We start from the raw sequence: 57,192 nt of genomic DNA on the forward strand, positions 1-57,192 counted from the left end.
TCTGATCGTCGTATTGTGGATGAGCACACGACTTCCCGAATCTCTGGCTGTCGAGGACCGCCGTCCCTTCCGTCTGCATCTGATGATTGCGGCTGTGAACGAAATGTTTGCGCATCCGACTGTGCGCTTGTCTATCTTCGTGCAAACCTTGTGCATGGGGACCTTGTTCACTATGCTGACTATGGTGCAACCGGTCTATGATGTGATCCATGATCGGGCCGACAGCTTTCCCTTCTGGTTCGGATTTGTCGCCCTGATGTCAGGTTCGGCCAGCCTTTTGAACGCGGCTTTGGTGGTGCGTGTCGGGATGCGCCGGATGGTGACTTTTGCCTTCGGCGCGCAGATTGCCATCACGTCTGTCGTCATCATCCTGAACATGGCGAACCTTTCACCCGATATGTCATTTGCCCTGTTTGTCTTTTGGCAGACGATGGTCTTTTTCATGGCTGGTGTAACCATCGGCAATCTGAATGCCATTGCCATGGAACCCATGGGCCACATCGCGGGCATGGCCGCGTCGGTTGTCGGGTCGATTTCAACCGTACTGGCCGCGGCAATCGCCGCCCCGATCGGGCTTCTGTTCAACGGGTCCATCGCGCCTTTGACAATTGGCATTCTGAGTATGTGCGTTCTGGCGTTTGGCCTGATGATCCACATGGGTCGCATCGAAGAACGGCTGCCAGCCTGACCTGTGAATCGCGGGTGAAACACGCTATCCTACCCAGAACTTACGGGAGGAACTGCGATGAACGACTATTACGATCTGGGCAGCTATTCCTGCCCAGTTTCCACTTCCAGTCCCGAAGCTCAGCTGTGGTTCGACCGAGGGCTGAACTGGACATACGGCTACAACCACGAAGAAGCGGTTGTCTGTTTCCAACGCGCGGCCGAGCATGATCCGAACTGCGCGATGGCCCATTGGGGTGTCGCGTATGCCGCCGGACCAAACTACAACCTCCCCTGGGACCTGCTGGATGAGAGAGGTCGGGAAGAAGCGTTGTCACGGGCTTACGACGCGATGCAGAAAGCTCTTAGCCTGCTCGCAGGATGCACTGCCGTCGAACAGGCCTTAATTCAGGCCTTGCCTGCGCGTTACCCGCAACGCGGTCCGGTTGAGGACATGCACCAATGGGACCACGGTTTTGCCGACGCGATGCGCGCGGCATTTGCGGCGCACCCGGACCACCTTGACTTGCGTACCATCTATGTCGAAGCAATGCTGAACCTGACACCGTGGAAAATGTGGGATCTGGAAACGGGTCAACCCGCCCAGGGCGCGGCAACGAAGGAAGCGCAAGATGCGCTTGAATGGGCCATGGCGAACGATCCGTCTGCGATGTCTCACCCGGGCCTGCTGCACCTCTATGTTCATCTGATGGAGATGTCTCCAACACCAGAAAAAGCCCTGAAAGCAGGGGATGTCCTGCGCACATTGGTTCCGGATGCAGGCCACTTGGTACATATGCCGACACATATTGATTTGCTCTGCGGACATTACCACAACGTTGTGCACTGGAACGAGAAAGCCTCGGAAGCCGACCAGAAGTATTACGAACGCGAAGGCGCGTTCAACATTTACACAGGCTATCGCCAGCACAATTATCACTTTGCCATCTACGGTGCGCTTTTTCTTGGACAGATCGAACCCGCCCTACGTGCAAATCAGGGATTGTGGGATACAACGCCCGAAGAATTGCTGCGCATCGAAAGCCCCCCGATGGCCGATTACTTCGAAAGCTACATGTCCATGGGCCCTCACATCCTGATCCGGTTTGGCCGCTGGGACGAGGCTAAGGCACTGAAACTGCCCTCAGATCCTGACCTGTTCCGTACTCTGACCGCCACAACGCACTACGCGCGCGCCATCGCTCATGCAGCAACCGGTGATATCGCCAATGCCGAGGCCGAAGAAAATCTGTTTCTTGCCGCCAAAGAATGCGTTCCGGAAACACGCAGGCTGCACAACAACCGTGTGATTGACCTACTGGAAATTGCGAGGGAAATGCTGCGCGGTGAGATCGAGTACCGCAAGGGCAACTTTGAAATCGCTTTTGCCCATCTGCGCCGCTCGGTCGAGTTGGACGATACCTTGCCCTATGACGAACCCTGGGGATGGATGCAGCCGACCCGCCACGCGCTTGGGGCGCTTCTTTTCGAACAAGGACGGCTGTCCGAAGCTGAAAACGTCTATCGTGAAGATCTGGGTTTGGGCGGCACGCTAAGTCGCGCCTCGATACATCCTGACAACGTATGGAGTTTGAAGGGCCTTTACGATTGCCTCAAGGCACGCAGCGAACAGGTCGAAGTCCTGCAGATCAAACAGCGGCTCGACCAGGCGTTGGCCCGCGCCGACCGAATGGTAGCTGCGTCCTGCTTCTGTGCGCAGGCGGCAATGCGTAGCTAAAATGTCTTGATCGTGCTGACACACGATGCCTCCGGCGGGGATATTTTTAGCCAGATGAAGCAGGGATCCGCTTCTTCATCTGGCCGTAAATATCCCGGGGGAGATGCGCGGAACGCGCAGCGGGGGCAGAGCCCCCTCTCACATCTCAACCTGCTTTAACCTTTTTCTGCGCGGCGACCACTTTTTCAGCAAGATCCCGGGCAATTGCAAAAGCTCCTTTGATCTTGTCGCTGTCCTTTTTCCAGTCCCGGCGCACGACGATTTTGTTGTCTTTGACCTTGGCCATACCGCGTTGATTCTGAATGAACTCAACCAGTCCCTGCGGCGAGGCGAATTTGTCATTGTGAAACTGGATGGTCGCGCCTTTCGGCCCGCCGTCAAGCTTTGCGATCCCGGCGCGTTTACACATGGCCTTGATCCGCACAACCAGCATCAAGGTATTCACCTCTTTCGGCAATTTGCCAAAACGGTCGATCAATTCCGCAGCAAAGCCTTCCAGTTCGACCTTTGTCGACAGCGATGACAGGCGGCGATAGAGCCCCAGGCGCACATCCAGATCTGGCACATAGTTCTCGGGGATCAGAACCGGCACACCCAGATTGATCTGCGGGGCCCATTGATCGTCCGCATCCGACAGCCCCTCCATCTCGCCAGCTTTGATCTTGGCAATCGCCTCTTCCAGCATGGATTGGTAAAGCTCATAGCCGACATCGCGCATCTGGCCGGATTGTTCTTCACCCAACAGGTTGCCCGCACCACGTATGTCCAGATCCTGCGAGGCCAAAGTGAAGCCGGCCCCCAACGTGTCCAGCGAGCCCAGAACACGCAGGCGTTTTTCGGCGGCAGCAGTCAGTTTCTGGCGCGGTTTGGTGGTCAGGTAAGCATAAGCACGGGTTTTCGAGCGCCCAACGCGCCCCCGGATCTGATAGAGCTGGGCAAGGCCAAACATGTCGGCACGGTGCACGACCATCGTGTTTGCGGTCGGGATGTCCAACCCGCTTTCGACGATTGTTGTGGCCAGCAACACATCGTACTTGCCGTCATAAAACGCGTTCATCCGATCATCGAGCTCACCCGCTGCCATCTGGCCATGGGCAACCACGTAAGTGAGCTCAGGCAGTTGGTCTTTCAGAAATTCTTCGATCTCAGGCAGGTCCGAGATGCGCGGTACAACATAGAAACTCTGCCCCCCACGATAGTGTTCACGCAGCAGCGCTTCTCGGACTGTAACGGCATCGAACTCGCTGACATAGGTGCGGATCGCCAGTCGGTCGATTGGAGGTGTTCCGATAATCGACAGGTCGCGCACGCCGGTCAACGACAGTTGCAGCGTTCGCGGGATCGGTGTCGCGGTCAGGGTCAGCACGTGAATGTCTGAGCGCAGCTGTTTCAGCCGTTCCTTATGACCCACGCCAAAATGCTGTTCCTCGTCAATGATCAGAAGCCCCAGATTGTTGAACCGTATGTTCTTGGCCAAAAGCGCGTGCGTTCCGATCACGATGTCCACTGTCCCGCGGGCCAGCCCGTCACGGGTTTTTTGGGCTTCTTTCGCCGAAACAAAGCGTGACAATTGCCGCACCTCCAGCGGGAACCCCCGAAAGCGTTCCCTGAAACTCGCGGCATGCTGGCGGGCCAGCAGGGTCGTGGGCGCTACAACCGCAACCTGAACGCCCGACATGGCTGCGACAAATGCGGCACGCATGGCAACCTCGGTCTTGCCAAAGCCGACGTCACCGCAGATCAGACGATCCATTGGTGCGCCGGAATGGATATCTTCCATCACATCCGAGATCGCCCGCAACTGGTCTTCGGTTTCCTGATACGGGAATCGCGCGCTGAATTCCTCCCACGCGTGGGGCGGCGGATCCATGACCGGGGCTTTGCGCAGCGCGCGTTCAGCGGCGATGCGGATCAGCTTATCGGCCATCTCGCGGATACGCTCTTTCAGCTTGGCCTTCTTTGCCTGCCATGCACCGCCGCCCAAACGGTCCAGCAGACCTTCGTCATGTCCGTATTTCGACAGCAATTCTATGTTTTCGACCGGCAGGTACAGCTTTGCCTGCTCGGCATATTCCAGCAACAGGCATTCATGGGCAGCACCGGCTGCGGTGACGACCTCCATGCCCATGTAACGACCTATGCCGTGATCCACGTGAACAACCAGATCACCAGGGCTGAGCGATTGGGTTTCGGTCAGAAAGTTTTCAGCCTTGCGGCGCTTTTTGGGCTGACGGATCAGCCGGTCGCCCAGCACATCCTGTTCAGCGATCACTGTTAGATCAGGAGTTTCGAACCCGTGCTCCAACGCCCAGACGGCAAGGTGCAAGCCGCGTTTTCCAATGCGGGTGCCATTGGCCACATGTATCGCCTCGGCCAACCCTTCGTCTTCGATCAGGCCGGTCAGGCGTTCCCGTGCGCCATCGGAATATGAGGCGATCAGCACCGGGCCTTTGTCGAGCTTTGCAGTGATGTGACTGGCCAAAGCACCGAACAAGCTGATGCTTTCCTGCTGGCGTTCCGGTGCAAAGTTGCGTCCGATACGTCCGCCCGCGTCTATGACACCGGGGCCAGAGGTTTGCGGCAGCGGGCTGAACTGCAAAACCCGACGATCCGCGACCGCCGCCTCCCAGGCGGTATCGTCAAGATACAACAACCCCGGAGGTGTGGGTTTATAGACCGTGTCCATACGGGATCGGTTTTCCAGCGCCAGTCGCCGGGTTTCGTACTGATCGGCAATCGTATCCCAACGCGCCAGACGCGCGGGCGTCACATGATCATCGACAGTGATCACCGCATCCGGCAAATAGTCGAATAACGTCTCAAGTTTTTCGTGGAAGAACGGCAGCCAATGTTCGATCCCCTGATGTTTGCGGCCCGCGCTTACGGCCTCATACAATGGGTCATCTGTACCGGCGGCACCAAACTCGATGCGATAGTTCTGACGGAACCGGGTTATGGCGGCCTCGTCCAGGATGACTTCGGACACCGGTGCAAGTTCAACGATGTCCAGCTTTTCGGTTGTTCGCTGGGACGCCGGATCAAAGCGTCGCGCACCGTCCAGAACGTCACCGAACAGGTCCAGCCGAACCGGGCCCGTCTCTCCCGGAGGGAAGATGTCGATAATGCCGCCACGGATGGCGTAATCGCCGGGTTCCATCACCGTTGGACTTTGTGTGAACCCCATACGCACCAGAAAGTTTCGCAGAGCGGTTTCATCTATGCGATGGCCAACTCGGGCAGTAAACGCCGCCTCTCGCAAAACCTCTCGTGCCGGGACGCGTTGGGTCGCGGCGTTCAGCGTGGTCAGCAATACATACTGTTGGGGCATCTGGTGAACCAGCGCCGCCAGTGTGGCGACGCGCGCCGCCGAGATATCCGCATTGGGCGAGACCCGATCATAAGGAAGGCAATCCCAGCCCGGAAACACAAAGACAGGCATCTGAGGCGCAAAGAACGCCAGTGCGGAACGCATCGCTTCCATCCGCTTGTCATCGCGTGCGACATGGGCCACCGGCCCCTTGCTGCGGGCAATCTCGTTCAGCACCAGCTGCGCGTCAAACCCTTCGGGGGCGCCGCCAACTGTCACGTGGTTCGGAGCCTTCATCGCCTCGCCTTTCAGAATCTTCTATCCCAGAACGCCAATCGAAAGGTTCTGATACATGCCCCAGAACGAAGTGACCAGTATCGAGATCATACCGATGATCTGGGTATACAGTCGGCAGCGGGAAATTGTTTTAGAGACAGTTTCGAGCGTCAAGTCCTGCCGCCTGAGGCGCCTTGCGTGTGCAATGTTCACCAAAAGCACCAAGGTCATTGGGAACAAAAGCAAAAAAAGGGCCTGCGCGAACTCAACATCATAATAGAACCCAAGCGTAGCCATCCCGGTAAACAGAAAACATCCAAACGCCAGAAGGATGGTTCCAGACATGTCGACAATCAGCAAAATCCGGTTTGTATGGATGCGAACGATGTCGAGCAGATCGGTTTCGACCTGACCTCCGATCCGGCGGGCGCGGACAACCAGATCGTACGGGATGCCCATCACCCAGTGGCTGGCCGACGACCAGAGTACCGCCAGTACGATCCAGAACCACAGATTCGAAAAGCTGCGCATGTCGATGAGTTCAAAGATCGAAGAGTACCAGTCCAAACCCAACCCTTTATTCGCACTACTCAGGGGGGTTCCATCTAGGCGCGCGTCCATTGATACCCTTGAGACCTTTGTGAATTCATGCCACCCAATGCACGAATGTTCAAGGAGAACGCGCCATGAAACCGACCATTGCCCCATTTCCCATGACCCGCTTTCGCCGCGCCCGTCAATCACAGGCAATTCGTGCGCTGGTGCGTGAGAACACTCTGACAACGGATGACCTGATCTGGCCGGTTTTCGTACGCGAAGGCGAAGGCATTGAAGAGCCCGTGCCCTCGATGCCTGGTGTGGTTCGCAGATCGGTTGACCTGATTGCCAAAGCGGCGGTCGAGGCCCAGGCCCTTGGGATTCCTGCGATTTGCATCTTTCCCTACACCGACCCGGCACTGAAAACCGAAGACTGCGCCGAGGCATGGAACCCCGACAACCTGTCAAACCGGGCCATCCGGGCAATCAAGGCAGCGGCTCCGGACATTGCCGTAATGACGGATGTGGCGCTTGACCCGTATAACATCAACGGTCACGACGGATATGTCGTTGACGGCGAAATCGTCAACGACCAGACCGTCGAGGCACTGGTAAAGATGACGCTGGCACAGGCCGACGCCGGTGCGGATATCATCGGCCCGTCGGACATGATGGATGGCCGGATCGGGGAAATGCGTCGCGCGCTGGAAGGTGCAGGCTATCACAACGTGATGATCCTCAGCTATGCCGCAAAATACGCCAGTGCGTTTTATGGCCCCTTCCGCGATGCGGTCGGTGCATCGGGGGCCCTGACGGGCGACAAGAAGACCTACCAGATGGACCCTGCAAACTCGGACGAGGCCTTGCGCCTGATCGAACGCGACCTGACTGAAGGCGCGGATATGGTGATGATCAAGCCAGGCATGCCTTATCTGGATATCTGCCGCCGCGTGAAAGACAGTTTCGGTGCGCCGACATATGCCTATCAGGTATCGGGCGAATACGCGATGATTCAGGCCGCAGCCCAAAACGGTTGGATCGATGGCGAGAAGGTGATGCTGGAAAGCCTTCTGGCCTTCAAACGCGCCGGATGCGACGGAATTCTGACCTATTTCTCTCCTCAGGTTGCACGCATTCTGCAGGGATAAAGCCCGCAAGTTTCGCGATATTTCGCCGATAAGATTGCCTGAACGGGCAGCTTTCCCGTGACACATCGCCCTGATCGGCGTATCGTTGCCGCCAAGACCGGGATCACCCGGCATATCAGGCACAGTTACAGAGATATAAAACCATGAGCAGTTCCAACTCCCCCCGACTGAATCGTCGCGGCTTTGCCTTGGGCATGGCAGGTCTGAGCTTGACCGCCGCCTGCGGCAACGGTGTCGGCAATTCCAACGCAGCAACAATCGACGCCCGTGTCGACGCCACCCTGACCGAGATGTACAGCCGCTATCCCAATACGGTTGAGATTGCGAACAAGGCCAACGGCATGCTGGTCATGCCGCTGATTACCGAAGCCGGTTTCGTGTTCGGTGGCGGTTACGGTCGCGGCGCGCTGCGCATCAACGGTGCAACAGTTGACTTTTACTCGGCCGTCAAGGGCACGGCCGGGCTACAGATCGGTGCGCAGCAATATGCGCATGTTCTGTTTTTCATGACCGAAGACGCCCTGAACGACTTCCGTCGCTCCAGTGGTTGGACAGCCGGAGCGGATATTGGCTATGTGGTCAGCGATCAGGGCGATTCCCTGTCGACAGACACAACGACACTGCGCACGCCCGTTCTGGCTGCCATCTTCGGACAGGCTGGGCTTCAGATCGGTGCGACCGTGGAAGGCACGAAATATACCCGCATTATTCCATAATTCGGGCTTCCCACTTCTTCTGACAAACCCCATCACGGCGGAATGCTGCGGTGGGGTGTTTGTTTTCATCCTTTCCGCACAGGTTCTTGCCGCGTTCCTCTTTCGGTTGGACCCGCCATCCACTAATCTCCGCGCAACCTTCATGTACTAGAATTTGGGGCAGTAATGGGTCTTGTTTTCCGCTGGCTGGTGCGCATCGTGTCGGGTCTGATCATGCTGATCCTCGCTGCAATGGGCCTTGTCTATTTTCTGGCCAGCCAATCCCTGCCGGATTATGACCAGACGCTCGAAGTCAACGGGTTGACCGCTCCGGTCGAGATCGTGCGCGACACCGCCAATGTGCCGCACATTCTGGCCCAAAATGACCCGGATGTGTTTTTCGGTCTTGGATATGCCCACGCGCAGGATCGGTTGTGGCAGATGACGGTCATGCGCCGCACTGCACAGGGTCGCTTGTCCGAGATCTTTGGACCGCGCACCCTGCGCGTTGACAAGCTGCTGCGCCGGTTGGATCTGTACGGCCTTGCCCATCGCTCGGTTGAGGTACAGGACGACTATACCAAGGCCGCCCTTCGTGCTTATGCGGCCGGGGTCAACGCACGCCTGACCGAGATCAACGACGAGGCATTGGGGCGCGGCGCGCCTGAAATGTTCCTGTTCAATGCCCCCGTCTCACCCTGGCAACCGGGCGACAGTATTGCCGTGATCAAACTTATGGCACTGCAACTGTCCGGTCACCTGACAGACGAGGTTCTGCGCGCGCGTACGTCTTTGATGCTGAGCAATCCTGACAGACTGGCAGACATTCTGCCCGATGTTCCCGGCCCCGGCATTGCTGCGCTGCCTGAATACGCTTCGCTGTTTCCCAACCTTCCGCGCTATGCCGCTGGTACGAGTTTTCCTGAAACGCCTCTGTCACCCCTTCCCAAACGCGGGCTGGCGGGGGCATCAAACGCCTGGACTGCTGCGCCTTCGCGCTCGGCAAGCGGTGGGACGTTGCTGGCCAACGACCCACATCTGGGCTTCACAGCACCCGGCGTGTGGTATCTGGCGCATCTTGGTCTGGCAAAGGGAAGCGTCATTGGGGCCTCGATCCCAGGTATTCCCGCAATCATGACCGGCCGCAGTGACCGGTTGGGTTGGGGGGTGACGTCATCCTATCTTGACGATCAGGACATTCATATTGAGCAGCTGAACCCGGAAAACCCCGAAGAATACCTGACCCCGGATGGCTATAAGGAATTCCAGACCCGTCCTTCGATCATTGAAATCAAGGGGGAAGCTCCGGTTACACTGACGCTGCGCTGGACTGAGAACGGGCCTGTGTTGCCCGGTACGGATTACAAGCTGGAAACCATCACACCGCCGGGCCATGTTGCGTCTTTGTCCTGGACTGCGCTCAGCCCGCAAGACACTTCGATGACGGCGTCCATGGCCCTGATGAACGCAGACAACGTGCAGGACGCCGTAACCGTGGCGCGGCAATTCATTGCGCCCTCGCAAAACCTGTCACTGGTCGACAAAACGACAATAGGGATGAAACTGATTGGCGCCATGCCCCGGCGTGATCTGCAAAACCAAAGCCGCGGACGCATTCCGACACCCGGCTGGATCGAAGCAAACCGCTGGCAAGGTCGCCTGCCCTACGCCAAAAACCCGGAATTCGTGGCCCCTGCCGGTGGCGTTCTGGGCAACACCAACAACAAGATCATCGACCGCCCGTTCCCGGATCATGTGTCCTACGAGTGGGGTGACACTCAGCGCGTACATCGCTGGGAACGCCTGATGCAATCGCGTGAGGTGCATACCCGCGACAGTTTCATTGAGGCGCAACTGGATACGGTCAGTTTCACCGCGCGCTCTCTGCTGCCGCTGATCGGTGCTGACCTTTGGTACACCGGTGCCTCGGCCCCTGAAGGGACGCCCGAACGACAGCGCCAGATTGCGCTGTCGCTGCTGGCGGACTGGAACGGCGAGATGAACGAGCACCTGCCCGAACCGCTGATCTATGCAGCCTGGGTGCGGGCGCTTCAGATCCGCCTGATTTCGGACGAGCTTGGGCCGCTGGCCAGCGAATTCAAACACGTCGAGCCCCTGTTCATCGAACGGGTCTATCGTGATATTGATGGCGCCGGTGTCTGGTGCGATGTACGACAAAGCGCGCCGGTTGAAACCTGTACCGAAATGGCACGACTTGCGCTGGATGACGCGCTGATCTGGATCACCGAACGCTACGGCAGCGCACTGGAATCCCTGCGCTGGGGTGATGCCCATCAGGCGACCCACGACCACCCGGTTCTGGGGAACGTGCCTATACTTCGGTATTTTGTGAACATTCGCCAATCGACCAGTGGCGGCGACAACACCTTGCTGCGCGGGCGCACGTCCGGCGAAGGGCTCGACCCGTTTCAGAACGTCCACGGGGCCGGGTATCGCGGTGTGTATGACTTTGCCGATCCCAACAGCTCGGTCTTTATCACCGCTACCGGCCAATCGGGCCATTTCCTGTCGCGCTATTACGACGATCAGGCGCAGCTGTGGCGGCGTGGCGAGTATATTCCCATGTCGCTGGACCTTGACCTTGCCCGCGCCGCTGCTGTCGGAGTGACCAATCTGATCCCACGTTAAGCATCAGGGTTTCGGCGACTCCCCGCCCCTTTTTGTCCGGACCGTGGACGCCATGCGGCAGTTTCGCCTACCATCACCGGGCGAACTGTTTCGGACCAGGGGGAAACTATGGCCAGCATTCGGGATACTCTGAACAACCTTGCCCGGGATTACGCAATCGCCTGGAGTTCAGGTGACGCCGATGCCGTTGCCAGTTTTTTCGCGCTGGACGGACGGATTACAATCAACAGAGGTGACCCGATCGAAGGGCGCGCAGCGATTGCCGATATGGCCCGGGGTTTCTACGCCGATTTTCCTGATCTGGAGGTGCGCTGCGACATGATGCGATGGGCCGGATCTCATGCCCTATTTGTCTGGACGCTGGAAGGGCACCACTCACAGACTGGTAATCATGTCGTTGCGCGCGGTTGGGAAGAATGGGAATTGACACCCGACAATCTAGTTCAGTCATCCTTGGGTTGGTTCGACCCTGATGACTATCAGCGACAGATAGACGGGCGATAATCTAGTCCAGACGGTCGCTTGCGGTTTCAATTGTGTAACTCCGCGGTATTCCCTGTGTAATCAGAAACCACTCGGATGCCTTCGTCCGCTGCTGATGCGCATCAAAGGCCTGCTGATTCACAAAAACCTCTGAAACAGTGAACCGTCCGGGTGTGATCTGATCCTCGACAACGTCGAACGACAGGCAACCCTCTTCCGCCTTTGTGAGGGCGATATGCGTGGGCAGAGCGGCGCGCACATCTTCAAGGCGGTCCGCCGGAACATCAATAAATCCGGTCAGGAATACTCTTTGATCCATTGTATCAGCCATCTTACGCAATTTCACTGTATCTATAGTGTGTCGAATTGGGCGGCCTGCTTATCTGTCCAAAGGACAGTGATACGGAACCCCTCTTCGGTCTGCTCTTCAGATTGTACAACATCCTGCCGGAACAACCACGCCCGCTTGTTCCCTTCCGCAAAGGTCAGGTTCAGAACAACCTCGTGCCGGGCCCCTTGCAGGATTGCTGCAATCTCGGACAGTAAAGGGGTCACGCCTTCGCCGGTAACTGCCGAAATGGCAAATATGGCCGGATCGCGATCCGCCCTCGCCAACGCGGCGTCTTTTTCTTCCGTGCTCAGCAAGTCAGTCTTGTTCCAAACCTCAAGCCGGGGGCGTTCTTCGTCGACACCAAGCGAGGTCAGGATTGCTTCGACATCCTGCGCCTGTGCTTCGGTTTCTTCATGGCTGATATCGCGCACGTGAACAATCAGATCAGCACCCAACACCTCTTCAAGCGTGGCCCGAAAAGACGCCACAAGCTCGGTCGGCAGGTTCGAGATAAAACCCACCGTATCCGACAGGATCACTTCCGGGCCATCGGGCAGTTGCACGCGGCGCATGGTAGGGTCCAGCGTGGCAAACAACATGTCCTTGGCCAACACTTCGGCCCCGGTCAGCCGATTGAACAGAGTAGATTTCCCGGCATTGGTATATCCAACCAATGCAACGATCGGGTATGGCACCTTGGCCCGCGCGGCACGGTGCAATGTGCGGGTCTTGACCACTTTCTGCAATTGGCGACGCAGACGCACCAGTTGTTCGTCAATGGCGCGACGGTCGGCTTCGATCTGGGTCTCGCCGGGTCCGCCGACAAATCCCAAGCCGCCACGCTGACGTTCAAGGTGGGTCCAGGCCCGCACCAGCCGTGTCCTCTGATAGCTGAGCGCAGCCATTTCGACCTGCAACACCCCTTCTCGGGTACGCGCACGGTCGCTGAAAATCTCAAGGATCAGCCCGGTCCGGTCGAGGATCTTGACCTTCCATGCCTTTTCCAGATTGCGCTGCTGAACCGGGGTCACCGGCCCATCGATCAGAACCAGCTCAACCTCGTTTTCACTAAGCCGCTCACCCAGTTCTTCAATCTTGCCACTGCCAAACAAATAGCCGGGTTGGGCACGTTGCAGGCGTACGATTTCAGACCCGATCACATCCAGATCGGGCAAAGCATCAGCCAGCGCAACCGCCTCGGCCAGCGCTGGTTCAGGAACGCGGCGCTGTTCATCTGATTTGATTTCGGGATGCAGCACCCAGGCCCGGGTGCGCGTCCGGTCATGTTCCATCAAGAGGCGTCTTCGCCCTCATACAGGTTGATCGGCTGTGATGGCATGATGGTTGATATTGCGTGTTTGTACACCAGCTGCGACTGTCCGTCGCGGCGCAACAATACACAGAAATTGTCGAACCAGGTGATCACACCCTGCAATTTCACGCCATTGATCAGGAAAATTGTAACCGGAACCTTAGCTTTCCGTACATTGTTCAGGAAAGCATCCTGAAGATTCTGTCTGTCCGAAGCCATATTATGATAATCTCGCCATTGTTCTTGCTACGCGTTGCGGACCAACGCGCTCCCTCCCGGTGAGTATGGAGTGCCGCGGTAAGATATTCCAGACGAAAAATTAAGCACTAAAGACGACGGGATCCAACCGGTTCAATCCCGCCACAGCGAAGGGGTGATCAGGGCGATGATCGCAAGCGTCTCGAGCCGGCCAATGACCATCGCCGCGCACAGCGTCAGCTTGGCCCCTGCGGACAGGTCGATCAACCGGATTGGAACATCAGTGGCCAATTCAATCAGCGGACCCGTCGTGCTGAGCGTTGCGACGCTGAGCACCATGGCCTGTTCGAACCCAGCCCCCATTGCGGCCAGCAAAAGGTTGAACACCGCCAGTGTCAGCGCAAAGAGCATCAGAAAAATCCAGGCGATAAACGCGCCGTCCCTTTGAATGCGTCGGTTGCCGCCTCCAACCCCGCTGACGGATGAGGGATAGATCAACCGGTCGATCTCGCGCGCACCGTTCAGGTACAGGGCAAAAACCCGCAGCAGTTTCACGCCGCCAGCCGTGGTGGCAACCCCACCACCGATCAGGGCCAGCCCCATCAGCAACAATCCGGGCGTTCCCAGACCAGACAATTGCTGCGCATCATCCCAGTTTGCGCTTTCAAACCCGGCGGTTGTCAGAAAGGCCAGAACAGTGAACAGCATACCCCAGATGACCTGCAATGCCTGCAAAGGTTCGATTTGCCCGCCGATTTCCGTAACGCCTGCAATAACGCGAAAGAACAGTAACGCAGCAACGGCCAGCACAATCATCAGGCCAATGCGAAACTCCGGGTCCGTATCCAGGCGGGAATAACCGGATGTTGCCGTGTCGGTCGAAAATGTCAGGCGCGAAAGGGCAAAGAACAGGAACAAAAACAAGATCGCCTCACCCGTGAAGCCCGCCTGCGCGCCTTCCATGCCGCCCACCGGAGAAATTCCGGACGTCGCCATGACCGACATTGCGTGGCAAACGGCTGTCAGTCCGGTTTCGCCTGCGATCAGAAGAAGGATCCAGATCACAGCCGTCAGCCCGGCATAGACCGGGGTCAGTCCCTTTGCCACACGGAGCAGTCGACCGCGCGGATCAACGCGTTCGCTTTGCGCAACACCCGATACCGGGCGACCCGGCTGACCGCGGGCCGTGACCTCGAACCCACCCAGCGACAAAGGCGCAAGGATTGCCGCGGCGGCAATCCACATCAGCAAACCGCCCATCCATCCAACCAAGGCGCGCCACAGGTGCAGCGGGGCCGTCAGGCGGTCTGGATCCGGAAACAGATCCGCCCCCGTGGTTGTCAGGGCACTGACCATGTCAAAATAGGCGTTCAGGAATGTGGTCGTTCCCAGCGCATCGTGAAATGGAATCGCAAGAAAGACAGGCAGAATGGTGAAACATGCAAGCATCACCGCCAATTGTCCCAAAGTTCCGCGCCTTGGCACACGGTTGGACGAGGCCAGTGCGACACTGACGACCAGAAACAACCCTATGATACCGGAGTACAAAAACGACCGCGATGTATCGTGATCATCCAGCGCCAGCGCGTAAACTGCCGGAATCCACATGGCCAGTGACGCAATAGCCCAGATCAGAAGAAACAGCGGCAACCGCCGCAATAGCCCGATCTGTTGTATCCCCGCATGCGCCATCAGAAGAAATCGATTGAAACCTGCATCAGGCGTTCGACCTCAGGCACGTCGTTGGCCATGGCAAAGATCGCGACGACATCCTTTTCATCGATCCTGAGGCTGCCCGTCGGTCGCATAACTTCATCTCCTTTGAGTACGGCCCCCACCAGTACGCCCTCGGGAAAATCGATATCGCGCAGCTTTTGACCGGCCATGGGAGAGGTTGAAAGAACCTCAGCCTCGATCACTTCGGCCTCAGCATCTCCGATCGAGTAGACCTGTCGCACCCGGCCATGACGGATGTGGCGCAAGATCGAACTGACGGTGGTTGCCCGTGGATTGATATACGCATCAATCCCCAAAGGTCCCATCAGGGCCACCATACTGGGATCATTGATCAAAGCGATCGCCAGGGCACAACCCTCGGCCTTGGCGCGTACAGCGGCCAGCATGTTCGTGCGGTCGTCATCCGTAACCGCCAGCATTGCATCCGCCCTGTCGATACCGGCTTCGCTCAACAAACTGGCATCAAGGCCATCACCGTGCAGCACAATCGTCCGTTCCAGCGCCTCGGCGGCGATCTCGGCGCATCGGCGATCCCGCTCGACGATTTTGGCGCGCACGCGGCTTTTTTGTTCTTCCAGAGTTCGCGCCACTTCAAGCCCGACATTGCCCCCGCCCACGATCACCACACGATCCTGACGCTTTTGGGTCTTGCCAAACACCTCCATAGTGCGATCCACGTCTTTTACATTGGTAAAGACGTAGCATTCGTCGCCCACAAACAGCTGATCCTCGGATTCTGGTGCAAACAGCGTGCCATCGCGACGCACCCCCACTACGATCGAACTGAGCGTCGAGAACAAATCGGTCAGTTGCCGCAAAGGTGTGTTCACGATCGGGCAGTCTTCATCCACGCGAATACCCAAAAGCTGCGCCTTGCCGTCCATGAAAATCTCGGTGTCAAAGGCGGACGGGGCCGACAGGCGGCGCATCGCAGCAGCGGCAACTTCGCGTTCGGGGCTGATCACCACATCAATCGGCAGATGATCGCGCCGGTAAAGGTCCGAGTGGATCGCCTCAAGATATGATTTCGACCGCAGTCGCGCGATCTTGCGCTGGATCGAAAAGACCGAATGCGCCATCTGGCAGGTGACCATGTTCACCTCATCCGAATGGGTCGCAGCGATGATCATGTCCGCATCGCGCGCGCCTGCCCTTTCAAGCACATCGGGGTAACTTGCAAACCCGGCGATCCCCTGGACGTCCAGCGTTTCGGTCGCCCGCCGAACCAGATCGGGATTGTTGTCGACAACGGTGACGTCGTTCAGTTCGCCCGAAAGGTGCCGCGCAATCTGCCAGCCGACCTGACCCGCGCCGCAAATAATGACCTTCATGTTTCTGGCCCTTCTGCCTGAAAGGATTGAATGACAGATGCCCCCAAAGCGGTCAATTGAATTGTCATCGCCGATCAGCTGCGGCAAGATAAGCATATGAAAACGCTGTTTCCTATGCTCGTGCCCCTGATGGTGCTGTCCTCGTGCGGGCCGCTCTCGCTTTACTATCGCGAGGGTGAAACCGTATCACGTCTGCAAAAAGAGACCACCCAGTGCCAGCTTAGGGCGGTTAAAGAGGTGCCGGTTGCCAATCAGATCCGCCAAAGCCCGCCGACTTATTGGCCCGGGCGCACATATTGTGACGGCAGAGGTCGTTGCTATCAATCCCCAGGCTGGTGGCAACCCGGCAGGGTATATACCGTCGATGTGAACCAGGGCCTGCGAAACACGGTCGAGGCGCAATGCATGGCCGAAAAGGGATTTCGCCCTGTCAGCTTGCCGCCCTGCAAGCAAAATGTGAAATCGCGAGTGCCACTGGCGCGAACAACGACGTTGCCGCCCCTCAACAGTGCCTCATGTTTTGTGAAGTTCGATGACGGGTCGTTTCAGATCATCACACCGGGGCAATCCGGATAAGAAGAACCACGGTACCGCGCGATTGATCATTCCAGTCCGGTTGAAGCGCGTTTGCGCCGCGCGGCAAGCCACAGATGAAGCGCCATGGCAACAGCATAGAACCCGACCACGGCAATCAACATGCCCGCTTCACTAGTACGCCACAGTATTGCAAGCAAAACAGGTGTGCCCAAAAGGTTACCCGCATTCCCCATCTGCGCCATGGCACCATAGCTCAGCGCCTGGTTTTCGGGTGTCGAGTTCAACTGCGGCACCGCCGCAAAGCTGCCGCCCTGAACAAGCCCCAGCACCGCAAAAAGCGCAACGCAGACAACGGGCAACGGGGCACCAAGAAACAGGGCGCCTATCGTAAGGATAGACAGCCCGAAACCGAGGTTAATAACAAAAACACCAGAACAAACGCTCAGCAAAACCGGGACGGTAAGCCAGGAAATCACGATCCCGGCCAACGGCATCAGACCAGCAATCATCGCACTGACATCGTCCGGCAATCTTCCCGGAAGAATGGCCAGCAACGAGACAAAGGTCAGCGTGTAAAAGAACCACCCGAGCGCCGGAGCGGACACAAACGCAGAGCGATAGGTCTGTACGTGTATGTCAATCAGTGTTCGCACGCTCCAAAAGGGATTGTTTACCAAATCCGATGCACTGTTGGGACGGAAAGATACGATCAGGACGGCGATCAGAAACATCAGCGCGCCATGGGTAGCAAAATAAACCGGCAGCCCGACCTGAGCGATCAAGGGAAGCCCAAGCCATGCGTTCAGGGCAAAGGCGACACCAAAGAAACTGCTCCACAAAACCATTGCCGCGTTGCGCCATTTTCCAATCGTGATTTGCGCAATCAGTGTTGGTGCTGCGACAACGATAGCCAGATGAGAGACCCCTTCGACAACGCGGCTGACCAGCATCAGGCCCAAACCGGGGATACTGGCCTGAAACAGGGACACCGCCCCGCCAAGGGTCAAGCCAAACATCAGCAACCGGACAGGCCCAACCCGCCCGGCTATCGCGCCGGACAATGCACCAAGAATCGCGCCAATCAGGCTGATGACTGACAAAAGCCAGCCAATCTTGTCCGCGTGCGCAGGATAGAGGGCTGCGACCTGAGCAAAAGGAACCGCAATCTTGGCGAATTGGGTCGCCGCACCTAGCCCGGTAAGCCAAAGCAACAAAACCTGTAACAAGATGCGTAATGGATGGGGCATAAGCCGGTTCTACTGCACCCGACCGCACAGGAATACGCATAAATTATGCGCGTCCCGACCGTGCCCCACTGACCAGCCGGACCGGCGTTCCATCCGACAGGTACAACCGTTCCCAGGTGATCTGTCCGGCACTGATCCGGATACGGTCGTGCCGCGCTTCGGAGGTTACAAACGACTTGGGGTTGGGCGCTTGCAAATCCCACCATCCCTCGTCCTGTAGCTCGGCCTCAGCTTGGCGGATCTCGTCCGTCGCAAATTGCCAGAGGGACACGCCAAGCAGTGCCCGTTGGGTGGTTTTCCAGTCCCGCGCCCGCCTGCGGGAATAGGCCAGGCACAGGTGGCTGGCCTCCTCAACCAGATGGATGCAGTCTGCCGAGTTCACGACAAGCCGTCTTAGCGCGTTGTCATCCGCCCTGAAAGGAGCCATCGCAGCAAACACTGAGTGTTGCAGATCAGGCGTTGGAAGCTGAACCCCGTTCTCCCATCTGGAAACCGTGGTCTGATCGACCTCCAGAACCTCGGCCAGCGCGGCTTGTTTCAACCCGATCGACCGTCGAAGACGCTTTAAACGCCTGCCAAAAGCCGGGTAGCCTTCGATGAACCGGCCAGTCAGATCAGAGTTTACCGTTCTCGCCATCAGTTCCACACATCCGTCTGCCCGTGAACTATGACCCCAGACTCATTCTGCCGGTTCGGGTTCGTCGATTTGCGCGACCCGCGCACCGGATTTGTTCGAGGTCACAACACCCAGCGACTTTAGCTTGCGATGCAGCGCACTGCGTTCCATGCCGACAAAGCTGGCGGTGCGGCTGATATTGCCGCCAAAGCGGTTGATCTGGGTCAGCAGATATTCCCGCTCGAACGCTTCGCGGGCCTCGCGCAGCGGCAAAGTGGCCAGCGCACCCGACAAGACAACGCGGCCCGACTCTTCGGCCTTGTCTTCTTCATTGGGCAGCTCGCGCGCCTCAATCGGGCCGGTGCCGTCGCCCAGAATCAAAACACGTTCGATCAGGTTCTTCAACTGGCGCACGTTACCCGGCCAGGTCATTGTCTGCAGCAAAGCGACCGCCTCGTCCGACAGCTCCCGCATAGGCAACCCTTGGGTTTCGTTGCACATTTCGATGAAGTGCTGGGCCAGTACCGGTATATCCTCGCGCCGGTCCTCGAGTGAGGGAACGGAGATCGGAACCACATTCAGACGGTGATACAGCTCTTCCCGGAAACGCTCGGCGGCGATTTCATCATCCAGATCCTTGTTGGTTGATGAGATCACCCGAAGATCCACGCGCACCTTGTCCGAGCCACCCACGCGCTGGAATTGCTGATCCACCAGCACCCGCAGGATTTTGGACTGTGTGCCCAAAGGCATGTCGGAAACTTCATCAAAATAGACCACGCCGCCATGGGCTTCTTCCAGCAATCCGGATTCCACACCGCGTTCGGCCGATTCCCGGCCAAACAGAACTTCTTCCACACGCTCAGGCTCAATCCCGGCACAGTTGACGGTCACGAACGGAGCGTTCGCACGGTTGGAGTGGGCATGGATATAACGCGCAGCGATTTCCTTGCCAGAACCCGCAGGTCCACGCAGCATGACGCGACCGTTTGATTTGGTCACTTTGTCCAACTGCCCCTGCATGGCCCGGAACGACGCGGATTTGCCGATCATATCCGAGTTGTTGACTTCTTTCCGCTTCAGCGACGCGTTCTCGCGCCGCAGACGAGACGTCTCCATCGCGCGGCGGATCACCACCATCAACTGGTCAATGTTAAACGGTTTCTCGATAAAGTCGTAAGCACCCTGTTTGATAGCCGCTACTGCAATTTCAATGTTGCCGTGGCCCGAAATAATCACCACCGGCACATCCGGGTTATCGCGCTTTACCGTCTTGAGGATATCAATCCCGTCCATGCGGCTGTCTTTCAGCCAGATATCCAGGATCAACAGACCCGGCGGTTCGGAATTGATCGACGCCATGCACTCGTCCGAGTTGGCTGCCAGCCGGGTTGAATAGCCTTCGTCCTCCAGAATGTCGGACACCAGCTCGCGAATATCGCGCTCGTCATCTACGATCAGAATGTCGCTCATCTTTGGCCTGCTTTCAGTTTGTTGGTTCTAATTGCCTGCTTCTGCGGCGCAACGGTTGGGGACATACTTGCCCCAGGCAAACGGATCACAGCCATTGCGCCAAAATGGTCCTGTCCGTCGAATACGGGCGCGTCCTCAAGGGTCAGCGCGCCGCCATGCTCTTCTATGATTTTCTTGACGATCGGAAGACCCAACCCGGTCCCTTCGTCGCGTGTCGTTACATAAGGTTCAAACAAACGCGCCCGGTCTTCCGGCAGACCTATCCCATTGTCTGCAATGGTGATGACTGTACCCGCATCATCGCTTGAAACCGCCACCTTGATCTGTGGCACCAGGTTGTCCGGGGCCCCTTTTTCTTTCAGAGTTGCAATGGCTTCTCCGGCATTCTTAATCAGGTTCGTCAACGCCTGGTTGAGCATGGTCGCATCTACATCCGCCATGATTGGCTGCTGCGGCAGGTCAGCGTCAATCTGCACGTCCGGCTGTCCCGCCTGCTGCAAAAGAACGGCTTCGCGCACCAGTTCGACTAAGTCCTCTTCGCGGCGAACGGGTTCGGGCATCCGCGCGAACTTGGAAAACTCGTCCACGATACGCCGCAGGTCGTTTGTTTGCCGCACGATGACACCGGTCATCGATTCAAGGCTGCCGCTGTCTTCCTCATCCAGTTTGCGGGCGAACTTGCGCTTGATGCGCTCCGCGCTGAGTTGGATCGGCGTCAATGGGTTCTTGATTTCATGTGCAATGCGGCGGGCCACGTCACCCCACGCCGCCATTCGCTGCGCGCTGACCAGATCGGTTACATCGTCAAAGGCAACCACATAGCCTTCCAGCCCGCCATCCTCTCCGCGACGGATAGCCATGCGAACCAGCAGGTTTTCAAGCTGCCCCTTGCGTGTGACCTTAACCTCACCCTGAACAGCCTCCTGCCCGCTGTCCTTGAGACTTTCAAACAAAGGCAAAAACTCGGGAACCGCAATGCCGATAGCCAGGTGTTCTTCACCACGCGACCAGTCCAGCAAGCGTTCAGCCGAGCGATTGACAAACGTAACGCATCCATCGGGGTCCACGCCGACAACACCGGACGTGACCGAACTGAGCACGGAATCAAACAGGCGACGCCTGCTTTCGATTTGCTGGGTATTTTCCAGCAGCGTGTCCCGCTGCCCTTTTAGTTGTCGGGTCATCTGGTTGAAATATCGGCCCAACATCGCAATTTCGTCGTCGCTGGCCTCTTCGATGACCTGGACACTCAAATCTCCAGCGCCGACCCGCTGCGCCGCCGTGGTCAAACGTCCGACCGGGCGCGACAGGCGTTCGGCAAACCACATCCCCAGCGACATCGCAGCCAGGATCAGGATCAGCGCAAAGCCCAGATAAAGCAGACCGAACTCGAACAACACCCTGCCCCGTTCACTTTCCAGCTGCTGATAGAACTGCGCCGTTTCCTTGGTGTCATCCAGCAGCGTCAACAGCTGCCCATCCACCTCGCGGCTGACATAGAGGTAGCGGTCCAGATAAGCGGTAAGAGGTACAAGCGCGCGGAATTCATTATTCGGCCAGTCGGCAATGATCAGCAGCCCCTTATCTACCGCTTCCGTCATTTGCTCGGCTGTTGGTGCCTCATAGTTGAACAGATAGGACCGATCCCCGCGCGACCGGATTTCGCCCGTTCCGTCGATGACATAGGCTTCGCGCAATCCGCGCTGAATCCGGGCCTGCCCCTGCGCAAGAACCTCGCGGAGTTCGGCATCAGAAATGTAAAACTCCACCGAACGTGCATTGTTCAGGAACCGCGCCAGAACGGTTGCGTCCTGCGTCAGACCACTGCGATGTTCCTGCTCATAAGCCTCTGCCGCCGTCAGGGAGGACCCGACAACCTGGCGCACGCGATCCGAAAACCAGCCTTCCAGACCGATATTCACGGTAAGGCCGGCAAAAATGGCGACCGTAACGGTCGGAACCAGCGCGAGCAGCGTAAACGCCCCGATGAGGCGCAAATGCAGGCGCGAGCCCGCCGACTTGGCCCGTCTGGCCGCAATTAGGCTGCCCAACTGACTGAGCACCAAAGCCGCAACGACCAAAACATAGACAAGATCGGCCAGCAGAATCAGCCGCAATGTCGGCGCGGTCGCACCCAGGTCAAAGGGACCAATGACAAGATATGTGGCAAGCGCCAGAACAGGCCCCATGAGGACCAGCCCAAAGGTGCCGAAATTGCGCAGTTTCCGTGATTTACGCCATCGACCAATCGATGGGATCATCCCGCTCTGTGCTCGGGTTGCCACCGTCTGCCCTCATCCTGATGTGCCGCTTGTGCGGCTTACCGCCATATTTCGTGGTCTTTTCCCGACAGATGCCGGGATGCCACGGTTTGTGTGGCGATATTACATCAGTTTGCGGCGCCGTGTCACCTGAATATCGAGATCTGTAATCTTTTTTCGCAGCGTATTTCGGTTAATCCCCAGTAAATCAGCACATTTTGCCTGGTTCCCACCAGTTGCATCCAGTGCGATTTCGATCAGCGGGGCCTCAACTTCACGCAATATCCGCTGATAAAGGCCCGGTGGCGGCAATATATTGCCGTGCAGATCGAAATACCGTCGCAGGTGACGCTCGACCGAGGTTGAAAGCTTCTCGCGTTCGCCGCCGCTCAGAACCGGTGCAGCTTCGGGCTGGCTGCCCAACACCATTTCCACCTCGGCCTTTGAAATCTCATCTGCCCGACTGGTCAGCCCCAAACGGCGAACGGCGTTTTCCAGTTGCCGCACATTCCCCGGCCATGAATAGCGCCGCACCAACTCAACCGCTTCCGGGCTGAGCCACCGCTTGTTGCCATTTTCCTTCTCCTCCCGGGCCAGAAAATGTTCGGCCAGCAGCGGAATATCGTCGACCCTTTCGCGCAATGAGGGCACGTGGATCGTCGCCCCACACAAACGATAATACAGGTCCTGACGGATACGACCGTTTTCCATCCCATCGGTCAAGTTTGTCTGGCTGGTTGCCATGAAACGCGGAACATGATCACCGGGCGTATCCATCATACGCACCACGCGGGCTTGAATTTCATCGCCGATATCCGCGATTTCATCTATCAGCAGCGTACCGCCACGCACCCGCGCCATCACGCGGGCCGGGCCCTCCAGATCGCTTAGGTCGGCTGCGGTGACTGTGACAAAGGGTAATGTACGCCGATCCGAAAAGTCGTGAATTGCCCGGGCAATCAGCGACTTACCCGTTCCGCTTTCACCCGAGATCATAACCGGCAGGTCGGTATTCATCACGCGTGCGACCAAACGATACAAGGCCTGCATAACTGGCGTGCGGCCGACCAGAGGCAGCTCATCCGGGCGTTCGCCACCTGCCTGTATGGGTTCCGGCTGTGCGCGCTGCTTCTGATCCAGCGCCCGCGCCGTGCGTTTCATCAAATCCGGCAGGTCAAACGGTTTGGGCAGATAGTCATATGCGTCAGCCTCAGCCGCCTGAATTGCGGTCATGATCGTGTTTTGCGCGGAAATCACGATAACCGGCAATCCAGGGCGATCCTTTGCTATCTTCGGCAGCATCTCCAGACCGTTGCCATCGGGCATGACAACGTCCGAGATCACCACGTCGCCTTTGCCTTCGCCGACCCAACGCATCAGGGTGGTCAGCGAAGATGTTGCGTGCACCTTGCATCCGGCCCGCGTCAGCGCCTGAGTCAGAACGGTGCGGATTGTGCGGTCGTCATCCGCAACCAGTACGGTGCCATCCATCAGGTGCTCTCCTTCTTGTGTTCGGTTGCATCTCGCGGCGCGCGGCGCAGCGACAGTTTGAATACGGTGCGGCCGGGCACGGAGTCGGCGGAAATCCAGCCGTCATGGTCGGAAACGATCTTGCTGACCAGCGCCAGCCCCAGACCAGTGCCGTTTTCCTTGCCCGACACGAACGGGTCAAAGATATCACCCCGGATATCCTCGGGCAGGCCCGGACCGTCATCGATGATCTCGATCTGCAACGGCAGGGAATGACCCGATCCGTCGCTTCGGCGCAGGCGGAAGGAGTGTTCGAAATAAGTGCGCAGACGGATCGTACCGCCCTGCGGCCCCGCAGCCTCGGATGCGTTTTTCAGCAGGTTCAGGACCACCTGAAGAAACTGGTCCGGATCGCCATAGGCCAGCGGCAATGAAGGATCGTAATCCTCGATGATTGTCATATCCGCGCCAAATCCCAGCAGCGCGGACCGCCTTGCACGGTCCAGCACATCGTGGATGTTGACCGGCCTGAGGTCCGGTTTCTGCAAGTTGCCGAATTGCTCGACCTGCTCCAGAAGCTTCACGATCCTTCGGCTTTCGGCCACAATAAGGTCTGTAAGTTCAAGATCCTGTGACGAAATGTTCATGCTCAGCAGTTGCGCTGCACCGGTAATCCCTGCCAACGGGTTCTTAATCTCGTGCGCCAGCATCTCGGCCATGCCAATCGCCGACTGCGCCGCTGACTTGACCGTGTTGCCCAAGGTCATCCTGCCCGCCAGTTCACGAGGCGTTATGATCATGATCATCGACCCCGGATGGCCGACCAGAGGCGCGATCTGCAACGCACATTGCAACGGCGCGCGATTCCCAGAACCCGCATCCACATCGTTTACAAACAGTGGCGTGCCTTGCGAGCGGGCGCGCAGGAATGCTTCCTCCAGCGGTGCGTCAACGGCGATCTGGTCCCATACCGGATGCCCGATTACCGACCGGCGCGAGGCATTCAAAAACCCCTCGCCCGCCGAATTCACATCTGCGATGCGGTCGTTTTCATCAATAATAAAAGCCGGAACCGGCAATGAGTTCCAGATGTTGGCGTTGGAATTCATGCTGCCACCTCGCCCGTTTCGGCAAGTGCGTCCCCAAGCAGACGCAGGACATCATCCGTGTTGCGCGACGTCAGAACCGCCCGCCGCAGCGGCGCAGGGGTTGCGACCTGATCCATGTACCATCCCAGATGCTTGCGGGCGACACGCAGGCCCAGATCGGCTCCGTAGAACCCCAGCATCGCCTGATAATGCGTGCGCACCATGTCGATCAGGTCATTCCCGACCGGAATATCCGGCGCATCCGCCCCGTAAAGGTCGTGACTGATCTGCGCCAGTAGCCAGGGTTTACCCTGTGCGCCACGCCCGACCATGACCCCATCTGCACCAGATTGTTCCAAAGCGGTTCGTGCGGCTGCTGTGTCTACAATATCTCCGTTCGCAATAACCGGAATCGACACAGCCTGTTTCACGGCCCGGATCGCGCTCCAGTCAGCGCGCCCCTTGTAGAACTGGCATCGCGTGCGTCCGTGGATCGTAACCATCTGAACGCCCGCCTCTTGCGCACGGCGCGCAACCTCGGGCGCATTCAGCAGGGTGTCATCCCACCCCAAACGGGTTTTTAAAGTCACCGGAACGTCAACTGCACTGACAACGGCCTCAATCAGCGTCAGTGCGTGGTCCGGTGTTTTCAGCAGGGCCGAACCGGAATACCCATTTGTCACCTTCTTGGCGGGACACCCCATGTTGATGTCGATCACCCGCGCGCCCCGATCAGCAACCTGACGGGCGGCCTCGGCCATCCAATGCGCCTCGCGCCCTGCCAGTTGCACAGCTGTGTTTTCCACATCGGCGGACAGTTCGGCGCGTTCCCGCACTCCGGGTTTGGCCTGCACCATCTCCTGACTGGCGACCATTTCGCTGACGACCATGCCGGCGCCAAAGCGCATAACCAGATCCCGAAACGGGCGATCTGTGATTCCGGCCATCGGGGCCAGCAAAACCGGCGATGTTACGAGTTTGTCAGCGAAGCGGAAAGTCAACGTGCTTAATCCTTGGGCAATTGCAGTTCTGATATCGAATTCCACGCATATGAACAACAAAACGACGCGCAACAAGCCCGCAAAACCATCATCTGCCTATTTTTTAATCACCAGACCATAGGTGATTGCCACTGCAATCACCGCCGCCTAAACAAACGCAACAAAATGGAGGGCGCGCGGCATGACCACAGCTACCATCATAGTCGCCGCAGGCCGCGGCCTGCGCGCAGGGGGCGACGTCCCAAAACAGTGGCGCGGCCTTGCAGGACGCCGCGTGGCAGACTGGACAATCGATCGGTTCCGCGGACAGGTCGCCCATATCGTTCTGGTCTTATCCGACGAAGACACTCTGGTCTGGGAGGAGTTTCGTGATACCGATCTGATCCTCGCCTCGGGCGGCACAGATCGCACGGGTTCTGTACGCAACGGTTTGAAGGCCCTGGCGCACCTCGACGTGAAGCGCGTCCTGATTCATGACGTTGCCAGACCCTGCGTTTCGTCGCGCACCATTCAGGACGTCTTGAACGCATTGGATGCACATCAGGCCGCCGCCCCCGGACTGACGGTGACTGACGCCTTGTGGATAGGACAAGACGGGGCCGTGACTGGCACACAAGACCGCAGCAACCTGTTTGCGGCGCAAACACCGCAAGGCTTTCACTATGACACCATCACCGCCGCCCATGCGGCGCATCCGGGCGGTGCTGCTGATGATGTTGAGGTTGCACGCGCGGCGGGGGTAGATGTCTGCATCGTACCGGGCGATGCGGACAACCTGAAGATCACCCGCCCCGAGGATTTTGCCCGGGCGGAACGTATCATGGGAATGGATATGGATGTAAGACTTGGCAACGGCTATGACGTGCACCGATTTGGCGACGGGGATCATGTGGTCCTTTGCGGTGTGAAGGTTCCCCATGATCGCGGGTTGCAGGGGCATTCGGATGCGGATGTCGGGATGCATGCTGTAACCGACGCGATTTATGGCGCATTGGCGCAAGGGGATATCGGACAGCATTTTCCGCCCTCGGATCCGCAATGGAAAGGGGCCGCCAGCGAGATCTTTCTGCGTCACGCGGTCGAACTGGCTGGACAGATGGGGTATCGCATCTCGAACGTGGATTGTACGCTGGTCTGTGAATACCCGAAGATTGGCCCTCACGCCGCTGTTATGCGCGAAGAAATGTCCAAAATCATGGGCTTGCGTGCCGATCAGGTCTCGATCAAGGCCACCACGTCCGAGCGTCTGGGCTTCACCGGTCGCAGTGAAGGCATCGCATCGATTGCGACGGCCTGTCTGGTGAAATCATGAACGCGGCGCAGTTGATTGGCACCGTTGGCGGCGTCGGATATATACGCCCTGCCCCCGGCACCTGGGGTTCGCTGGCCGCGCTGCCGATGGCTTGGGTCCTGCACACGCTGGGCGGATTCCCATTGCTGGCAATCGCAACGCTCGTGGTGTTCGCAGGCGGCCTGTGGGCCACGCGCGTGATGACCGACGGCCAGGACGATCACGACCCGTCGGAAATCGTCATCGATGAGGTCGCGGGCCAGTTCATTGCCCTCTGGGCGATCTCATATCCGTCCTGGGCGCATGGGATCGACATTACCGCCCTCTGGCCCGGCTGGGTTGCCGGGTTCGCTCTGTTCCGCCTGTTCGACATCACCAAACCCGGCCCCGTCGGTTGGGCAGATCGTCGCGGCGATCCTATGGGAGTGATGCTGGACGACGTGATTGCGGGTATTTTCGCAGCCGTTGGCGTGATGGTTCTGGCTGGCATCACGCACGGGGTTCTGGGCCTATGAACGTGCCCGACCTGCTGAACCGCGCCAAAGCGCAGGGCGTTATGATCGCCACTGCGGAAAGCTGCACCGGCGGTATGGTCGCTGCGGCCCTGACGGATATACCCGGCAGCTCGGCCGTCGTGGATCGGGGTTTTGTTACCTATACCAACGGGGCCAAGCAGGACATGCTGGGTGTGCTGGCAGAAACCCTGCAGGCTTTCGGCGCAGTGTCCGAGCAGGTCGCTCGCGAAATGGCCGAAGGCGCATTGCGCAACTCACAAGCGCAGCTTGCCGTCGCGATTACCGGCATTGCCGGGCCGGGCGGGTCTGAATTCAAACCCGAAGGGCGCGTATGTTTCGGACTGGCCAGAGAAGGCCGGGAAACCCGAACAGAAACGATTGAGTTTGGCGCGCAAGGGCGGGATGCGGTGCGCCGCGCCGCGCGGGATCATGCGCTGGCGTTGCTTCTGACCGGGCTTTCATAACGCGCACCTTTTTTAGGCATTATCTGCCCATAGCCGCCAAAACTGTCATCACTTGAACAAAAGGCGACAAAATAGGCGACCAATTCGGGTATTGCCTCTTTTTTCCTCACCTGCCCTCCGCTTCAAGGCTCTGCACATACACTCACTCGATCCCGGGCGTTGTCAGATGACCTGCCCGGGAAACCATGCAGGGAAAAGGAGAGCGGCCCATGAATGGAGCCGATACAGCCTGGATCATAGTTGCTACAGCACTGGTCCTTTTCATGACATTACCGGGTCTGGCCTTGTTTTACGGCGGGCTTGTACGTGCCCGAAACGTGCTCAGCGTTTTTATGCATTGCTTTGCCATTGCCTGTTTGATGAGCATTCTTTGGCTGGTGGCCGGGTACTCTATCGCCTTTGGACCCGGTGAAAGTGGGCTTTGGGGCGGTTTGGGCAAGGCATTCCTCAACGGTGTTGATGTGGACAGCCTTGCTGGCACTCTCCCGGAAATCCTGTTCTTTGCCTTTCAGATGACCTTTGCCATCATCACCCCAGCCCTGATCGTGGGCGCATATGTCGAACGGGTGGGCTTTGGCTTTGTGCTGACCTTCTCGGCGCTGTGGATGCTGCTGTGCTATGCGCCTGTGGTTCACTGGATCTGGGGCGGTGGAATGCTGTCCGATGGTGGTATTTTGGGTGACATTGGCGTGCGTGATTTCGCTGGCGGTATCGTGGTGCACGAAACCGCTGGTCTGGCAGCCCTGATCATCGCCGTCATCCTTGGCCCGCGCCGAAACCGAACGACCCCGCCGCATAATCCCGGCTATGTCATGGTCGGCGCCGCGATGCTGTGGGTCGGCTGGTTCGGCTTCAATGGCGGTTCGCAACTGGCCGCGGACGGTGGCGCTGCGATGGCGATGACCGTTACCCACCTGTCCGCCGCAACTGCGTCACTGACATGGGCGCTTTGGGAACGCATCCGCTTTGGCAAAGCCTCGATGGTGGGTCTTGTCACCGGGACAATTGCAGGTCTGGCCTCGATCACGCCCGCTTCGGGTTTTGTGGGTCCGGTTCAGGCCCTCATCATCGGTGCTGTCGCGGGCATTCTGTGTCAGGAAGCCGTCAGTCTGGTGCGCAACAAGCTGAATATCGACGATACATTGGACGTGTTCGCGGTACATGGCGTCGGAGGCATCTTCGGCACCATCATGATCGCCCTGTTCGGCCTTGGCACATGGACCGCACAGTTGGGCGGGCTGGTTATCGTGGGTGTCTTTGCGGCAGCTGTCACGTTTGTGTTGGTCAAACTGGTTGCACTGATCACACCACTTCGCGTAAACGCCGAGACCGAGACAAATGGCCTCGACCTCTCGGTACATGGTGAGCGGGCCTATGACATGAGCAGCTAAGCCCACCTTGGCTGCCTATCGCCCGCAAGGGCAAAAGCGGACCTGTCATGGGTCCGCTTTTCTTGTTTTGGCGCCTTGTCCACCTACGTCACACCCAAAGTACCCTAAACCTTCAGGGCAAATGATCAGCCCGTCGCAGGATGCGCATTGGTTCCCTTCGGAATTACGATCCGGCATTCCAGACCGCCAAGCGAGCTGGATGCACCCAGATCAAGTCGACTGTCATAGGCCTTTAACAAATCAACCGCGATGGCCAGCCCAAGGCCGCTGCCCGAAACAGAGGTATCCAGCCTCCCCCCCGATCGCAGCGCCTCGCGGTGAGCGTCCTGAGGAATTCCCGGACCATCGTCGTCAATCACAATTTCGATCCCGTTCGAGGTTCTCATGGCCGTCACGCGGACCTTATGTTTGCACCATTTGACCGCGTTATCCAGCAGGTTGCCCAAAACTTCTTCGATATCCTGCGCGTCCATACGCACCCAAAGACCCGGGTCGCGTTCGATTTCCAATGACTTTCCTTCGCGCTCGGCCATGGTGGTGAACAGACGCGCTAGTCGATCAATCGAATGAGACAGATCGGTACGAGAATGGGTCAAGTCCGCAGTATTCAGCGCCCGCATTCGGGCAAGCGACCGGCCCAGCTGCGCGTCAATGCGGTCGAGAGCTTCCACAGCGGTTTCCGTAGAACCTCCCGCTTCGGACAACAGCAGCAGTTCATTGCGCATGATTGCAGTAGGTGTTTTCAGGGCATGGGCCAAATCTGCCGCCTGACGACGTGATCCCGATACGATTTCCCGGTTTCGACGCAAGAGCTGGTTCAGATCCTCGACCAGAGGAGACACCTCTTCTGGATAATCGCCTGGTCTAAGGTCTTCGTCCCGATCCCAACGATGCGCCACATCTGACCGAAGCTTTCTGAGTGGCGTCAGGATGATTGACGTCAGAAGTAGTGACCCAACGACACCGATCAGACCGACCAGCGCAAAAACCGGAAGCAGGCTTTGTTGTGCAGCGCGGCGTTCCGCGACAAGCTGGGCCTGACTTTCGGCAACGCTGACCCCCCAGACCGTGCCATCCTCATAGGTAATTTTCTGAAAGGCTCCTCGTAAAGCTTCGCTTTCCGGACCGGGAGTGTTCCAAAGCGTCGTTACATCAGGGGTGCCAAGGGGTTCGGCAATGACTTCATCAAACAAGGAAGCCGACGTAAAGATTTCGCCTTCGCTGTTGCTGACTTGCCAGTATCGGCCAGAATACGGTGTGCCATAGGCCGGATCGAACATCAGATCGCGCAGCGCATCCGGGTCATGGGTCGTAACGCTCAACCCAACGACCAGTTGCGTGTGACGATCAAGTAGTGCGGTATCAAACCTGTCCGAAACGCGGGCATTGATGAACGAGAACACGGCCAGCGTACCAACACCCACTGAAAGGGCACCCGACGCGATCCCCCCCAGTAGAGCCCGTTGACGCAGAGATAACATCAGGCAGAGTCGATCATGTATCCGCGGCCCCGAATCGTTGTGATCAGATCAGGGCCAAGTTTTTTGCGCAGACGGGTTATGAAGACCGCAATGGTGTTCGAGTCCCTGTCTCCATCGTATTCGTAGATATGTTCCGACAACTCGGTCCTTGAGATCATACGCCCAACATTATGGGCCAGATATGTAAGAACAGCCAACTCCTGCGCGGTCAGGTCGATGGGCACGCCATCCGCCGTTACACGCCCGTTGCGGGTATCCAGCACAACATTTCCCATTTCGACGACGGGATTCAACTGACCGCTCTGCCGCCGCAGTATGGCACGGACCCGCGCTGCCAGTTCGGGCATATGGAACGGCTTGGTCATGTAGTCGTCCGCGCCTGCGTCCAATCCGTCGACCCTTTCGCTCCAGCCATCGCGGGCCGTGAGGATCAGCACCGGAGTCTTGATGCCCGCACTGCGCCATTCCCGCAGAACTGAAATGCCATCGCGTTCCGGCAATCCAATATCGAGGATGATCATGTCATAGGGTTCTGTTGCACCCAGATGCAAAGCTTCCAGGCCGCTGTTCACAATGTCCACGACCCGACCTTCAGCGTTCAACAGTTTCTTGATCTGCTCGCAAAGGTGCGGTTCGTCTTCTGCCAGTAAGACTCTCATACTTGGGAATTATAGGCGTGCGAATGGCAGTTTAACCATTACTTTTTACCACCGCCGTTGCCGCCACCGTTTCCACCACCGTTGCCGCCAGAATTGCCACCAGAATTGCCACCACCGTTACCACCGCCATTGCCACCACCGTTACCACCGGAGTTGCCGCCGCCGTTACCTCCGGAGTTGCCTCCGCCATTGCCACCAGAGTTGCCGCGACCGCCACCGCTGTTCCCGCGGTTGCCGCTTTGACCGCCATTTGCTTTGACTGAAGACTTGCCTTGAGATTTCGCATTGGCCGAGTTTCCGGGCGCAGATTTGGCCGCTTCTGAGATTTGTTTGCCGATCTTGGACCCGTTGGAAACGACAACGCCGGTTTTTGCGTTAACAATAACACTGACAATCTTCCCGTTCGGCTTTTTGACCAGTACGCGGTAGTAAACTTTGTCGGCCTGAAAAGCTCGCGCATCAATAGGCGTACCGCCAAAGACCTGTTCGACCCCTTTGATGACTTTCTGCAACCGGATTGCGTTGCCCGAGGTTGTTGCTTTGCGCAGTTCTGCCTGCTTCAGCTCACGAACGGCTGCATTGCCTTCTCCGGGCTGGAGAAAGACAATAAGAAACATAATGGTTAAGAGCTTTCTCATCTTCGGCACTCTTTACTGCGCAACCACCTACATAATCTACCGATTTCAACATGAACTAGGGATGAACGACCAGTTTGGCGTGGGTTCAATGATGATCGGTTTAGATAGCACCTGTCAGATCTTGATTCCGGCAAGCGGTTTGCCTGTGTGCGAATCTTGGAAAACTATGTCGGACCACTGAAACACGCCTTCGATTTACGAGGAACGCTATGAAAACCAATATGACCGGCTTGCTGAAAGCCTCTGCACTCGCAATCGCAATGTTAGGCTCCACCGCAATTGTTGGCGCGATTGCATTTCCTGACGTGGCTTATGCAAAAGATGGCAAAGGCGGCGGTAAAGGAAACGGCGGTGGCAATGGTGGTGGTAACGGAAACGGCGGTGGTAACGGTGGTGGCAAAGGAAACAGCGACAGTGCCGGAAAGGGCAAAGGCAACAGCGGCGGTAATGGCGCGACCAAAGGTGGCGGCTCAAAATCCGCCGGCAAGTCAGGGCGCACTACCTCTGGCGCAAAGGGTTCGAAGTCAAAATCTTCGAAGGGAAAATCGTTCTCTTTGAAAGAACTGTTTACCGGTAAGAAGTCCACGAAAACTCAGACCAAGACCGCACCGTCAGCGCACGCGACAAAATCTAAGGTTCAGGTCGAGGAAACGGACCTGACCGATTCCCACAAGAAGGGGAATAAACTGGCTGCCGCGCTGGGCGTCCACCCTTCGGAACTGGGCGCACTGAACGCAGCCAACGCAAGTGAGAAGGCCCTCCAGAACGCTGCCCCGAATTCGCGCGTCGGTCGCATTGCAACCTATCGCGACACGGTTTTGGCTGGCGACAGCATCCGAGCTGAGCTTGCCGAAAAACAAGACCTTCTGGATGATATGACCCCGCCGGAGCGCTCCAGCGCTGAAATCAATGACGACCTTGAGGATGCGCTGGCCGATGTTCAGGAAAAGCAGGACATCGTCGATGATCTCGAACAGCAACTGGCAGATGCGGGAGGCACCAATCCTGATATCGAGGACGCACTTCAGGACGCAAACGATGATCTGCAAGCTTCCAAAGATGCCGCTGACAGCCTGAATGCCGAAAAACAGGCAGCCTTGGAGTACGAGGAAGCCATGCAAGACGTCGAAGACCTGGCAGACGCCGTTGAGCAGCAGTCACTCGATGAGCGCGCGGCATTGGAAGACGCTGCGAACAAACCCGTCACCGACGAGGTCGAGGCTGCTGTAAAGGCAATGCTCGGACTGGATAGCTAACAGCTTTTGCCTTCATTCTTATGAAGTGGGCAAAAGACCGGGCCAGCTAAGTGATTACCAGCCGTTTGGCTGGCCCGACTTTCTCATTAAGATCCTGACCGCCAGGTTGTATTGCGCTTATGCCCGACGCAAGTTGGCAAAGGTTACTGAGAAAAAATTTAGCCCGCTCCAATTCGGAGCGGGCTTTATCTTTCCCTGATCAAGTTGATCCGGAAATCCATCGGACGTCTGATTTTCAGAAGTCCCGGTTTGCCTCTTCTAGTCGCTTGTTATTTACGATTTCTGTCAGTGCATTTTCGATAGGAGGGAAGCGACTGCTGCTCGAATTTGTATTACTTGAAACTTCGCCGTTCATGACGGGATTATGGGGTTGCATTGTCGCACATGCATACGGCGCAACCTCAATAGCAGTCTTAATCATGCTGTTCCCCTTCCATTCAACCGGACGTGGTTTGCCCGGCCTGTGCGATCAGTATGCCCCGAGCCAGTTGAACACTCAGAGAATACATTGTTCACATTATGTTAATGTTGTCGCGAAATCATGAACAACGACTAAGTAATTAACAAAAAAGGATATTATTTCGCCAACAGATACAATCAGGCCAGATGGATAAAAAAATAGGGCACTCTCTCCCTACTCCGTAAGGTTGTTTAACCCAAGGAAAAGCGACATACGTCTATGGCGAGCGAGTCAGGTTTCTTACACCGAATTTGGGGGTAAAACTGCGGCCGAAGAAAGAAATCTACGAAACAGCCGACGAAATTGCGACACAGTTCAGCGGTTGGTCGACCTGCGCGGCACCATAAAGGGCAGGACCATGACGGCGGATGGATCCTTTGAAAACCAAAACGGTCTTCAGGTCGTCCCGGTAGCAATACATTCGGTTAACTAACCCGCGATCTGAGCAAAACCCCTGTCAGCATCAACGTTTCGGTTTAACAGATGCAAAAGCTCGACCTGGCTCGTTGCCCCTGTTTTGGAAAATATAGAACTTAGGTGCGAACGAACTGTTGTCGGGCCAATGGACAGAGTCTCCGAAATCGTCTTCACAGTCATTCCCTCTTTCATCATCGCGCACACCCGAAACTCGCATCTGCTGAGGTCGGCCGGATTGTGTGGATCAAGGATCGGGACAAAGCGATTGTTGCTGTTGAATTTGGACCGGTGACTCCGAAGAACCTCGGAACAGGCAGCAACCGTTCCGGGCAAGCGTTTGCCCCAGCCAGACGATAGTGTTGGTGCCAGAGCAGTTAGCAGATCCAGTTCGCAGGCCTGCGGGCGTATACTGTAATGCAGCTCAATGTAATCAACCTGCGCCCCGGTTACGTCCAGCGGAATTAGGATAACCTCCACCAGCCCTTCAGGCTTTTGAAGCCGATAGTGTGACATTGATGATGCGTCGGATAACACCAAGTCTGATAGTTTCCAGACTGAACCCGGCCTTGCCGTTGATATACATTCTCCAATAACCAACTCTGCCTGCGTTTGCGGCTGTGAAGGCCAGATTTTCCCCTGCTGGACACAACAGCGCGCAATATGCTTTGCCTTCCAATCCTTTTTCTGCATTCTGACAATTAGAACCGCATCAGCATTTGCCAGGCGCATTAAACAATTTACGGATCGAGACACGGAGCCATTACCGCATAGGGCCTGAGTCCACTCCACTACAAAGTCCAGACTCTCCCTCGCCTGAGCGCTCTTTAAAAAACTCACACTCATAACAATTAACCATTCAACTAAACAGACCGACCAAACAAACAGGTTCGGGTTACTACAACAAATTTGTGTTCCTTTCGAAGTCACAGCAACCGGAATTATCGGCTTGTCTGCGCGGGAAGTTTTCAAACAAAGGCTTTTAAGAAACTTTATATATCTGTTTTTAATATGCTTTTCTAAGTCTTGTCATCACTGAACCGCACGATGCCAATCCGCAAACGCCAGACCGGTCAGTAAAAATCAACCACCATCCCGCTCACAATTGCGACCCGGCTCAATTCATTGTTTCCGAAAAAGGGCGATTCGCTGAACGTTAATACGTTGTTAACGCAGGGTTAAATGTATTCGCCCAAAAGGGTGATTTTCTTCAATTGATTCAACCAAAAGGTGTATTTCAATTACCTTTGAAGGAAGGCACGCATTTCCCCCGTTCCTATTCTGATTCCCGAGCTAATGCATTTTCGCCTGGCTTGCGCTCAAGAATACGGAGCGCTGATAACGTCTAACCTATTTGGGGGAAATAATGACTAAATTCATGAAGAAGTTTGTTAAGAATGAAAGCGGTGCAGCAATTGTCGAATATGGCCTGGCTCTTTTGGTCGTGGCGTCGATTGCAGTTGGCGCATTCTCGTATCTGGGCACCACTACCAACACAAACGTGACTGGTGCATGCGCTGCTCTGGGTAGCGCGACCTGCTGACCCAAACACACTTACCAAAATACAGAGCTCTGTGCCGCCGCGCCACTGTTGCGGCGCAGAGTTCACCGCCAGGAATTTCGCGAAAACAAGACGACCGAAGTTCCATATTTCAGAACGTAATTGTTGGAGAGAGTGATGCGTATCAGGCCAATCATTTCTACACTGTTTGGAATTGCGATAGCGTCCGGTTCCGTTTACCTGGCGAAAGATCACATTCAGTTTAAGACAAGCACTGCCGGTGTCTCGCCAGATGCCGATCTGGTTGAGATCTACGTGGCCCGATCAGAAATCGCGTTTGGTCAAACGATCGAAGCGCACGACGTCACAATTCACCCCTGGCCGCGCGAGGCGCTCCCGGCCGGAGTTTTCACGGACATTGATGTACTTGTTCCAAACAATCGCCGTCAGCTGCGGCGCGCCAAGGGCCGGTTCTATCCCGGCGAAGTAATGCTTCTTTCCAAGGTTTCGAACTTTGGAGAAAAAGTCACCCTTGTTCAGAAGTTGGGTGAAAACACACGCGCCATGGCGATCGAGGTCGATGCTGTAACAGCCGTGGGCGGTTTTGTTACCCCAGGCGATCACGTTGATATCGTCTTGACCCAAGGTGCCAAGCAGGACCTGCGCGCGGTCACCATCTTGCAGAATATTCGCGTCATTGGCGTGGACCAGCAGTCGGAAGAATTAAGCGATCAGCCGGAGGTCGCCCGCACGATTACGGTGGAAGTGACCCCGCAGCAAGGTCAACGTCTGGCCCTGGCTCAAAAGGCCGGAACCCTGAGCCTGACACTGCGCACCCTGGACAGCGTCGAGGATGAACCCATGGAGATGGTTCGCCTGCGCGATCTGTTGCAGGAGGAAGGACCGGTGGAAAAGGTTGATATTCAACCCACTGTAAAGCTGCGCCGGGGAACCGAGACTGAGGTTGTGACCATCCAACGGCAACAGGAAGATGCGGAACAGGAAACAGAAGCCGCGCCCGCCGCCAAATTGCAACCTGATACCCCAAAAGATGCACACCTTGCGCCGGCGTCCGCGACGCCGCGCGTCAAACCCCGCATTCGCCCAATCAAAGTCAGTCAGACACCCGGTCAATAAGTTCAGCCATGCCAACTCGCGCTATCATATCCGCATTCGCCCAAGAGGAGAACGGCACCGTCGCGATCCTGTGGGGCACTGCTTTGGTCGCATTCCTTGGGTTCTTTGCAATCACACTGGACGTTGGCCGGTTGAATTCGACACATGCAGAGCTTCAGTCCTTCGCCGACAACGTAGCTTTGGCCGCAGCGGGAGAGTTGGACGGCCAACCGGACGCGATTACGCGAGCCACAAATGCAGCAGCAAATCTTGTCAGCGACAGCCAGACATTCGCAAACGGGGCGACCACGCTTTCAGGATCTTCGGATTATACCCTCCTGTTTCACTCGGCGCTTCCGGCATCGGATCTGACCCCGCTTGGCGCAGATATTACAACCGATCCACGAAAGGCCAGGTTCGCGCAGATCGTGTTGACACCTAAATCCCTGACGATGAGCCTGGCTTCGGCGCTGGACAAAATGCTTGGTGGGGCTGGGTTTTCTGCTGCCAGCGTTTCAGCCGAGGCAGTGGCCGGATACTCGAAAGCGGCGTGCGATATCTCACCCCTAATGTTCTGCCTGCCCCCGAATTGGGAATCCACTTTGACCGTAGGCGACCAGATATTGCTGCGCAGTGGCGGCAACGGAACGGCTTGGGGTCCGGGCAATTTCGGCTTTATTGATCTGGCGAATTTCCAAGACAGCTCGGGTGTATGTGCCGACGAAGGGGGCAATAAGCTGGCCTGTCTGATCGCGGCGCAAAGCCAGATCACCCAATGTGTTCTGACCAATGGTCTGAACACCGAACCCGGCCAGAAAAACGGCATTACCAACGCTGCATTCAACGTCCGCTTTGACATCTACCGCTCGGTTCTCAACGGTGAGAAGAACAATATCGATTTCGCGCCCGCACCAAATGTGATCAAGGGGATTGAAAGCAACGGTGGCGGCGCTTGCATTCAGGGTAATGAACAGACGACCCCTGATACAACAGGTTTGGGGCGCGACCTGTGCATGACGGCGGGCACCTGCGGTGGAAACAACCGTTTCGGTGACGGCAACTGGGATCGAACCGGGTACCTTAATCGAAACCACGATCTGGCAGATGGGATTGCCGACGGCATCGGCAGCGACACACATCTGCCCGCGCTGTCCGGGTCGGATACCGTTTTCGCAGGAACGCGGTACGGAATGTATCTGAGGGAAATAGCCTACGGAAATTCAAACCCACACTCGCCGCCGAACGCAAGCTCCATTCTGGACCCTTCGCTTGCTGAAACCGGCCGCCCGATGTGTTCCAGCCAGATGTCCGAAGACCCGGCGCGGCGCGTTGTAACAGCTGCCGGTATTGATTGCGCGCTGAACCCAGTATCTGGTTCGACAACTGGGGTTCCGGTCACCAAATTTGTTGCCGTGTTCCTGACTGAACCGGTGGGTGATGACGGTGGCTCACCCCCCAGTTTCGACATCCACGGAGAGGTCGTCGGTTTCCCCGATGTGACCGGCGTTGGCAGCGGCGGCAACGGGTTTGGCGGCATCTTTCGCGACGTCGTACAGTTGTATCGGTAGGGGCTGAGGGTTCATGTGTATTCGCCTCAAATCCCCTTTCAAGCGCTTCGCCAAAAGCGACGATGGAGCGATCCTTGTCGAGTTTGGCCTCGTCATGCCGATTATGCTGCTGCTGTTGGCGGTGACATTGGAATCCGCACGCCTTATGTGGTCGTATCAGTCGGTCATTGCCGGTGTCCGGGATGCCAGCCGCTATATGTCGCGCGTCACGCCCTCGGATATCTGTTCGTCTGGCGGAACAGTCGCGGGGCTCAGCACAACTCTGAAAGGGATCGTAGAGCGTGACATTCACGGCAACAGCCTGTTTCCGCCCAGAATAACCGTCAACTCAGTAACGCCCAGCTTGTCCTGCGTGTCGGGCACGTATCGCATAAACCCGGCACCCGTCGGTCAGGTAAGCGCCAATATCACCGTTCAGTTCCCGCTGGGGGGCATTCTGAAGCTTTTCGGCAGCGGCGCGTCATCGATAACCACCGACGTCGCTGACACATCGCGGATATTTGGCCAATGACACGGTTGCGAAATAACCGCGCCATCTTGCGCCAGGTCGCGGACCAGATGCTGCGCGACCAAAATGGTGGGGTTCTTGTTGAGTTTGCCTTGGTTGTGTCCCTGTTTTCCTTCCTGTTCCTGGCATTGCTGGACTTTGGCCGGCTATCATACAGCGGAGTGAACGCGCAAAAAGCCGCACAGTTGGCGGCGCGCATCGCTGTGGTGCGCCCTGCGGCCTGTCCGGGTGTGCCACAAACCCACACGCGGGGAACATCCGCGTTGTCCCCTCGCTTTGGCACCCCATGCAGTGCGTCGGCTGGCGTATGTGCCGACCCCGTAACGCCAGCTTGTGTGGGTGACGCCACCAACACCACAGCATCTGAAATCTGGGGGCGCATCAACCCGTTGCTGCCCCCCGGCACGACGATTGACGCCTTGCAGTTTTCCTATGACTTCAATTCCAATCTGGGCTTCCTGGGTGGCCCTTACACACCCATGGTCACGGTTGAGCTGAACCTGAATGATTTTCAGTTCGTGTCGCCGCTGGCCGCGCTTGCAAATGCCGCGGGCGCGACCAGCAGCACAATTCCTTCAACAGCCGGGTTTTCCAATTTCAGCGTTTCGCTGCCTGCCGAAGACCTGGCATCAGGAGAGTCAGGTTAATGGTTAAGAACGTTTCCAATCTCAATTCACATTCCGTCATGCTTGTATCTGAAAGCGAAACCGTCGCTCAGGTGGTCGCCAATGCCTTTCCCGCCGGTCAAAATAACGAAATCTCAGAGAATGCGGGTTCGTTCAAAGCGTTGAACGGCACGGCGCGCAATCTGGCATTCAAGCATGACCTGGTTATTTTTGAAATCGACCCCTGCGACGCGGGCGAGGTTCTGGCTGTCAAAGACCTGCTGACCCATCGACAAGACGACACCTTGTTTGTTGCGCTGACGCAGAATGACGTTTCGATCTCGGTCGCCCGCGAGTTGCGGAAAATCGGCATCGACGAGGTTCTGCCCCTGTCCATTGACGAGGATGGGCTGAAAGCCGCAGTAGCAGAAAAAATCTCCTCCCGTTCACTTCCGCAAGGGTACATTCAAAATGGCCCCTCTGCCCTTGGCACGGTGATCCCGGTTGCAAAATCCCGCGGTGGGATCGGAGCGTCGACGGTCGCCGTAAACCTTGCCTGCTCGCTGGCGGGCGGAAAAGGATCATTCCTTAGGAAAAAGGCGAAAAGCCGCGTCGCGCTTCTGGATTTCGATCTGCAATTTGGAAACGCGAACGTGTTTCTGGATCTTGAAGATAATGGAGGATGCCTCCAGCTCATCGAAAACCAGGAAGAGCCGGATGATCATTTCCTGACATCAATCCTCCAGAACCACACGCTCGGCATGGATGTGTTGTGCGCGCCCGCGCCGTTGGTTCCGCTTCAGTCCATACGACCGGGCTTGATCGAAGGGATGCTCGACCTGCTTCAGCGCCGGTACGATTATGTTGTCATCGACCTGCCCTGTGCCGTTGTGGAATGGGTCGAACCCATTTTCAAACGCGCGAACCAACTGGCGCTGGTTACTGACACGACGGTTCCATGCGTTCGCCAGACCCGGCGCCTGATCGATTTCTATCGCGAGGCGAACGTGGCCCTGCCCGTCGAGGTTGTCGTGAACCGCGAACGAAAGACGATGATCAAACCCGCACATGTACGCGAGGCCGAAAAAGTGCTGGAAACGAAACTGAAGCACTGGCTGCCGGACAATCCCAAGATTGCGCGAAACGCAGTCGATCTGGGACGACCGATTGTGGACATGAAGCCGCATTCGGACCTTGGCAAGGCTCTGACGAAACTGGCTGCGTCCATGTCCGAAGGCACCCGGCCAGCCACACAAAAAACTGCATAATGGGAGATCGCCGTGTTTAACGAGTACAAATCACGCCGGGCCGCGTCCAAGTCGAATGTGTTGGTTCTGGAACGGCCGATCGAGGTACCAAAGTCCAAGGCAACACCAGAACCGGTGGACGTTGACCTGCAAGCGCATCTGGAGCTTAAAAGCCGTCTGCACAGCGAGCTTCTCGACCGTCTGAACCTGTCTGTGATCGACAAGGTCGAACGGTCCGAACTGAAACGTCAGATCGCCGCGCTGGTTACCGGGCTGATCGAGGCCGAACGCCTGCATTTGCGTTCCGAGGCATTTACAGCCCTAGTTGATGAACTGATTCACGAAGTAATGGGTCTGGGCCCGCTGGAACCTCTTTTGGAAGACCCGACGATCAACGACATTCTCGTCAACTCTTATGATCAGGTCTATGTGGAACGATTTGGCCTGCTGGAGCAATCCTCCGTGCGCTTTCGCGACGAACGCCATCTGCTTCGGATCATTGACAAGATCGTCAGCCGGGTCGGCCGCCGTATTGATGAATCCCAGCCATGGGTCGATGCGCGTCTGGAAGACGGAAGCCGGGTCAACGCGATTATCCGCCCGTGTTCAGTTGATGGGCCGGCGCTGTCGATCCGCAAATTCTCGCGCAATCCTCTGACCATCGACAAGTTGGTCCAGCGGGACAGCATGAACGAACAGGCAGCCAAGCTTCTGGCCGCGCTGGTCGAAGCCAGGCTGAACATTCTGATTTCTGGCGGCACCGGTTCGGGCAAGACAACAATGCTGAACGCCGTTTCATCCTATATCGACGGCAAGCAGCGTATCGTGACAATCGAAGATGCGGCCGAACTTCAGTTGCAGCAAAGCCATGTCGTCCGCTTGGAAACCCGTCCCCCCAACTCGGAAGGTCAAGGGGTGATTACGCAGCGGGATCTGGTGCGCAACGCGCTCAGGATGCGGCCTGACCGCATTATTGTCGGCGAGGTCCGTGGTGCCGAATGCTTTGACATGCTTCAGGCCATGAATACGGGGCATGACGGCTCCATGACGACCGTACATGCGAATTCGGCCCGCGATGCGCTCAGCCGGGTCGAACAGATGGTGACGATGCTGGGGGCGGACCTGCCCGTCAGAACCATCCGGTCTCAAATCGCCTCGGCCATTCAGATCGTCCTGCAACTCAGCCGTCTGAGCGACGGGACACGCAGGGTCGTCAGTATTTCCGAAATCACGGGCATGGAAGACGATACGATCACGATGCAGGACATCTTTGTCTTCAAGCGCCGTGGCAAGTCTGAAAACGGCGACGTTCTGGGAGAGTTCCTGCCAACCGGAATACGGCCAAAATGCTTCGACCAGCTGGTGGCGGCGGGTGTCGATGTGGACACCAACATGTTTATTCATGGGGTGACGACATCATGATTGACCTTCAGCCCAACATACTGAACATCCTGATCTATATTTCGATTTTTCTGGGTATTCTGCTTGCCTACGAAGGCGTTCACCAGCTTCTGGCGCGCAAGGAAACGCATGGCGAAGCCAGAAACCGCCGCATGAAACTGATCCAGAACGGGGCTTCGACGGATCAGGTGTTGCAGCTGCTTCGCGATCCCGCAATGCTGGCTGCTGGTGAAAAAGCCGGGCTGATTACGCGGTTTCGCCGTCTGCTTGTGCAAGCCGGTTTGGCGGTCAACCCGGTTTGGGTGGTTCTCGCCGTCTCCCTTCTGGTTTTGATGATCTTTTTCGGGGCCTCCCGGTTCCTTGCACCGGAACTGGCAGTCATTCTGAGCGCTGTGTTCGGCCTCATCGGCCCGGTTATCGTGCTGGTCGCCATGAAAGACGCCCGCGCGAAGAAACTGACGAAACAATTGCCTGACGCGTTAGACCTGATGGCTCGAGGGCTAAAGGTGGGGCATCCCGTTGCAGTGACGGTTGGAAACGTTGCCTCTGATCTGCCGGATCCGATCGGGTCAGAGTTTGGCATCATCAAAGACCAGATCAACTATGGTGATGACGTCGCGACCGCCTTTCACGACTTTGCGCAACGGGTCGGAACAGAGGATGCAAAATACCTTGCCGTAAGTATCGGCATTCAGCATGGAACCGGCGGCAACCTGTCCCGCGTTCTAAGCATTCTGTCCCAGACCATCCGCGACCGGCACACGATGCAAAAAAAGATCAAGGCAATCTCTGCCGAAGGTCGCCTGAGCAGCCTTATCCTCACGATTTTGCCGGTCATCATTTATCTTTCGATCGAGATCTCCACGCCAACATTTTACGGCGACGTACGCAGCGATCCGCTGTTTCCGTATTTCGCCCAGGTGATCATTGGCCTGACAATTGCCCAGGGTTTCATCCTGAAGCGGCTGGTTAAATTCAGATTCTAAGGGGAATTGGGATATGGATATTCTTCAGGACATTCTAAACGATCCGCGCATCACACCGCAGTTGATCCTGTTGGTCGGTATTGCCCTTAGTGTTTTCTTTGTCGTCATGGGCCTTTCCGGATTTACGGCAAGTGAAAACACGGCAGCACGCCGTATGCGCGTTGGGTCGGTTTCACAAGGGCATGGGCAGGATTTTGACCTTATCCAGGGTGACAACAGCGACCCGCACGGGCTGCTGAAGGCCTTCGTCCCGTCGTCAAAACGCGAACGCTCCAGGATCGGGAAGCTGTTGAAACAGGCCGGAATTCGGCAAAAGCACGCCATTCGCACCTATTATACCTTTCGGGTCGTCCTGGGATTTGTGTTGCCTGCCGCGTTCGTCGCAACCATGGCTTTGCCGATCGAAACGCAAGTTCAGTTAGGGATCGCCGACCTTTTGCAGGGTGTTACCTGGATAAACACAATGCAGATCGTGACGGCACTGATGGTCCTGGGCTTTTATGGCCCGGCACTGTGGTTGCGGCGCCGCATAAAGAAACGCCGCCAGGCCATCGAACACAGCCTGCCTAACGCGCTTGACCTGCTGCAAGTCGCTATCGAGGCCGGGCTGGGCTTTGACGCGGCGATGATCCGGGTCTCGCATGAAATGGCCAAGGCAGCTCCGGAAATCTCGCAGGAGTTTTCGGTTCTTCAACTGGAGTTGCAGGCAGGCAAAGAACGTCAGGCCGCCTTTCTGGACATGGCGAACCGGGTCGGTATCGACGAGATGAACTCGTTCGCGAACGCCTTTTTGCAATCCAACCAGTACGGAACCAGCATATCCGCATCGTTACGCCGCTTCGCCACTGACATGCGGCTTGACCGAGAACTTCGCGCCCAGGAAAAGGCAAACCGTCTGCCTGTGCAGATGTCTGCCGTGATGGCCATGTGCATGATGCCTGTCCTATTGCTGATTTGTCTGGCACCAATGCTGATCCGGTGGGTCAACATGTTCGGGCAAGGGTAACGCAGCGACAATGGTGTTCGCATAGCTGACTACCCGGAAACAGCGGACCTTAGGGGGGTCCGCTTTTCTTTTGTTCCAACAGCTCTCGACTCCGGGCCAAGGGTCGGGCTATCAGCCCGAAACATCATTTCATCGCCGAGGTCCCGCCATGATCCCCAGTTCTTTTCCCGATAGCACTGAAATCGCTCGCCTGACGGCCCGGATGCTGCTGGAGATCAAGGCCGTCCACTTCAACGCGCGCGAGCCGTTCACGCTGGCGAGTGGCCTTCCCAGCCCGACCTATATCGATTGCCGCAAGCTGATCTCCTACCCGCGCATTCGTTCCACGCTGATGGATTTTCTGACTGTTACGGTAATGCGGGACGCGGGTTTCGAAGCCTTTGACAACATTGCGGGCGGCGAAACTGCGGGCATCCCCTTTGCCGCGATGGTGGCCGAACGTATGGCATTGCCGATGACCTACGTGCGCAAAAAACCCAAAGGTTACGGGCGCAACGCCCGCATTGAAGGCGCAATGAGCGAAGGTGAACGCGTGTTGCTGGTCGAGGACCTGACTACCGATGGCGGTTCGAAACTGTCCTTCGTCGATGCAATTCGCGAAACTGGTGCCACCTGCGGGCATACGGCTGTGATCTTCTACTACGGTATCTTCCCCGAAACCGAGAAGACGCTGGGCGACCATGGTGTAAAGCTGCATCACCTTTGCACGTGGTGGGATGTTCTGGCCGAGGCCAAGGCGCAAAAAGCCTTTGATCAGGAAACACTTGACGGGGTCGAGGCGTTTCTGAACGACCCGCGAGGCTGGCAGGACGCGCGAAAATCGTGATTTTCAGCCTGTGGATGGCTTGGGGATAGTTGATTTTCGAATCGCATCAAAGCGCGCCTATCTAGTCAAGATATCCAGCCAACACACCAAATGTTGCGGTAACGCTGCGCCCGTGTAAAACTAGGGCTAAGTTATCCCCATTGGGGTGGGCAGTTATCCCAAGGCGGGGGGCAGTTATACCAACTTACCCCCATTCATTTGCAGATAGCTTGAACCGGGGTGTGGCGTGTAGAACCTCGGAACGGGCAGCGGGGACATGATGAACGAGATCAGCAGTATCGAGCAGGCAGCGGCGCATATTCAGAACGCCGAAACCATGCCGCATTCCATTGAGGCTGAACAGCAGCTTCTGGGTGCAATTCTGACGAATAACGACCTTTACGACCGGGTCGCTTCGATCATTGGGTCCGAGCATTTCTATGACCCGGTTCATGCCCGCATTTATGAGGTCGCCGCCGCACGCATTGCAAAGAACGCGCTGGCCTCGCCTGTGACGTTGAAATCCTTCATGGCCGAGGATGAGGGCCTGAAGGAATTGGGCGGGCCAGCTTATCTGGTCAAGCTTGCCGGCGCGTCGATCAGCGCCTTTGCGGTACATGACTACGCCCAGATGATATATGACCTCGCCATCCGGCGCGAGTTGATCCGTTTGGGCCGCGACATCTCCGACAAGGCCGCGCGGGTCGATGTAGCCAGCGAACCGAAAGAACAAATCGTCGAGGCCGAACAACAGCTTTATCAGCTTTCCGAGCAGGGCCAGACCGAACAGGGGTTCCAGTCCTTCCTCAAGGCGGTCACAGAAGCCGTCAATGTCACCAACGAAGCCTACCAGCGCGGTGGCGGCATGGCTGGGATCTCGACCGGTCTGGTCGATCTCGACAAACAACTGGGTGGTCTTCACCCCTCGGACCTGATCATTCTCGCAGGTCGTCCGTCGATGGGGAAAACCTCGCTGGCGACCAACGTGGCCTTCAACGTGGCCAAAGCATACAAACGCGGTCTGAAACCGGATGGTTCCGAAGGCGCAATTGACGGCGGGGTCGTCGGCTTTTTCTCACTTGAGATGAGCGCTGAACAGCTGGCCGGGCGCGTTCTGGCCGAGGCGTCCGAAATCTCTAGCCACAAGATCCGTCAGGGCGACATGACCGAGGCCGAATTCCGCCGTTTCGTTGATGCGGCCAAAGAACTTGAAGCCTGCCCGCTTTTTATCGACGACACGCCCGCCCTTCCGATTTCTCAGCTTGCCGCACGCGCGCGACGGTTGAAACGCACACATGGGCTGGACCTGCTGGTGATCGACTATCTGCAACTGTGCCGCGGCATGTCCGACAACCGGGTTAACGAGATTGCTGAGATTTCAATGGGCATGAAAGCAATCGCCAAAGAACTGAACATTCCGGTGATTGCCCTGTCGCAGCTTTCCCGCCAGGTCGAAAACCGCGACGACAAACGTCCGCAGCTGTCTGACCTGCGGGAATCAGGCTCGATCGAACAGGACGCCGATGTCGTGATGTTCGTGTTCCGCGAAGAATACTACAAAGAACGTGAAAAACCCGGCGATCACGAGCTTGAGAAGATGGAAGAATGGAAGCAGGCCATGGAACGCCTGCACGGCAAGGCCGAGATTATCGTTGGCAAACAGCGCCACGGTCCAATCGGCACGGTCGAGCTGTCATTCGAGGCGCAATTCACCCGGTTTGGCAATCTGGTCAAGCCGTGGCAGCAGGGTGGCGAGATTGAAGGTTATTGATCGCGAAAGGACAGACTTACTTGGGTTTTCCCGACTTTCCTTTGATTGTTGGCAAAGCAAAAAGGTTCTGTGAACCTGTCGCGCGATTCAGGATCTGGTGCGCGAACCAAGAATGAGGTCCGCCCGCCTGTATTCTGACAGATTGAACCCCGCACTCACCAAAGCGTCGGATTGTTCAACGCAGACACGCAGTGCGACGGGCCGCTAAGTGGCGCAAGCGCCTGACCATCCAGCGACTGCCCCAGCCAGCCATGCGGATGGCTCAGCTTTAGCGGCGGTTGTGCAGTGGCCTCAGAAATCTGCTCAAAACCTGTTTTTCGATAGTAAGCGGGATCACCATAGGTGAGTGCCACGTTCACGCCTGATGCCCGCAGGCAATCCAGACCATAGGCAATCAAAGCCTGTCCAACCCCGGCTTTTTGCCTGTCTGTTCGGACAGCCATAGGCGACAGGATAAATACCCGGCGCGCATCCTGTGGAAACAGCATTCGGGAAAAGATGGCGCAGCCAAGCAGCACCTGATCGCGTCGCGCGGTGCACACCATCAGGTCCTGTGGTGGGGTGGTATCGATCATCTCTTGCACGAAAGCTTCGATAATCGCCCCCTCGTCCGGGCCTTCCGACGCCGAAAATACTTCTGCGAAAAACCGGGCTGTTTCGGACGGATCTGGCGTTTGATCGGTATAAAAATCCATGATTTCCTCGGGATATGCCGCAGCACCGTTTATTGCAGCGATGGGACGATCTTGTTCTCAACATCACTTTAACACCTATGTGAAGACAATCCCGAAAACGGCTTAATACAGCAGTAAGTCGCCAAAATGTCTGCTTTTTTGGGTGTTTTCCGCCGTATCTGTCGCTTGGTGGGCGCAATCTGTCGCGGAAAAAGCCCTTTCCCTCTTGACCTTGGACGGCGCAATGTCATGAACAGTCCCATGAGTACTGCACGTTTGACGATCAATCTTCAGGCCCTCGCCAGAAACTGGCGGGCACTCGACGCGAAAACCGGGGTCGAAACCGGCGCCGTGGTCAAGGCAGATGCCTATGGGCTGGGCGCAGGACCTGTCAGCGACACGTTGGCAGAAGAAGGTGTTCGCAAGTTTTTCGTGGCCGCCGCAGAAGAAGGCGCAACCGTTCGCGAGGCAGTTGGCCCCGGCCCGGTGATTTTCGTTTTTTCGGGACATATGGAAGGCGATGCCGACCTGCTGCGCGGCAACGACCTGATACCACTGATCAACTCGCCGGAACAGTTTCAACGCCACACAGAGGCCCTGCCCGACCACCCGTTTGGTATCCAACTGGACAGTGGCATGAACAGGCTTGGTCTTGAACCTGCTGACTGGGCTGAGTTGCGTTCCAAGGCCGAAGCCTTGAACCCGGCGCTCATCATGTCTCATCTGGCCTGCTCGGACGAGCCGGAACACCCGATGAACCAGCAACAACTGAAAACCTTCCGCGACATGACTGATGGGGTCGCTGCGCCGCGCTCCCTGGCAGCGACGGGCGGGATGCTTTTGGGGCCTGAGTTTCATTTTGACTTCTGTCGCCCGGGCATTGGTCTTTATGGCGGAATGCCCTTTGTCGGTGCAAAGCCTGTCGTAACCGTAGACCTTCCTGTCATCCAGGTGCGCAAGTTGGCCGTGGGCGAGACCGTGGGTTATGGAAACACCTGGGTGGCGCGACGGCCGTCCCGGATCGCCACCGTTGCTGCCGGCTATGCAGACGGCCTGCATCGCGCTATTGGCGGCGGCATCGACACATTTGCGGGCGACCAACCCTGCCCAGTTGTTGGACGTATCTCAATGGACCTGATAACCGTGGACGTCACGGACCTGCCGAAAGACCCGGAGCGCCTGCGCATTCTCAACGGTCATCAAACCGTTGATGATCTGGCCGAGGCTGCTGGTACAATTGGCTATGAAATCCTGACATCAATGGGCAGTCGCTATTCGCGGGGCTACGTGGAATGAACCCAATCAGCGCGCTGGGGGGGCTGGGCCGCACCGTGCTGGGCCTGCTTGCGGCCTTTGGCCGGGTGGCCCTGTTCGCGCTTGATGCAGTGTCGCACATCCTGCGCCCACCCTTCTATCCGCGTGAATTCGGGATGGCCCTGCTGAATATCGGCTGGCTGTCCCTGCCCGTCGTCGGCCTGACCGCCATTTTCACCGGCGGCGCGCTGGCTTTGCAAATCTATGCGGGCGGTGCACGGTTTAACGCCGAGGCCGTCGTGCCCCAGATCGTCGCTATCGGCATGGTGCGCGAACTTGGCCCGGTTCTGGTCGGCCTGATGATCGCCGCGCGCGTGACCTCGTCCATCGCGGCCGAGATCGCCACGATGAAAGTGACCGAACAAATCGACGCTCTGGTCACGCTGTCGACCCATCCGATGAAATACCTTACTGCTCCACGTGTGCTGGCCGCGCTGATCACCGTGCCTGCACTGGTCGCCGTAGGTGACGTTATCGGGATTGCGGGCGGGTACACTGTCGCTACGCAGAATCTGGGCTTCAACCCGGCGGCGTATCTGAAAAACACGGTCGATTTCCTTGAGATGCGCGACATAGTATCGTCTCTGGTCAAAGGCGCGGCCTTTGGCGTGATCGCGGCTATCATGGGTTGCTATTACGGCATGAACTCGGGCCGTGGCGCACAGGGTGTCGGTCGCGCTACCAAAGGGTCGGTCGAGGCCGCAGCCGTGTTGATCCTCGCCGCAAACTTTGTTCTCACGGGGGTGTTCTTCTCGCTATGATCCGGATGGAGAACGTACATAAAGCCTTTGGCGACAACCGTGTGTTGCAAGGCATGAACCTTGAGATTCCCAAAGGCACCTCAATGGTGATCATTGGCGGCTCGGGCACCGGCAAGTCGGTGGCATTGAAGTGCATTCTGGGTTTGATCCACCCTGACAGTGGCGTGATCTACGTGGACGGCAAAGATGCACAATCCGGTGACAGGGATGCGTTTCTGGCCAGGTTTGGAATGTTGTTTCAGGGCGGTGCGCTGTTCGACTCGCTGACCGTCTGGCAGAACGTCGCCTTCCGCCTGCTGCGCGGCTCGCTGAAACGTCCAACCGAGGAAGCGCGCGAGATCGCCATCGAAAAACTGCGCCGCGTGGGCCTGAAATCCGACGTGGCCGACCGTTTTCCGGCAGAACTGTCAGGCGGGATGCAAAAACGCGTGGGCCTTGCCCGCGCCATCGCCGCCGAGCCTGAGATTATCTTTTTTGACGAACCCACCACCGGCCTCGACCCGATCATGTCCGGCGTCATCAACGACCTGATCCGCGAGATCGTAACTGAGATGGGCGCCACCGCGATGACCATCACCCACGACATGAGCTCCGTCCGCGCGATTGCTGACAACGTGGCCATGCTGCACGGAGGGGTGATCCAGTGGACCGGCCCGGTCAGCCAGATGGATGCCTCAGGTGATCCCTATGTGGAGCAGTTCATCAGCGGGAGCGCTGAGGGGCCGATTGAGGCGGTGCGTTGATAGCAGTGATGCTGGACAAATAAATCAAAAATCATCGACGGAAATCTGACAGTTTTGCGTTAAACCAGCGCAACGTTAAAGTTTGTCGGAGCTTCCCCATGCCTACTTCGTATTCTCGCGCGCAAATCGCCCTTCACTGGGTCATTTTCGTTCTGATCGCAATTCAATTTCTCTTTCACGAGCCGATGTCTGAAGCCTGGGATCAATTCGAACGCGGATTGCCTGTCTCTTTTCAAGCACCAGTTGCTCTTCATGTATTCGGAGGATTGCTTGTCCTTGCGCTCGCGATTTGGCGGATTGCACTACGTCTGACCCGCGGCGCGCCGCCGCTACCGGAAAAAGAAACAGCCGCGATGAAGCTCGCCGCACATATCACGCACTTCTCACTCTATGCGTTGATGGTGCTGGTGCCCGCCTCAGGTGCCTTGGCCTGGTTTGGTGGGATAGCAGCGTCCGCCGAAGTGCATGAGATCCTGAAAACGCTAATGCTTGTTCTGATTGTCTTGCATTTTCTGGCTGCCTTGTTCCATCAGTTCATTCTCAAAACCAACCTGATGGCTCGTATGAAGCGCGCAGGATAAGCTTTTGAACAAGCATCCTTGAACCCACGATCCAACACCGTAATGTCAGGCGGTCACACTTAATAGCGTTGGCCGCCATGATATTGCGTTTCGCAACACTGTCACTTTTGGTTTTCTACCCCGTCGCGTGGTTCGCCCCGCTGATGCGCGCGGGGTTCCTGCCGATCTTTGGCCTTAGCGAAATCAGCGTCATCACCGGCCTCCAGTCGCTTTGGAAATCCGACATCTTCCTTGCGCTGGTCGTCACCATCTTTGCCCTCTTCGCGCCCTACATCAAAACCATTGGCACCGCGCTGATACAGTGGAACCTGCTAGATGCCCGTGTGCAGCCTGCGCTGAGTATCCTAGGCAAGCTGGCGATGGCGGATATCTTCCTGATCGCGCTTTACATCACATTGGCCAAGGGCATCTCTTACGCCACTGTTGAGACCGCATGGGGTCTCTACCTGTTCACGGCCTGCATCCTTGCCTCCATCGCTTTGGGCATTCTCACCGAACGCCACTGCAAAACCAACGCCCGGACATAGGGCGCTGACGACGAGGAAAGCCCAGCAAGGGCTTGAAGAACCGCCCATCCTCGGGCACCAAGACGTCATGGCAAAACCAACCTTCTCCTGCTCCGCCTGCGGCGCATCCCATTCCCGCTGGTCGGGCCGCTGCGACGGGTGCGGCGAGTGGAACTCGATCATCCAGGACGTACCTCTGTCGGCAGGCCCAGCCAAGAAATCGCTGGGCTCGAAACGCGGACGGTCGATGACGCTCACCGACCTGTCGACCGAGGAAACCCCGCCACCCCGCACACTCTGCGGAGTGGAAGAGCTGGACCGTGTTCTGGGCGGCGGGCTGGTCCCGGCCTCCGCCCTGTTGGTGGGCGGCGACCCCGGCATCGGCAAATCCACCCTGCTGCTGCAAGCGGCTGCCCGATTTGCCCGTGCTGGCGTCAAGACGATCTATGTCTCGGGTGAAGAAGCCAGTGCGCAGGTTCGCATGCGGGCGCGCCGCCTTGGGCTGGAGAATGCGCCGGTGCAACTTGCTGCCGAAACCAACCTGCGCGACATTCTTACCACGCTTGAAGCCGAGAAACCCGGTCTGGCGATCATCGACTCGATCCAGACCATGTGGGCGGACAATGTCGACAGCGCGCCGGGGTCCGTGTCGCAAGTCCGGGCGGCTGCTCATGAATTGACCGCCTTTGCGAAACGGCATGGTGTGTCGATCATCATGGTCGGGCACGTCACCAAGGAAGGCCAGATCGCAGGGCCCCGTGTTGTCGAACACATGGTTGATACGGTGCTGTATTTCGAGGGCGAGCGCGGCCATCAGTTTCGTATTCTGCGGGCGGTCAAGAACCGCTTTGGTCCCGCCGACGAAATTGGCGTATTCGAGATGACAGGCAAAGGGCTGGCGCAGGTCACCAACCCCTCGGCCTTGTTCCTGTCGGAACGAGGTAAGCCCAGCCCTGGCTCTGCCGTCTTTGCCGGGATTGAGGGCACACGGCCGGTTCTGGTCGAATTGCAGGCCCTTGTTGCCCCGTCCCCCCATTCACAGCCGCGCCGGACAGTGGTGGGATGGGACAGCGGGCGGCTGGCGATGATCCTTGCCGTTCTCGAAGCGCGTTGCGGCATTCCCTTTGCGGGTCTCGACGTCTATCTGAACGTGGCCGGTGGATTGAAAGTCAGTGAACCCGCCGCCGATCTGGCCGTTGCCGCTGCATTGCTGAGCGCGCGCGAGGACACGGCCCTGCCCTCAGACACCGTCGTTTTCGGGGAAATCTCGCTATCCGGGGCACTTAGACCGGCTCCGCAGACAGAAAACAGGTTGAAAGAAGCACAAAAACTTGGTTTCACAGCGGCAATAGCTCCGGCAGGTGGCAAAACCGGTACTGTGGCAGGTCTGACACTCACCCGGCCCTCTGATTTGGTAGGGTTTGTTGGCGAAACCTTCGGAGCAGGTTAAAGTCCCGCCTTGAGGGGCAGAAAAGAACAGGCGAGGGCCATGGAAGGTTTTACAATAATCGACGGGGTGGTTGCCCTGATCATCGTGCTGTCAGGCTTGCTGGCCTATTCGCGCGGTTTTATGCGCGAAGTTCTGGCCATCGCGGGTTGGGTCGCAGCGGCCGTTCTGGCGTTCATCTTCGCCCCGCAGGCGGTACCTCTGGTCAAGGAAATCCCGGTCGTCGGAGATTTCCTGCGTGACAGCTGCGAACTGTCTGTGATCACCGGGTTTGCAGCGGTCTTTGCGGTGGCGCTGATCGTGGTCAGTATCTTCACGCCGCTGTTTTCATCGCTGGTTCAGCGCTCGGCCCTTGGCGGCCTGGATCAGGCTCTGGGGCTGTTCTTCGGCATCGCTCGTGGCATTCTTCTGGTTGCGATTGCGTTCTTCGTTTACGACACCGTCATGACCGGCCAGTCTTACACAATTGTTGATGAAAGCCGGTCGGCCAAGGTGTTTGAACAGTTCAGCGGCCAGATTGAGGAACAAAACCCCGAGGCGGCTCTGGGGTGGGTTACGACTCAGTATGAACAGCTGGTCGCCAGTTGCACGGCAGGAAACGCTGAACCGGCAACAACTGCACCTTCCAACGGCTGATAGAGGCAGATCACCAATTCATGAAAGCCCGGCCCTGCCGGGCTTTTTTGTTGCAGATCAGACAAACCCCTCGCCACCGCACACGGTACAGCGGATTGTTTTCAAACCAAAGCACCCGTCACATCGACTGAAGATCGGTTTTCCAAAGATATCTCTGCTTTTGGCGATCTCACCCGCTCCGTTACAGATCTGGCACGATGCGCGCCCCAATCCTCGGCACCGATGGCACCGCTGCCTGATCCGTTCCTGGTTCTTGTGAGGAGGTTTATGCTGCCACATTCAGGTCCCCCCGAGGTGCTGAGTTTTAGCAGTTAATGTATGCAATCAAATGCATGACAGCACATATGTTTGCGCATGTCACCATCTTCGTTTTTCTACGTCGACATACGCAAACTTGGCCTGCGGCATTTGGCTATTGTGATCCTTTGATGACAGCCACGCCAATAGGCATTATGTGGGGGCCAACCTGCCACGGAATCGGAGCCACCCATCTTGTACTTTCTGTATGAATGCGCGCTGATCGCAGTGATGGTCGCCCTAACGGCGTCTTGTTCCTGTGTAGCGAACATTTCCGCGCTGAAGATGCAGAAAGTTCGGTGCCGAACTGCGGTCAATCCTCGAATGATATCGTCATAGAAGTTGGAGCCCCTTGAATGTGTGGGATTTTAGGAATCGCAAGCCGGACACATGATGTCTTTGCTGAGATCTATGACGGGTTGCTGATGTTGCAGCACCGGGGTCAGGATGCCTCCGGGATCGTGACCTACAACGGCGAATTCTTCCGGGAAAAGAAAGCCAATGGTTTGGTCAAGGACGTGTTCAACGCCCAGGATGCTGAAACCCTTCTGGGTCATGTCGGCATGGGGCATGTTCGTTATCCCACGGCCGGATCACTCAGCGCGGCTGAAGCGCAACCTTTCTTCGTGAACGCACCCTACGGTATCTATCTTGTTCACAACGGCAACATCACCAACACAGCGGAACAGCGCGAGAAGGTGACCGGGAAATACAGCCGCCACCTGCGCACCACATCGGATTCGGAAATCCTGCTGAACGTGCTGGCCGACAAAGTGGCTGACGCCATCAAGGTGAACGGCAATTCGGACCCGATCCGAAACATCTTTGCCGGTGTGAAGATGACGATGGAGCGGGTTCAGGGCGCCTATTCAGTCATCTGTCTGGTGGCAGGTGTTGGCATGCTGGCGTTCCGCGACCCATTTGGCATTCGGCCCCTTTCGGTCGCAAAACGCAATGTCGACGGTCAGGGGGACGATTATGCCTTTGCTTCGGAAGACGTAGCCTTTGGTATCAACAGTTTTGAAAAGCTGCGCGATCTGCGCCCGGGCGAGGCCATCCTGATCGACCTGAAAGGCAACATGCACGAGTTTCAGGCGGTCGAAGGCAAGCTGACGCCCTGTATCTTCGAGTATGTGTATCTGGCGCGCCCGGATTCACTGCTGGACGGTGTCTCGGTTTATAAAACCCAGATGCGTATGGGACAGACGCTGGCGAAACAAATTCAGGACTCCGGCCTGGAAATCGACCGGATCATTCCCGTACCCGACAGCGCCCGCCCCGTGGCACTGGAAGCGGCAAAAATCACCGGCATCCCCTATCGCGAGGGGTTGGTGAAGAACCGCTATGTCGGGCGTACCTTCATCATGCCGGGCCAGGCCGAGCGACAGAAATCCGTCCGCCGCAAGCTGAACGCCGTTCCGCTGGAATTCGAAGGCCACAGCGTTCTGTTGATCGACGATTCCATCGTGCGCGGCAACACCATCAAAAAGATCGTTCAGATGTGCCGCGATGCCGGGGCCAAGAAGGTTTATGTGGCCAGCGCCTCGCCGCCGGTCAAATACCCCAATGTCTATGGCATAGACATGCCGACCAAGGCCGAGCTGATCGCAAATGGCAAAGAGATCGAAGAGATCCGTGAAGAGCTGGGCGCCGATGCACTGTTCTATCAGCATCTGGAGGACCTGATCTGGGCGGCCCAGGAAGGAAACCCGGACATCCAGGGATTTGATTGTTCCTGCTTTGATGGCAATTACATTACAGGCAGCGTTAGCGCGGATTACCTGGACAGTCTGGAAAACAGCAGCCGTGTCAGCCAGAAACGCGCGGATATGCAGGTTCCGGGCGGGTCGTGGAATGCGGCTAAACTCGCCTCAGGCTGAAAGACTCCGCCCACCGAGTGCACGTCCAGCTTCTATTCAGACCGCGAATCAATCCGTTCGGCATGCAGATAGGACAACCCTATTCAGGGTGGCTCGCATCTATACTGTTCCACCGATGAGTGGAAATCTGCCACAACCCGGCGGCGATTCTTGCACGATCACAGGGACTAACAAATGGGTCGCTACGTCGTGAAGCGTGGAGTCTGTGTGGGTCTTTTGCTCACCTGATCGTTTTGATATCGGGCGGCAACCACTCACTCGAAATAAGGGGTTCGGAACTCATGCCGGGCCACGGACCATGTCAAACACCAATGTCAAAAGCGCGGCCACACAGCAGGGCGCGTTAAACAAGAACTCTGTTTCTGTTCTGGGGGTGTTCGGGCCCAAAACCGAACTGCACGCCTTGGTACGCCTGTCATCGGGCCGCGTGAAAGAGGTTGAACCCGGAAGCCGTGTCGCCTCGGGTACGGTGATAGCAATCGACGAACAGGGCATCATGCTGCGACAAAGCGGCCAGACCAAGCGGATCGCCATTCCCGGAAGCTAATCGCGACTTGACGCCCCTCGCGCAGGGGTTCAAACCGCAGCCATGACCGATCAGACAAAAATCGCCCTTATCACCGGGGCCTCTCGCGGGTTGGGCGCTGCGCTGGCCGAAGCGCTGGCACCTGAATACCATATCGTCGCCGTCGCCCGGACCACCGGCGGGCTGGAAGAGCTGGACGATCGTATCAAGGCGAAGGGCGGGTCAGCCACTCTGGCCCCCATGGACATCACCGATCCAAACGCCATGGCGACCCTGTGTCGTGGCATCCATGACCGTTGGGGCAAGGTTGACCTGTGGATGCACACAGCCATCCACACATCAGCACTGACGCCAGTGCATTTTGTTGACCCCAAGGAATGGGCCAAGGCGATCAACACAAATGCAAACGCGACCTCGGTTCTGATCCCCTATGTCTCACCCCTTCTGGGCGAGAGTGGCCATGCGGTGTTTTTTGACGATCCGAAAGCTGGCGAGAAGTTTTATGGCATCTACGGTGCCACCAAGGCCGCGCAGATGGCTCTGGCCCGCAGTTGGGCCGTCGAAACCGAACGCACCGGTCCTCGGGTTTCGGTTGTCGAACCCGCGCCGATGCCCACGGCCGTCCGTGCGCGTTTTCATCCCG

General features: G+C 57.2%; 53 protein-coding genes (2 of these 53 only partly in view). 33 read left to right on the forward strand and 20 right to left on the reverse strand.

Translation table 11 applies throughout. The features are described from left to right. Positions 1-688 carry the 3' portion of a multidrug effflux MFS transporter gene (locus tag ACR0M9_RS02520; protein WP_480772772.1) on the forward strand. 521 nt of this gene lie to the left of the window's left edge, so only the last 688 of its 1,209 coding nucleotides appear in the window; the start codon falls outside the window, past its left edge; its stop codon occupies positions 686-688. 57 nt (positions 689-745) lie between these two features. After that, complete coding sequence (locus tag ACR0M9_RS02525) at positions 746-2,404, forward strand: hypothetical protein (RefSeq protein ID WP_480772773.1); 1,659 nt, start codon at positions 746-748, stop codon at positions 2,402-2,404. Between the two features lie 145 nt (positions 2,405-2,549). Here the strand turns inward: ACR0M9_RS02525 and mfd are convergent, their stop codons facing one another. After that, complete coding sequence (mfd, locus tag ACR0M9_RS02530) at positions 2,550-6,008, reverse strand: transcription-repair coupling factor (protein WP_480772774.1); 3,459 nt, start codon at positions 6,006-6,008, stop codon at positions 2,550-2,552. A gap of 21 nt (positions 6,009-6,029) precedes the next feature. Then, positions 6,030-6,554, reverse strand: coding sequence for a component of SufBCD complex (locus ACR0M9_RS02535; protein ID WP_209596720.1), 525 nt, complete (start codon positions 6,552-6,554; stop codon positions 6,030-6,032). Positions 6,555-6,673: 119 nt separating this feature from the next. On the opposite strand from ACR0M9_RS02535, the gene hemB reads away from it, so the two are divergent. The 4 genes from hemB to ACR0M9_RS02555 all read left to right on the forward strand — a co-directional run bounded on the left by hemB (position 6,674) and on the right by ACR0M9_RS02555 (position 11,520). Further along, positions 6,674-7,672: a porphobilinogen synthase gene (gene hemB, locus ACR0M9_RS02540; RefSeq protein WP_480772775.1), complete on the forward strand. Its 999-nt coding sequence runs from the start codon at positions 6,674-6,676 to the stop codon at positions 7,670-7,672. 143 nt (positions 7,673-7,815) lie between these two features. Further along, the gene (locus ACR0M9_RS02545; RefSeq protein WP_480480703.1) at positions 7,816-8,388 is read left to right on the forward strand and encodes a lipid-binding SYLF domain-containing protein; all 573 of its coding nucleotides are present in this window, start codon (positions 7,816-7,818) and stop codon (positions 8,386-8,388) included. A gap of 165 nt (positions 8,389-8,553) precedes the next feature. Then, positions 8,554-11,016: a penicillin acylase family protein gene (locus ACR0M9_RS02550; protein ID WP_480772776.1), complete on the forward strand. Its 2,463-nt coding sequence runs from the start codon at positions 8,554-8,556 to the stop codon at positions 11,014-11,016. A 108-nt stretch (positions 11,017-11,124) separates the two neighbouring features. Then, a complete protein-coding gene (locus ACR0M9_RS02555) occupies positions 11,125-11,520 on the forward strand; it encodes a nuclear transport factor 2 family protein (RefSeq protein WP_480480699.1) in 396 nt (131 codons plus the stop codon). 1 nt (position 11,521) lies between these two features. Here the strand turns inward: ACR0M9_RS02555 and ACR0M9_RS02560 are convergent, their stop codons facing one another. From ACR0M9_RS02560 to trkA, 5 genes are all read right to left on the reverse strand, one after another. Beyond that, complete coding sequence (locus tag ACR0M9_RS02560; RefSeq protein ID WP_480480697.1) at positions 11,522-11,830, reverse strand: putative quinol monooxygenase; 309 nt, start codon at positions 11,828-11,830, stop codon at positions 11,522-11,524. A 20-nt stretch (positions 11,831-11,850) separates the two neighbouring features. After that, complete coding sequence (hflX, locus tag ACR0M9_RS02565) at positions 11,851-13,122, reverse strand: GTPase HflX (protein WP_480772777.1); 1,272 nt, start codon at positions 13,120-13,122, stop codon at positions 11,851-11,853. After that, positions 13,122-13,361: an RNA chaperone Hfq gene (hfq, locus tag ACR0M9_RS02570; protein WP_005982826.1), complete on the reverse strand. Its 240-nt coding sequence runs from the start codon at positions 13,359-13,361 to the stop codon at positions 13,122-13,124. The genes hflX and hfq overlap by 1 nt, the downstream gene beginning before the upstream one ends. Positions 13,362-13,493: 132 nt before the next feature. Beyond that, positions 13,494-15,032, reverse strand: coding sequence for a TrkH family potassium uptake protein (locus tag ACR0M9_RS02575; protein WP_267366208.1), 1,539 nt, complete (start codon positions 15,030-15,032; stop codon positions 13,494-13,496). After that, positions 15,032-16,408, reverse strand: coding sequence for a Trk system potassium transporter TrkA (gene trkA, locus ACR0M9_RS02580; protein WP_480504979.1), 1,377 nt, complete (start codon positions 16,406-16,408; stop codon positions 15,032-15,034). The genes ACR0M9_RS02575 and trkA overlap by 1 nt, the downstream gene beginning before the upstream one ends. Positions 16,409-16,504: 96 nt before the next feature. Between trkA and ACR0M9_RS02585 the strand changes: the two genes are divergently transcribed. Then, positions 16,505-16,984, forward strand: coding sequence for a hypothetical protein (locus ACR0M9_RS02585; protein ID WP_480480691.1), 480 nt, complete (start codon positions 16,505-16,507; stop codon positions 16,982-16,984). A gap of 26 nt (positions 16,985-17,010) precedes the next feature. Here the strand turns inward: ACR0M9_RS02585 and ACR0M9_RS02590 are convergent, their stop codons facing one another. The 7 genes from ACR0M9_RS02590 to dusB form a co-directional block, all read right to left on the reverse strand. Continuing rightward, positions 17,011-18,192 (reverse strand): MFS transporter, encoded by a 1,182-nt coding sequence (locus ACR0M9_RS02590; RefSeq protein WP_480564511.1) that lies wholly within the window; start codon positions 18,190-18,192, stop codon positions 17,011-17,013. Between the two features lie 43 nt (positions 18,193-18,235). After that, positions 18,236-18,829: a helix-turn-helix transcriptional regulator gene (locus ACR0M9_RS02595; RefSeq protein ID WP_480772778.1), complete on the reverse strand. Its 594-nt coding sequence runs from the start codon at positions 18,827-18,829 to the stop codon at positions 18,236-18,238. A gap of 42 nt (positions 18,830-18,871) precedes the next feature. Beyond that, entirely contained in the window at positions 18,872-20,281 is a 1,410-nt protein-coding gene (ntrX, locus tag ACR0M9_RS02600; RefSeq protein WP_480480685.1) for a nitrogen assimilation response regulator NtrX, read from the reverse strand. Beyond that, positions 20,278-22,542 carry a sensor histidine kinase NtrY-like gene (locus tag ACR0M9_RS02605; protein WP_480481659.1) on the reverse strand — a complete coding sequence of 755 codons (2,265 nt, stop codon included), beginning with the start codon at positions 22,540-22,542 and terminating at the stop codon, positions 20,278-20,280. The genes ntrX and ACR0M9_RS02605 overlap by 4 nt, the downstream gene beginning before the upstream one ends. 123 nt (positions 22,543-22,665) lie before the next feature. Then, positions 22,666-24,033: a response regulator gene (locus ACR0M9_RS02610; protein WP_480480683.1), complete on the reverse strand. Its 1,368-nt coding sequence runs from the start codon at positions 24,031-24,033 to the stop codon at positions 22,666-22,668. Then, positions 24,033-25,121, reverse strand: a complete 1,089-nt coding sequence (locus ACR0M9_RS02615; protein WP_480772779.1) for a two-component system sensor histidine kinase NtrB — start codon at positions 25,119-25,121, stop codon at positions 24,033-24,035. The genes ACR0M9_RS02610 and ACR0M9_RS02615 overlap by 1 nt, the downstream gene beginning before the upstream one ends. Beyond that, positions 25,118-26,101 (reverse strand): tRNA dihydrouridine synthase DusB, encoded by a 984-nt coding sequence (gene dusB / locus ACR0M9_RS02620; RefSeq protein ID WP_480537994.1) that lies wholly within the window; start codon positions 26,099-26,101, stop codon positions 25,118-25,120. The genes ACR0M9_RS02615 and dusB overlap by 4 nt, the downstream gene beginning before the upstream one ends. Before the next feature lie 181 nt (positions 26,102-26,282). Here dusB and ACR0M9_RS02625 point away from each other — a divergent pair, with 181 nt between their 5' ends. The 4 genes from ACR0M9_RS02625 to ACR0M9_RS02640 all read left to right on the forward strand — a co-directional run bounded on the left by ACR0M9_RS02625 (position 26,283) and on the right by ACR0M9_RS02640 (position 29,762). Further along, entirely contained in the window at positions 26,283-27,413 is a 1,131-nt protein-coding gene (locus tag ACR0M9_RS02625; RefSeq protein WP_480772780.1) for a bifunctional 2-C-methyl-D-erythritol 4-phosphate cytidylyltransferase/2-C-methyl-D-erythritol 2,4-cyclodiphosphate synthase, read from the forward strand. Continuing rightward, positions 27,410-27,907, forward strand: a complete 498-nt coding sequence (locus ACR0M9_RS02630) for a phosphatidylglycerophosphatase A family protein (RefSeq protein ID WP_480480677.1) — start codon at positions 27,410-27,412, stop codon at positions 27,905-27,907. The genes ACR0M9_RS02625 and ACR0M9_RS02630 overlap by 4 nt, the downstream gene beginning before the upstream one ends. Then, complete coding sequence (locus ACR0M9_RS02635) at positions 27,904-28,371, forward strand: CinA family protein (protein WP_480480675.1); 468 nt, start codon at positions 27,904-27,906, stop codon at positions 28,369-28,371. The genes ACR0M9_RS02630 and ACR0M9_RS02635 overlap by 4 nt, the downstream gene beginning before the upstream one ends. 209 nt (positions 28,372-28,580) lie before the next feature. Next, positions 28,581-29,762, forward strand: a complete 1,182-nt coding sequence (locus tag ACR0M9_RS02640; RefSeq protein ID WP_480772781.1) for an ammonium transporter — start codon at positions 28,581-28,583, stop codon at positions 29,760-29,762. Positions 29,763-29,887: 125 nt separating this feature from the next. Here ACR0M9_RS02640 and ACR0M9_RS02645 read toward each other — a convergent pair whose 3' ends face one another. Genes ACR0M9_RS02645 through ACR0M9_RS02655 form a run of 3 tightly spaced genes read right to left on the reverse strand, consistent with a single transcriptional unit; the run spans position 29,888 to position 32,540 of the window. Then, positions 29,888-31,243, reverse strand: a complete 1,356-nt coding sequence (locus ACR0M9_RS02645; protein WP_480772782.1) for a sensor histidine kinase — start codon at positions 31,241-31,243, stop codon at positions 29,888-29,890. Beyond that, positions 31,243-31,902 (reverse strand): response regulator transcription factor, encoded by a 660-nt coding sequence (locus ACR0M9_RS02650; RefSeq protein ID WP_209503754.1) that lies wholly within the window; start codon positions 31,900-31,902, stop codon positions 31,243-31,245. The genes ACR0M9_RS02645 and ACR0M9_RS02650 overlap by 1 nt, the downstream gene beginning before the upstream one ends. A 38-nt stretch (positions 31,903-31,940) precedes the next feature. After that, the gene (locus ACR0M9_RS02655; RefSeq protein ID WP_480485466.1) at positions 31,941-32,540 is read right to left on the reverse strand and encodes a PepSY domain-containing protein; all 600 of its coding nucleotides are present in this window, start codon (positions 32,538-32,540) and stop codon (positions 31,941-31,943) included. A gap of 209 nt (positions 32,541-32,749) precedes the next feature. Between ACR0M9_RS02655 and ACR0M9_RS02660 the strand changes: the two genes are divergently transcribed. Then, entirely contained in the window at positions 32,750-33,796 is a 1,047-nt protein-coding gene (locus ACR0M9_RS02660; RefSeq protein WP_480485465.1) for a hypothetical protein, read from the forward strand. A gap of 235 nt (positions 33,797-34,031) precedes the next feature. On the opposite strand, the gene ACR0M9_RS02665 is transcribed toward ACR0M9_RS02660, so the two are convergent. Both ACR0M9_RS02665 and ACR0M9_RS02670 read right to left on the reverse strand, forming a co-directional pair. Continuing rightward, positions 34,032-34,217 carry a hypothetical protein gene (locus tag ACR0M9_RS02665; RefSeq protein WP_480473092.1) on the reverse strand — a complete coding sequence of 62 codons (186 nt, stop codon included), beginning with the start codon at positions 34,215-34,217 and terminating at the stop codon, positions 34,032-34,034. Between the two features lie 468 nt (positions 34,218-34,685). Then, positions 34,686-35,363: a helix-turn-helix transcriptional regulator gene (locus ACR0M9_RS02670; protein ID WP_480772783.1), complete on the reverse strand. Its 678-nt coding sequence runs from the start codon at positions 35,361-35,363 to the stop codon at positions 34,686-34,688. Between the two features lie 685 nt (positions 35,364-36,048). Here ACR0M9_RS02670 and ACR0M9_RS02675 point away from each other — a divergent pair. The 11 genes from ACR0M9_RS02675 to ACR0M9_RS02725 all read left to right on the forward strand — a co-directional run bounded on the left by ACR0M9_RS02675 (position 36,049) and on the right by ACR0M9_RS02725 (position 47,184). Next, positions 36,049-36,213, forward strand: coding sequence for a Flp family type IVb pilin (locus ACR0M9_RS02675; RefSeq protein ID WP_267367933.1), 165 nt, complete (start codon positions 36,049-36,051; stop codon positions 36,211-36,213). Positions 36,214-36,348: 135 nt separating this feature from the next. After that, positions 36,349-37,308, forward strand: a complete 960-nt coding sequence (gene cpaB / locus ACR0M9_RS02680) for a Flp pilus assembly protein CpaB (RefSeq protein ID WP_480772784.1) — start codon at positions 36,349-36,351, stop codon at positions 37,306-37,308. A gap of 8 nt (positions 37,309-37,316) precedes the next feature. Then, positions 37,317-38,855 carry a pilus assembly protein TadG-related protein gene (locus tag ACR0M9_RS02685; protein ID WP_480772785.1) on the forward strand — a complete coding sequence of 513 codons (1,539 nt, stop codon included), beginning with the start codon at positions 37,317-37,319 and terminating at the stop codon, positions 38,853-38,855. 13 nt (positions 38,856-38,868) lie between these two features. Further along, entirely contained in the window at positions 38,869-39,366 is a 498-nt protein-coding gene (locus ACR0M9_RS02690; protein WP_480772786.1) for a TadE/TadG family type IV pilus assembly protein, read from the forward strand. Continuing rightward, on the forward strand, positions 39,363-40,010 hold the full coding sequence (locus ACR0M9_RS02695; RefSeq protein ID WP_480480656.1) for a TadE/TadG family type IV pilus assembly protein: 648 nt from the start codon (positions 39,363-39,365) through the stop codon (positions 40,008-40,010). Before ACR0M9_RS02690 ends, ACR0M9_RS02695 begins: the two co-directional genes overlap by 4 nt. Continuing rightward, positions 40,010-41,236, forward strand: coding sequence for a CpaE/TadZ family protein (locus ACR0M9_RS02700; protein ID WP_480772787.1), 1,227 nt, complete (start codon positions 40,010-40,012; stop codon positions 41,234-41,236). The genes ACR0M9_RS02695 and ACR0M9_RS02700 overlap by 1 nt, the downstream gene beginning before the upstream one ends. Before the next feature lie 12 nt (positions 41,237-41,248). Beyond that, on the forward strand, positions 41,249-42,637 hold the full coding sequence (locus tag ACR0M9_RS02705) for a TadA family conjugal transfer-associated ATPase (RefSeq protein ID WP_480480651.1): 1,389 nt from the start codon (positions 41,249-41,251) through the stop codon (positions 42,635-42,637). Continuing rightward, a complete protein-coding gene (locus ACR0M9_RS02710) occupies positions 42,634-43,602 on the forward strand; it encodes a type II secretion system F family protein (RefSeq protein ID WP_480772788.1) in 969 nt (322 codons plus the stop codon). Before ACR0M9_RS02705 ends, ACR0M9_RS02710 begins: the two co-directional genes overlap by 4 nt. A gap of 13 nt (positions 43,603-43,615) precedes the next feature. Next, complete coding sequence (locus tag ACR0M9_RS02715; protein ID WP_480772789.1) at positions 43,616-44,608, forward strand: type II secretion system F family protein; 993 nt, start codon at positions 43,616-43,618, stop codon at positions 44,606-44,608. Between the two features lie 148 nt (positions 44,609-44,756). Then, positions 44,757-45,434, forward strand: a complete 678-nt coding sequence (locus tag ACR0M9_RS02720; protein WP_267366868.1) for an orotate phosphoribosyltransferase — start codon at positions 44,757-44,759, stop codon at positions 45,432-45,434. Positions 45,435-45,693: 259 nt separating this feature from the next. After that, entirely contained in the window at positions 45,694-47,184 is a 1,491-nt protein-coding gene (locus ACR0M9_RS02725) for a replicative DNA helicase (RefSeq protein ID WP_267366870.1), read from the forward strand. Between the two features lie 155 nt (positions 47,185-47,339). Here the strand turns inward: ACR0M9_RS02725 and ACR0M9_RS02730 are convergent, their stop codons facing one another. Continuing rightward, positions 47,340-47,879, reverse strand: a complete 540-nt coding sequence (locus tag ACR0M9_RS02730) for a GNAT family N-acetyltransferase (RefSeq protein ID WP_480558013.1) — start codon at positions 47,877-47,879, stop codon at positions 47,340-47,342. Positions 47,880-48,119: 240 nt separating this feature from the next. Here ACR0M9_RS02730 and alr point away from each other — a divergent pair, with 240 nt between their 5' ends. The 10 genes from alr to ACR0M9_RS02780 form a co-directional block, all read left to right on the forward strand. Then, entirely contained in the window at positions 48,120-49,154 is a 1,035-nt protein-coding gene (gene alr / locus ACR0M9_RS02735; protein ID WP_480772790.1) for an alanine racemase, read from the forward strand. After that, the gene (locus ACR0M9_RS02740; protein ID WP_209503739.1) at positions 49,151-49,933 is read left to right on the forward strand and encodes an MlaE family ABC transporter permease; all 783 of its coding nucleotides are present in this window, start codon (positions 49,151-49,153) and stop codon (positions 49,931-49,933) included. The genes alr and ACR0M9_RS02740 overlap by 4 nt, the downstream gene beginning before the upstream one ends. Continuing rightward, the gene (locus tag ACR0M9_RS02745) at positions 49,930-50,676 is read left to right on the forward strand and encodes an ABC transporter ATP-binding protein (protein WP_480485443.1); all 747 of its coding nucleotides are present in this window, start codon (positions 49,930-49,932) and stop codon (positions 50,674-50,676) included. The genes ACR0M9_RS02740 and ACR0M9_RS02745 overlap by 4 nt, the downstream gene beginning before the upstream one ends. Positions 50,677-50,774: 98 nt before the next feature. After that, positions 50,775-51,257, forward strand: coding sequence for a cytochrome b (locus tag ACR0M9_RS02750; protein WP_267364177.1), 483 nt, complete (start codon positions 50,775-50,777; stop codon positions 51,255-51,257). A 77-nt stretch (positions 51,258-51,334) separates the two neighbouring features. After that, the gene (locus ACR0M9_RS02755) at positions 51,335-51,784 is read left to right on the forward strand and encodes a paraquat-inducible protein A (protein WP_480772791.1); all 450 of its coding nucleotides are present in this window, start codon (positions 51,335-51,337) and stop codon (positions 51,782-51,784) included. Positions 51,785-51,851: 67 nt separating this feature from the next. Further along, positions 51,852-53,213, forward strand: a complete 1,362-nt coding sequence (gene radA / locus ACR0M9_RS02760) for a DNA repair protein RadA (RefSeq protein ID WP_480772792.1) — start codon at positions 51,852-51,854, stop codon at positions 53,211-53,213. A 39-nt stretch (positions 53,214-53,252) separates the two neighbouring features. Further along, entirely contained in the window at positions 53,253-53,846 is a 594-nt protein-coding gene (locus tag ACR0M9_RS02765; RefSeq protein WP_267364181.1) for a CvpA family protein, read from the forward strand. A 653-nt stretch (positions 53,847-54,499) separates the two neighbouring features. Continuing rightward, positions 54,500-56,023 (forward strand): amidophosphoribosyltransferase, encoded by a 1,524-nt coding sequence (gene purF / locus ACR0M9_RS02770; protein ID WP_480480629.1) that lies wholly within the window; start codon positions 54,500-54,502, stop codon positions 56,021-56,023. Positions 56,024-56,321: 298 nt separating this feature from the next. Next, positions 56,322-56,570 carry a hypothetical protein gene (locus ACR0M9_RS02775; protein ID WP_209503732.1) on the forward strand — a complete coding sequence of 83 codons (249 nt, stop codon included), beginning with the start codon at positions 56,322-56,324 and terminating at the stop codon, positions 56,568-56,570. 42 nt (positions 56,571-56,612) lie between these two features. After that, a protein-coding gene (locus ACR0M9_RS02780; protein WP_267364183.1) for an SDR family NAD(P)-dependent oxidoreductase crosses the window boundary here: on the forward strand, positions 56,613-57,192 show its 5' portion. It continues 65 nt past the right edge of the window; only the first 580 of its 645 coding nucleotides appear in the window; the start codon lies at positions 56,613-56,615; its stop codon lies off the right edge, out of view.

Source organism: Ruegeria sp. CH2, assembly GCF_056537065.1.

What these genes read in the sequence shown, in the direction of transcription:
- hfq (WP_005982826.1), bottom strand. Translation starts at nt 13,361, where the DNA reads ATGGCTTCGGACAGACAGAATCTTCAGGATGCTTTCCTGAACAATGTA.
- ACR0M9_RS02740 (WP_209503739.1), top strand. Translation starts at nt 49,151, where the DNA reads ATGAACCCAATCAGCGCGCTGGGGGGGCTGGGCCGCACCGTGCTGGGC.
- ACR0M9_RS02750 (WP_267364177.1), top strand. Translation starts at nt 50,775, where the DNA reads ATGCCTACTTCGTATTCTCGCGCGCAAATCGCCCTTCACTGGGTCATT.
- alr (WP_480772790.1), top strand. Translation starts at nt 48,120, where the DNA reads ATGAGTACTGCACGTTTGACGATCAATCTTCAGGCCCTCGCCAGAAAC.
- ACR0M9_RS02630 (WP_480480677.1), top strand. Translation starts at nt 27,410, where the DNA reads ATGAACGCGGCGCAGTTGATTGGCACCGTTGGCGGCGTCGGATATATA.
- ACR0M9_RS02625 (WP_480772780.1), top strand. Translation starts at nt 26,283, where the DNA reads ATGACCACAGCTACCATCATAGTCGCCGCAGGCCGCGGCCTGCGCGCA.
- trkA (WP_480504979.1), bottom strand. Translation starts at nt 16,408, where the DNA reads ATGAAGGTCATTATTTGCGGCGCGGGTCAGGTCGGCTGGCAGATTGCG.
- hflX (WP_480772777.1), bottom strand. Translation starts at nt 13,122, where the DNA reads ATGGAACATGACCGGACGCGCACCCGGGCCTGGGTGCTGCATCCCGAA.
- purF (WP_480480629.1), top strand. Translation starts at nt 54,500, where the DNA reads ATGTGTGGGATTTTAGGAATCGCAAGCCGGACACATGATGTCTTTGCT.
- ACR0M9_RS02585 (WP_480480691.1), top strand. Translation starts at nt 16,505, where the DNA reads ATGAAAACGCTGTTTCCTATGCTCGTGCCCCTGATGGTGCTGTCCTCG.
- ACR0M9_RS02660 (WP_480485465.1), top strand. Translation starts at nt 32,750, where the DNA reads ATGAAAACCAATATGACCGGCTTGCTGAAAGCCTCTGCACTCGCAATC.
- hemB (WP_480772775.1), top strand. Translation starts at nt 6,674, where the DNA reads ATGAAACCGACCATTGCCCCATTTCCCATGACCCGCTTTCGCCGCGCC.
- ACR0M9_RS02615 (WP_480772779.1), bottom strand. Translation starts at nt 25,121, where the DNA reads ATGAATTCCAACGCCAACATCTGGAACTCATTGCCGGTTCCGGCTTTT.
- ACR0M9_RS02745 (WP_480485443.1), top strand. Translation starts at nt 49,930, where the DNA reads ATGATCCGGATGGAGAACGTACATAAAGCCTTTGGCGACAACCGTGTG.
- ACR0M9_RS02725 (WP_267366870.1), top strand. Translation starts at nt 45,694, where the DNA reads ATGAACGAGATCAGCAGTATCGAGCAGGCAGCGGCGCATATTCAGAAC.
- ACR0M9_RS02550 (WP_480772776.1), top strand. Translation starts at nt 8,554, where the DNA reads ATGGGTCTTGTTTTCCGCTGGCTGGTGCGCATCGTGTCGGGTCTGATC.
- ACR0M9_RS02590 (WP_480564511.1), bottom strand. Translation starts at nt 18,192, where the DNA reads ATGCCCCATCCATTACGCATCTTGTTACAGGTTTTGTTGCTTTGGCTT.
- ACR0M9_RS02700 (WP_480772787.1), top strand. Translation starts at nt 40,010, where the DNA reads ATGGTTAAGAACGTTTCCAATCTCAATTCACATTCCGTCATGCTTGTA.
- ACR0M9_RS02715 (WP_480772789.1), top strand. Translation starts at nt 43,616, where the DNA reads ATGGATATTCTTCAGGACATTCTAAACGATCCGCGCATCACACCGCAG.
- ACR0M9_RS02685 (WP_480772785.1), top strand. Translation starts at nt 37,317, where the DNA reads ATGCCAACTCGCGCTATCATATCCGCATTCGCCCAAGAGGAGAACGGC.
- ACR0M9_RS02635 (WP_480480675.1), top strand. Translation starts at nt 27,904, where the DNA reads ATGAACGTGCCCGACCTGCTGAACCGCGCCAAAGCGCAGGGCGTTATG.
- radA (WP_480772792.1), top strand. Translation starts at nt 51,852, where the DNA reads ATGGCAAAACCAACCTTCTCCTGCTCCGCCTGCGGCGCATCCCATTCC.
- ACR0M9_RS02545 (WP_480480703.1), top strand. Translation starts at nt 7,816, where the DNA reads ATGAGCAGTTCCAACTCCCCCCGACTGAATCGTCGCGGCTTTGCCTTG.
- ACR0M9_RS02640 (WP_480772781.1), top strand. Translation starts at nt 28,581, where the DNA reads ATGAATGGAGCCGATACAGCCTGGATCATAGTTGCTACAGCACTGGTC.
- ACR0M9_RS02695 (WP_480480656.1), top strand. Translation starts at nt 39,363, where the DNA reads ATGACACGGTTGCGAAATAACCGCGCCATCTTGCGCCAGGTCGCGGAC.
- ACR0M9_RS02670 (WP_480772783.1), bottom strand. Translation starts at nt 35,363, where the DNA reads ATGCAGAAAAAGGATTGGAAGGCAAAGCATATTGCGCGCTGTTGTGTC.
- ACR0M9_RS02730 (WP_480558013.1), bottom strand. Translation starts at nt 47,879, where the DNA reads ATGGATTTTTATACCGATCAAACGCCAGATCCGTCCGAAACAGCCCGG.
- ACR0M9_RS02690 (WP_480772786.1), top strand. Translation starts at nt 38,869, where the DNA reads ATGTGTATTCGCCTCAAATCCCCTTTCAAGCGCTTCGCCAAAAGCGAC.
- ACR0M9_RS02675 (WP_267367933.1), top strand. Translation starts at nt 36,049, where the DNA reads ATGAAGAAGTTTGTTAAGAATGAAAGCGGTGCAGCAATTGTCGAATAT.
- ACR0M9_RS02525 (WP_480772773.1), top strand. Translation starts at nt 746, where the DNA reads ATGAACGACTATTACGATCTGGGCAGCTATTCCTGCCCAGTTTCCACT.
- ACR0M9_RS02710 (WP_480772788.1), top strand. Translation starts at nt 42,634, where the DNA reads ATGATTGACCTTCAGCCCAACATACTGAACATCCTGATCTATATTTCG.
- ACR0M9_RS02655 (WP_480485466.1), bottom strand. Translation starts at nt 32,540, where the DNA reads ATGAGAAAGCTCTTAACCATTATGTTTCTTATTGTCTTTCTCCAGCCC.
- ACR0M9_RS02605 (WP_480481659.1), bottom strand. Translation starts at nt 22,542, where the DNA reads ATGATCCCATCGATTGGTCGATGGCGTAAATCACGGAAACTGCGCAAT.
- ACR0M9_RS02720 (WP_267366868.1), top strand. Translation starts at nt 44,757, where the DNA reads ATGATCCCCAGTTCTTTTCCCGATAGCACTGAAATCGCTCGCCTGACG.
- ACR0M9_RS02665 (WP_480473092.1), bottom strand. Translation starts at nt 34,217, where the DNA reads ATGATTAAGACTGCTATTGAGGTTGCGCCGTATGCATGTGCGACAATG.
- ACR0M9_RS02765 (WP_267364181.1), top strand. Translation starts at nt 53,253, where the DNA reads ATGGAAGGTTTTACAATAATCGACGGGGTGGTTGCCCTGATCATCGTG.
- ntrX (WP_480480685.1), bottom strand. Translation starts at nt 20,281, where the DNA reads ATGAGCGACATTCTGATCGTAGATGACGAGCGCGATATTCGCGAGCTG.
- ACR0M9_RS02595 (WP_480772778.1), bottom strand. Translation starts at nt 18,829, where the DNA reads ATGGCGAGAACGGTAAACTCTGATCTGACTGGCCGGTTCATCGAAGGC.
- ACR0M9_RS02645 (WP_480772782.1), bottom strand. Translation starts at nt 31,243, where the DNA reads ATGTTATCTCTGCGTCAACGGGCTCTACTGGGGGGGATCGCGTCGGGT.
- ACR0M9_RS02775 (WP_209503732.1), top strand. Translation starts at nt 56,322, where the DNA reads ATGTCAAACACCAATGTCAAAAGCGCGGCCACACAGCAGGGCGCGTTA.
- ACR0M9_RS02560 (WP_480480697.1), bottom strand. Translation starts at nt 11,830, where the DNA reads ATGGCTGATACAATGGATCAAAGAGTATTCCTGACCGGATTTATTGAT.
- ACR0M9_RS02575 (WP_267366208.1), bottom strand. Translation starts at nt 15,032, where the DNA reads ATGGCGCATGCGGGGATACAACAGATCGGGCTATTGCGGCGGTTGCCG.
- ACR0M9_RS02610 (WP_480480683.1), bottom strand. Translation starts at nt 24,033, where the DNA reads ATGGATGGCACCGTACTGGTTGCGGATGACGACCGCACAATCCGCACC.
- ACR0M9_RS02755 (WP_480772791.1), top strand. Translation starts at nt 51,335, where the DNA reads ATGATATTGCGTTTCGCAACACTGTCACTTTTGGTTTTCTACCCCGTC.
- ACR0M9_RS02650 (WP_209503754.1), bottom strand. Translation starts at nt 31,902, where the DNA reads ATGAGAGTCTTACTGGCAGAAGACGAACCGCACCTTTGCGAGCAGATC.
- cpaB (WP_480772784.1), top strand. Translation starts at nt 36,349, where the DNA reads ATGCGTATCAGGCCAATCATTTCTACACTGTTTGGAATTGCGATAGCG.
- ACR0M9_RS02555 (WP_480480699.1), top strand. Translation starts at nt 11,125, where the DNA reads ATGGCCAGCATTCGGGATACTCTGAACAACCTTGCCCGGGATTACGCA.
- mfd (WP_480772774.1), bottom strand. Translation starts at nt 6,008, where the DNA reads ATGAAGGCTCCGAACCACGTGACAGTTGGCGGCGCCCCCGAAGGGTTT.